The organism is Isoptericola sp. Y541, assembly GCF_059445465.1.
Genome location: NZ_JCAIUJ010000013.1, coordinates 1 through 45,035 on the forward strand (window position 1 = coordinate 1; position 45,035 = coordinate 45,035).

A 45,035-nucleotide genomic window follows, 5' to 3' on the forward strand; every position below is an offset into this window, starting at 1 on the left:
CCGAGATCACCGCCGCAGCACTCGTGCTACTCAACCTTCAACGCGGGACCCGGCGATCACGCTGGTGAGAAAACCTCTCAGTCGCACTCGCCGCCTGAGAACTGCTGTCACCTATCCGTGCAGCAGTCCCATCGCACGGGTGAGGTCGGGCATGTCCACACGGGGGGTCGTGGCAGCGAGACCGGCGGACGACGGACGTTTTTGTCACGGAGACACTCCGCTGCCTCGCGTCGCGCGGAGCCGGCGATACTGTTGCGCGATGGTTGATATTCATCCGACAGCGTGGGTAGCTCCATCGGCAGTGGTGACCGGAGACGTGACAGTCGGCGCGAACTCGAGGGTGCTGCACGGTGCGGTCCTCAACGGGGACCTGGGTCGGGTCGAGGTCGGCTCGCACGTTGTGGTGATGGAGCACGCACTCCTTCGGGGCCGCGCGGACCACCCGGTGCGGGTGGGGGACTTCGTCCTGGTCGGCCCGCACACGCATCTGAACGGTGCGTGGATCGATGACGAGGTGTTCATCGCCACGGGTGTCTCCATGTTTCCCGGCTCTCGTACCGGCACGGGCTGCGAGCTACGCATCAACAGCGTTCTCCACGTCAACTCGGTCCTCGAACCTGGGACGACGGTGCCCATCGGATGGATTGCCGCAGGGCGCCCGGCGCAGCTGTTCTCACCCGATCGACACGATGAGCTGTGGGCGGTCCAGGAGCCGCTCGACTTTCCCGGAACGGTCTACGGCGTCCCGCGGGGCACGCCGATGCGCGAGATCATGCGCCGCCAGTGCGGTGCGTATGGGAGCCAAACCAGGTAGCCCGGAGAGTCCTCGACGATCCGGCCCTCGCGAACGCGGATCAGGTTGACACCGCGGACGCGGTCCTGCGTTCCGTCGCCCCCACACCAGGAGCCCGGCGCCGACGTACCCAGCCCCCGGGCACCGCCGCCCCGATCCCCTGGACGCCGCTGCGCACGTCGCCGTCCCGTCCGGCCGGCTCGGCAGCACCCAGTTCTCGGAGCATGTCGTCCAGCGCCGCGCCGATGTTCCACGTCCGCAGCCGGGTCCTCGCCAGGGCGCGCGAGCGAGCTCTTCAGGAGCGGACGGGCGAGCAAGTCGACCAGGGAGACCGTGATGTGCGCGGGGTCCAGATGGGCCCCGGCGGGGAGCATCGCGCGGGTTCCACCTGCATGGACATCGCGGGCTTGCCTGGCCGGTGGGTGTGCACCGGTGCCCCGCGCACCAGCCCGCGGTCGATCAGCCGCCGGGTGATCTGCGAGACCCGCCTGACGGGAGAGGCCGCAGCGTTCCATCAATTCCGACTGGTCGATCCCGTCCCGCGACACCCGGATCGCCCGCGCACGACGAGCTCGTTCCGAGCCCCACCTGCGGCATCGTCGTCGCGCGCATCGCGCTCCCTCGGTCGGGGTTCCTGATGGGCCCTTTGAATATATCCATCAGTATGAGTAATGTTCCGGCGCGTAGGACGCAGTGGTCCACGTCACCCTCTCGGTGCTGCGGCCCGTGTCCGGCCCGCGACGGACAGTGCTCCGCCGCCGTACCGAAGGGAGAACGATGACTGCGACCGGACTGACGGCCAGAGCCCCTGTAGGGGTCGCCCCACCGGACGCGGCGGAGAGCGCGACCGGCGGGCCACCACCGAAGCGCACCCGTCACAGGCTCTCGCGGGCCGACAGGCGCGACCTGGCCCTGGGTCTGAAGTACATCTCGCCCTGGCTCATCGGGATCCTGGTCTTCGTCGTCTACCCGGTCGGGTACTCGATCTACCTGAGCCTCACCCGCTACTCCGGCATGGGGTCTCCGACCTGGGTGGGTCTCGGGAACTACGTCACCGCGTTCGCCGACCCCCTGGTCAGCAAGGCGGCGAGCAACACGATGTTCTTCGCCCTGATCGCCGTGCCGCTCGGCCTCGTCGTCTCACTCGTGCTCGCTCTCGCGATGAACCAGAACGTCCGCGAGGTCGCCTTCTATCGCACGATATTCTACGCCCCGTCGTTGATCCCCGCGTTCGCGATGTCGTTCATCTTCATCGTGTTCCTGAACCCGCAGTTCGGCGCTTTCAACCAGGTGCTCAACCTCTTCGGCGGCTCGAACGTGAACCTGCTCGGCGACCCGACCGGGGTGAAGATCGCGATCATCCTGATGGCGCAGCTCGGCGCGGGGAACGCGGCGCTGATCTTCCTTGCCGGGCTGCGCAACGTCCCCAAGACGGTCTACGAGGCGGCGCGCGTGGACGGCGCCGGCCCGATCCGGCAGTTCCTCTCGATCACGCTGCCCCTGCTCACCCCGGTGCTGCTGTTCAACCTGATCACCGGCGTCTCCGGCGCCCTGCAGGTCTTCACCGAGGCGTACATCGTCACCAACGGGACCGGCGACCCCGACGCGGGCGCGCTGTTCTACATGATGTACCTCTACAAGAACGCCTTCGGCTTCGCGGAGCTGGGATATGCCTCTGCCCTGGCAGTGCTGCTGTTCCTCGCCGGTCTCGCCCTGGCCCTGTTGATCTTCTGGGCCTCGCGGCGGTTCGTGAACTACGACGTGGAGGCTTCCTGATGAGCACGACGACCCGCACGGACACCCCGCAGAGGCGCCGGAGCCCCGCCCGCACCACGGACGAGGATCAGCTGAACCGGCGGGCCGACGGGACGCGTCGCCCGTGGTACAGCACCGTGTTCGCGCGCGTGGTGATGGTGGCCCTGTCCATCCTCTTCCTGCTGCCGCTGTACTGGATGATCATCTCGGCGCTGAAGTCGGACGAGGAGCTCGCGAAGTTCCCTCCGACGTTCATCCCCGAGTCGTGGCAGTTCAGCAACTTCGTCGACGCGGTGGCGGCCATGCCGTTCCTGCAGTTCTTCTCGAACTCCGCGATCATCACGATCTCGGTCGTGATCTTCTCGGTGATCTCGAACTTCATCGTCGCCTACGGGTTCTCCTGCCTGAAGTGGCCCGGGCGGGACCTCATGTTCTACCTGGTGATCGCGACGCTCTTCCTGCCGTTCCCGGTGACCCTGATCCCCATGTTCGACATGTGGGCCCGCCTCGGGCTGGTCAACACCCTGTTCCCCTTGATCATCCCGGCGATGTTCGGCTCGGCGTTCTACGTGTTCCTGCTGCGCCAGTTCCTCCTGCAGATCCCCAAGGACATGCTCGACGCCGCCCGGATCGACGGCGCGCGGGAGTGGACCATCCTGTGGCGCCTGGTGTTCCCCACGGCCAAGCCGGCGCTGACGACCGTCGCCATCTTCGCGGCCGTCGCGTCCTGGAACGACTTCATGGGACCGCTGATCTACCTGCAGGACGAGAGCGTCCAGACCCTCTCGATCGGCCTGCAGTCGTTCCGCTCCATGCACGCGCAGGACGTCTCGTTCAACCAGCTGATGGCCGCGTCGTTCCTCGTCATCGTGCCGCTGCTGATCCTGTTCTTCGTGTTCCAGCGCTACTTCATCCGGGGCATCACCATCGGAGGCTTCAAGTGATCTCACGCCGCACCTTCTTGAGCGCTGCCGCGGCGTCCGCCGCGGCCCTCTCCCTCGGGGCGTGCGCGCCCCGCGGGTCCTCGAACGACGCCGTCATCCGCTACTGGGGCATGGGCGCCGCCGACGCCGACAAGGACGTCAAGGTCATCGACGCGTTCAACGCCACGAAGGCCGGGTCCAGCATCAAGGTCGACATCAACCAGGTGCCCAGCAACGGCGTGGCGGACATGAGCCAGATCATCACCGCCGTCCGCGGCGGGACCGCCCCGGACGTCTGGCAGATGGACCGGTTCAACGCCGTCCAGAACGCCTCCATCGGGCTGCTCGAGCCGATCGGGGGCCTCATCGAGAAGTACGAGGACGTCTCCGTCGAGGAGTTCACCTCGCAGTGGCTGCAGTTCTCCATCGACGAGCTCACGTACGACGGCCAGCTGTACGGGCTGCCGATCAACACCGACGCCCGCGGCATCATGTACAACGAGAAGCTCCTGCGTGAGGGGGGCATCGACCTCGACATGTTCGACCCGGAGCAGCACGTGCTCACCTGGGACGAGATCCGCGAGGTCAGCCGCAAGCTCACCAAGTCCGACTCGCACGGCAACTTCGAGACCCTCGGGTTCGTCCCCTGGGACGGCGAGGGCTGGCCGTACACCTGGGCCTTCGGGCTCGGCGCGAACCTCTACTCGAACGAGACCGCGGCGGTCACCCTGGACTCGCCGCAGTGGCGGTCCGTGTTCGACCTGTACGCCGACTGGGCCGAGGAGTTCCCCTACGCCAAGGCCGACGCTTTCTTCGCGACCTACCAGCCGCCGAACGCCCCGCCCAGCCAGACCGCCATCTTCAGCGAGCGCCTCGCGATGTCGACCACCGGCCCGTTCTCCATCCGCAGCAACGAGAAGTACGCACCGGACCTGCCGCTGAAGTTCACCTGGCTGCCGGTCGGCGCGGAGGGCGACGAGACCTACTCGTGGTCCGGCGGCGCCTCCCTGGTGGTGCCCAAGGGCGCCAAGATGACGCGGAACCTCTGGGAGTTCATGAAGTTCTACACGGGGTACGAGGGCCAGAGCATCGTGCAGCCGCTGCTCGGCGATCTGCCGACGAACCTGGAGACCATCCAGGCCCGTCATTACAACCCCAAGGCCGAGCTGTTCCGGCAGATGCTGCCGACCTCGACGTCCCGGCCCCCGCTGCCCGTGGGCTCCGTGGCCTGGGACACGCTCCAGCGCTCCCGGAGCTCGGTGATCATCGGGTCGGCGACACCGCAGGAGGCCATCGCCAACAACCAGCTGAGCGTCGCCCCCAAGATGGCGCTCTTCAAGGGCTATCAGATGCCCGCGACGTACGGGCAGAACAGCGTGATCCCGAGCTGAGCCGCACCCGACACACCCACTGGGACACACCCCTGAAGGAGCAGTACCTGATGACCACCCCCCTGCGGATCGCCGTGCTCAGCGCATGGCACGTGCACGCCGAGGAGTACGGGCGCGCCGCCCTCGACCACCCCGACACCGAGCTCGTCGCCGTCTGGGACGACGACGCCGAGCGCGGCCGTGACCTCGCCGAGCGCCTCGGCGTCGCGGCCACGACCGACCTCGACGCGCTGCTGGCGCGCGAGGACCTCGAGGGCGTGACCGTCACCGCTGCCACCAGCGACCACGTCGAGGTGATGCTCAAGGCCATCGCCGCCGGCAAGCACATCTTCACCGAGAAGCTGCTCGCCCCGACGGTCGCGGAGTGCGACAAGCTCATCTCCGCCGCCCGGGACGCGGGCGTGCGGCTGACCGTCTCCCTGCCGCGGCTCACACACGGCTACACCCTGGCCCTGCGCACGATCCTCGACGCCGGCACCCTCGGCCGACTCACCTACTCGCGGGTCCGCCTGGCCCACGACGGCTCCACCGCCGACTGGCTGCCCGCGCGGTTCTACGACGCCTCCGAGGCGCTCGGCGGCGCGTTCTCCGACCTCGGGGCGCACCCCGTCTACCTCACCCAGCTGATCCTGGGCGACGAGCTCACGTCCGTGCGGTCGACCTACACCGATCAGACCGGTCGCGGCGTCGAGGACAACGCCTCGGTCACCGTCACCACGCCCGACGGCGCGATCGGAGTCATCGAGACCGGCTTCGTCACGCCGGCCAGCCCGTTCACGATCGAGGTCCACGGCACCGAGGGGTCCGTGCTGTTCGGCTTCGAGACCGACGACGCCGGCGAGGCCGTGCTGCGCCTGACCACCGGCGAGGGCTCGTCCCGCGTGGACCTGCCCGCCGACCAGCCGATCCTCTTCGCCCAGTGGGCGGACTCGATCCGGGCGGGCGCGACCCTCGAGGACAACCTGGCGCGGGCCCGGTCGCTGACCGCGCTCGTCGACGCCGCGAACTCCGACGCCGCGCGCTCCGACGCACAGCACTGAACCGCACCGCACCACAGAACTGGACCCACCATGACCGTGACATCCCCCGTCCGCATCGGCCTGATCGGCGCCGGCGGCATCGCCGGCGCCCACCTCGCGGGCTACGCGACGATCCCCGACCGCGTGCAGGTCACCGCGATCGCCGACGCCGTGCCCGAGACCCTCGCCCAGCGGGTCGAGGAGACCGGCGCCCGCGCGTACTCCGACTTCACCGAGCTGGTGAACGACCCGGAGGTCGACGCCGTCGACATCTGCCTGCCGCACCACCTCCACAAGGCGGCGATCGTCGCGGCGGCCAAGGCCGGCAAGCACATCCTCTGCGAGAAGCCCCTGTGCCTGTCCGCCGAGGAGGCGGCCGAGGTGCGCGCCGCCGTCGAGGCGGCCGGCGTCACCCTGATGTGCGCGCACAACCAGCTGTTCATGCCCGCCGTCGCGAAGGCCAAGGAGGTCATCGACTCCGGCGTGCTCGGCGACGTGTACGAGGTGCGCACCACCGACTCGTTCCACAACAACTTCGACCCCGAGAACATGGGGTGGCGCGCCCACACCGCGACCAGCGGCGGCGGCGAGTTCATCGACACCGGCTACCACCCGACCTACCTGCTGATGCACCTGGCGGGCGGGCGCCCCGTCAAGGCCTTCGCCATGATGTCGACCCACCGCCTGACGTTCATGGAGGGCGAGGACTCTGCCCAGGTGCTCGTGCGCTTCGACAACGGCAGCGTCGGCCAACTGGTGACCTCCTGGGCCTACGACGCCGCGCCCGGCACCGACCGGTTCAGCGTGGTCGGCGAGAAGGGGTCGCTCAGCTCGGACGGCACGACGCTGCGGGTGAAGCTGCGCGGCGAGGACGAGCAGGTCTTCGAGCACGAAGACGTGAACACCTTCGCGGCCGAGATCGCGGACTTCGTCGACTGCCTCGAGACCGGCCGCCGCCCGCTGAACACCGAGGACGAGGGGATCGCCGTGCTCGGCATCATCCTCGCCGCCTACGAGAGCGCGCGCACCGGCGCGGCGGTCGACGTGATCGGCGTCTGACGCGAGTCACCTGACACGTCACGACGACGCTGGTTGAGCCTGTCGAAGCCTGCTGGTTGAGCCTGTCGAAACCCGGTTTCGACAGGCTCAAGGTTTCGACAGGCTCAACCAGCGAAGCCGACAAGCTCAACCGGCGGGTGCGGCGAGCAGCTCGATCTGGGCCAGCCGCAGTGGGCCCTCGCCGTCGCTCCCGGTGATCACGAGGCGCACGCGGCGGAACGGCGCCGGGCTCGCGACCTCGAACGGCCGCGTCTGGCGGGCCCACCGGAACCGCTCGCCCGACCGCTCGTCGAGCACGGTCCACGACGCGGCGTCGTCCGCCCCCTCCAGCCGCCACGACGACGGCGACGCGCCGTCGACGCCCGAGGTCAGCGTGTACCGGACGACGGCCGCCGACGTCTCGCCGGTCCAGGTGATCGTGGGAGTGCGGCCGGCGAACACCAGGGACGTCGCCGACGTGTCGTCGACGAGCCGCGTCGCGGGGGTCGCCGCGCCGCCGTCGTCCACCACGACCGTGCCGTGCCCCCGAGCGAGCCCCGTGACGTCCGCGAGCGGGGCGGGCGGCGCGTCGCCGGTGGTCAGCGAGGGCGGGGCGTCCTCCGGGCGGGTGCCCCAGTCCGACGGTTCGGGGCCCATGACGAACTCGAGCGTGGCGCCGCCGGTGAGGTCGGCGTGGTCGAGGCTCGTGGACGTCCGGGGCTCGCCGTCGACGGTCAGCGACTGCACGTAGACGTTCGCGAGCGAGTTCCCGCGGGCGCGGACCACGAGGTCGCCGTCGGGCCGGTGGATCGTCACCTCGTCGAACAGGGGGGACCCGACGGCGTAGCGCGGCGACCCGACCTGCAGCGGGTACAGCCCGAGCGCGGCGAACAGCCACCACGCCGACATCTCGCCGTTGTCCTCGTCCCCGGGGTAGCCCTGGCCGATCTCGCTGCCGACGAAGAGTCGGCGCAGCGCCTCGCGCAGGATCCGCTGGGCCTTCCACGGCGCCCCGACCGCGTCGTAGAGCCACGGGATGTGGTGCGACGGCTGGTTGCTCACGCCCCACATGCCCATCCGCACGTCGCGGGCCTCCGTCATCTCGTGGATGACCTGCCCGTACCCGCCCACGTGGGTGCCGTCCTCGGGCCGCGCGAAGAACTCGTCGAGCCGCGCCTCGAGCCCCGCCCGGCCGCCGTAGAGGTTGGCGAGCCCCTGCGGGTCGTGCGGCGCGTGGAACGCGAAGTTCCACGCGTTGGTCTCGGTGAAGACGCCGCCCCAGTCGTCCGGGTCGAAGTCCTCCGGCGCGCCGGCGAACGTCCCGTCCACGCGCCGCGCCCGGAAGAAGCGGACCGCCGGGTCGAACACCGCGCCGTACTGCGCGGCCCGGTCCAGGAGGTAGGCGGACTCCTCGCGCAGGCCCGCGCGGCGCTCGCCCGGCGTGGCCGGGTCCTCGGCCAGCGCGGCCGCCATCGTGCCGATGCCGAAGTCGTTGATCAGGCCCTCCAGGCCCCACGACACGGACTCGTGCACCTGCTCGGGCGTGTAGCCCAGGAACGCCGACGCCTCGAGCCCCTTGCGCCCGACGGCGTCGTGCGGCGGGGCGACGGTCGCGTTCTTCAGCGCGGCGTCGTACGCGTCGAGCGCGACGTCGGCGGGCAGGGCGCCCTTGAGGTAGGCGTCCGCGAACGCGACGTCGGAGCTGGTGCCCGTCATGAGGTCCGCGTAGCCCGGCGACGACCAGCGGGAGACCCAGCCGCCGTCGCGGTACTGCTGCACGAACCCGTCCGCGAGCTCGCCGGTCAGCCCGGGGTAGAGCAGCGCGTACGCGGGCCAGGCGGTGCGGTAGGTGTCCCAGAACCCGTGGTTGACCGCCATCGTGCCGTCGACGACGGCCGCTCCGGTCGCGGTGTCCGTGGGCTCGCCGACGGGCTTCGCGGTGGGGCTCGCGTACCGGAACCGCGGCTGCTCGGCGGTGCCGACGTTCTCGGTCTGCGAACTCGGGTACAGGTTGAGCCGGTAGAGGTTGGAGTACAGCGTGACGCGTTGGTCCGGCGTCGCCCCCGCGACCTCGACGACGCCCAGCCGCTCCGCCCACGCCGCCCGCGCGGCGTCCTGGACGGCGGCGAACGACCGGCCCGCGACCTCCTGCGCGAGGCTCGCCCGCGCCTGGTCGAGGCCGATGAACGACGTCGCCAGGCGCAGCTCGACCGCCGGCTCCGTGGCGGTGTCGAACGTCGCGTAGAGCGCGTGCGTGCGGTCCCCGGCGGCCCGACCGACCGCGGTCGGGGCGCGGTCGAACGCGCCGGCCACGAACATGCGGGAGCGGCCCACGGACAGCGGGCTGCCGTCGTCGACCCAGCCCGAGACGGTGCCGTCGTCGGGGTCGATCGCGAGCCGCGCCTCCCCGCGGGCCGTGCCCACCGTGTCGAGCAGCACATGCCCGGCATCGGCAGAATGGCCGGCCCCGAAGCCGAACCGCAGCACCGCGCCGTGGTCGGTGGGCGTGGCCTCGAGCGTGACGCCGCTGGCGAAGGTCACGGCGTACAGGTCGGGCCGGGCGGTCTCGTCGGCGTGGTCGAACGGCAGCCCGCGCTCGCTCAGCGTGGCCGTCGGCACACCCTCCCCCGAGGCCGGGTGCACGACGAGCTGGTTGCGGTCGCCCATCCACGGGCTCGGCTGGTGCGAGGCGCAGAAGCCCTGCAGCACGGGCCGGTTCTCGGCGTCGTTGGCCCGGTGGTACTCATACAGCCAGCGCCGCGATCCAGCGTCCGTCATCGGCACCCAGAGGTTGAACCCGTTCGGCACGGCCGTCGCAGGGGCGTTGTTGCCGCGCGAGAAGCCGCCGCTCGACAGGGTGCCGCGCCGGGTGTCGACCAGGTCGACGAGGGCGTCGCCGCCCGGGTGTCCCGGGAGGAATGCCGGCTCGGCCGTGAGCGCGACGTCGTCGACCCAGCCGGCGACCTCCGTGCCCGCCGTGCCGCCGGGGTTGTCGTAGCTCAGCAGGATCGCGTCGACCGTCCGGCCGTCGGCGACCGCGCCGACGTCGACCCGCACGGAGTTCCACTGGTCGGCGTAGAGGATCTTGCCCTCGCCCTGGGCGCGCGCGGACGCCCCGGTGCCGTGCGCGTCGGTGGCCGGGAGGTCCGACAGGAGCGTGCCGTCGGTGAACGCGAGGTCGATCGTGACGTGCGTGGACGGGTACCGCAGGTCACCCCGCAGCTCCGGCAGGACGACGTAGCTCAGCCGCGTGCGCGGGCCCACGGTGATGCCGAGGTCGCGGTGCAGCACGTGGGTGGCGCGCGCCGGCCCGTCGGCGACGTGCACGCCGGACCAGTGCAGCGCATGCCGGCCGGTGAACCCCACCCCCGGCTTGTGGGCGAGGGCGGTCTCCGGGCCCGTCCCCACGGTCGTGACCAGCGTGCTCGCCGCGCGCCGGCCGCGGCCCGCCGCGACGTTCAGCGTCCACGGCGCGCCGTCGCGCACGAGGGGTGTCGACTCCAGCGGCGCCGGGTCGCCTGGCTCGAACGAGGTCGCGAACGAGGTGCGGTGCGTCATTGCTTCTCCTGCCGGTCGCGATCGCCTGTCGAGCCGGTCGAGACCATGCGGGGTCTCGACCGGCTCGACCACGGGCGGGGGTGGTCGTTGCTCAGCCGGCGTCCTTCTCGAAGGCGGCCGGGCGCACCTGCACCGCGCGCACCCGGTCGACGTCGAGCTTTTCGCTGCGGTCGAACCGGTAGATGCCGTTCTGCTCCTGGAACACGTCGGTGAGCTGCGTGTAGCAGTAGCCGAACATCAGCGGGTCGTCGAGCAGGGCGTCCGTGAGACCGGCGAAGCGGGAGTGGAACTCCTCCTCGTCGGCCACGCGCTGACCGTAGCCCCACGACTCGGTCCGGTCGTCGCCCGCGGCCCGCGCCGCCTCCTCGGGGTTCCACCAGATGCCGCCGTACTCGCTGCAGAAGTACGGCTGGCCGCGGTAGGGCAGCGAGATGGGCCCGTTGTCGTTCGTGTTGCCCCACGGCTGGTCGGTCGCCAGGCCCGCCATGTCGCTCGCGAACGCCGCCGGGTCCTGCTCGTAGTGGTGCGAGTCCCACACGTCGGTCTCGAGCACCCGGTGCGAGTACCCGCTGGCGTCGAGCACGGGCCGGGTCGGGTCCGCGACCTTCGTGGCGAGGAACATGCTGCGCGTGACGTCGTCGAGCTGGGTGATCCGGTCGTGCAGGTCCTGGTGCGTCTCGTTGAGCGGGCACCAGCCGATGATCGACGGGTGCGAGAAGTCGCGCTCGAGCGCCTCCAGCCACTCGGCGACGAACGACGTCGTGGGCTGCTGGTGGTCCTTCGAGCTGCCGAAGCCGCCGGAGCCCCAGTCGCCGAACTCGCCCCACACGAGGTAGCCCAGCCGGTCGGCGTGGAACAGGAAGCGCTCCTCGAAGACCTTCTGGTGCAGGCGGGCGCCGTTGAACCCGGCGTGCAGGGACAGCTCGATGTCGCGCAGCAGCGCGGCGTCGCTCGGGGCGGTCATGAGCGACTCGGGCCAGTAGCCCTGGTCGAGCACCAGCCGCTGGAAGACGGGCTCACCGTTGATCCGGATCGCCTTGCCCTCGATCGCGACCGAGCGCAGGCCGGCGTACGACCGCACGGAGTCGACGACCTCGCCGGCGGCTTCGCGCAGCTCGACCTCGACGCCGTACAGGTGCGGGTCCTGGGTGGACCAGGGGCGCACCCGGTCCGTGGGGATCACGACGCGCACCGACGGCGCGAGGTCGAGGTCGGCGGGGGTCGACTCGGTGGCGACGACGCCGTCGGCGTCGCTCACCGTCACGGTCACGGTGTGGCCACGGCGGTTCTGCGTGAGCGGGATGCGCACGTCGAGCGCGCGGCCGCCGAGGTCGGGGGTGATGCGCGGGCGGCGCAGGCTCGCGGCGGGCACCGGCTCCATCCACACCGTCTGCCAGATGCCGGTGGTGCGCGTGTAGTGGCAGTCGTGGTTGCCGTACTGGCCCGACTGCTTGCCGCGCGCCTGCGGGATGCCCCGGTGGTCGCGGGCGCGGACCACGACGGTCACCGTGTCGCCGGGGGCGGCGACGCCGAACAGGTCGGCGGTGAACGGCGTGAAGCCGCCGCGGTGGCGCACCACCTCGGTGCCGTCCACCCACACCGTGGTGTCGTGGTCCACGGCGCCGAAGTGCAGCAGCACGTGCGCGTCGTCGCCGACGGCGGACCAGTCGGCGGGGACGGTCACCTCGCGGCGGTACCAGACCGCCTCGAGGAAGTCGGTGTTCTCCACCCCGGAGAGCTCGGACTCCGGGGCGAACGGCACGGTGATGGTGCCGGCGAGCGGCCGGTCGCGCAGGCCGCGCTCCAGGCCGGAATCACCGGGGTCGATCTCGAAGTCCCAGGAGCCGTTGAGGTTCAGCCACCGGTCGCGCACCACCTGGGGACGCGGGTACTCCGGGCGGGGGACGGTGCCGCCGGTGGGGGCGGAGGGGGGGTCGAGGCGATCGAGGACGGACATCGTGGTGCTCCGTTGCATGGACGACAGTTCCGCGGATGATTCAACCTTCCCGACAAGAAGTATGCAACGTTGAACCACCGGGGGTCTCCTGGGCATGCGGTCAGGCCGTCGCCGCGGCCGGCCGGCTGCTCTCGCGCACGAGGAGACGGTGGGCGACGACCACGTCGACCGCCTCCCCGGCCTCGCCGTCGAGGCGCCCGTCGACCTGCGCGATCACTCGGTCGACGGCGGTCTCGGCGATGGCCTGCAGGTCCGGTGCGACGGTGGTCAGCGACGGGTTGGAGTACCGGCCGTCCTCGGTGTTGTCCCACCCAGTGACCGCGACGTCCTCGGGCACCCGCACCCCGTTGAGGCGCAGCGCGTAGAGGGCGCCGAGCGCGAGCTCGTCGTTCGCACACACGAGCCCGTCCACCTGGTCGATCCGGGGCAGCGCCGACTCGACCGCCACGACCCCCGCCGGGCGCGAGAAGTTCGTCACCGGCACGACCCAGCGCGGGTCCACCTCGAGCCCCTGCGCCGCGTGCGCCTCGCGGTACCCCCGCAGCCGCAGGGCGCCCGTGCGGTCGTCGACGGGCTCCGCGCCGACGAACGCCAGCCGTCGGCGGCCCGTCGTGAGCAGGTGCTCGGTCACCTCCCGCGCGGCCCGGACATTGTCGATGCTCACGTGGTCGGTGCTCCAGCGACGGTCGTGACCTGGGTCGTCGCGCTCGCCGAGCAGCACCATCGGGGTCTCCCGGCGCACCTCGGCGATCTCCGCCGGGCCGATCGCCAGGGGCGAGAAGATGATGCCGTCGATCGCCTGGACCGAGAACCCGCGCGCCACCTGGAGCTCGGCGTCCCGGTCGGTGCGGGTCTCCTCGATGAGCACGCGGTAGCCGCGGGCGCCGGCGACCTCGATCACGATGTGCGCCAGCAGCGAGAAGTACGGCGAGTGGGCCCACGGGACAGCGAGCGCCAGCGTGTTCGTGCGCCCCCGGCGCAGCTGGCGGCCCGCGAGGTTCGGGCGGTACCCGAGCTCGGCGATCATCGCCTCGACCTTGGCCCGGGTCTCCTCCCCGACCCTCCCGGTGCCGTTGACGACGTTCGAGACCGTCTTCCAGGACACCCCCACGGCGGCCGCCACGTCCTTGATCCCGACCCGGCCCGTGCCGCGACCCCTGGTGCCCGGGGACACCGTCGCGCGAGGCGCCGATTCCCCGCTCCGCCCGTCCTGTGCTGCCATCCACCGGCCCTTTCCTCGCCCGCCGTGGCGCGGCGTCGCACGCGTGCTCCCGCCCTCTTGACGGCCCGTCACCGCTAGTCCATCGTGGTCCCACGTTGGAGCGCAACGTTGCACTCATGGAGGGTCGATGCAGACCAAATACCGCAGGTCCGGGGCGTCCGGAGCATGGCAGGGCCACGCGTCCGGCCGGGGCCCACGTCCGTCCGGCACGAACGGCGCGTCGGACGACGTCCCGCGGATGAGCCGCAGGGGGTTGCTCCAGGCAGCCCTCGTCGGCGCCGGGGGCATCGCGCTCGGCGGCGCGCTGTCCGGCTGCTCCACGCCCGCCGCGTCCGGCAACGGCCGCACGTCGGTGATGGTCTGGGACCTCTTCTCGGGCGGCGACGGCGCGCTCATGCAGGAGATGTCGGGCGCGGTCGCGGCGGCCAACCCGGACATCGCCCTCGACACCACGACGCTCGAGTGGGGTGCGCCGTACTACACGAAGCTGGCGATGACGTCGTCCGGCGGGCGCCCGCCCGAGGCCGCGGTCATGCACGTCTCCCGGCTCGCCGGGTACGCGCCCGGCGGGCTCCTCGAGCCGTTCGACCTCGACGCGCTCGCCGCGCTGGGGGTCGAGCAGAAGCACTTCGCCCCGGCAGTGTGGGAGAAGGCCCAGTTCGACGGCCAGCTGTACGCGCTGCCCCTGGACACCCACCCGTACATCGCGTTCCACAACCCAGCGGTCGCCGGGGACGCGGGGCTCCTCGGATCCGACGGCAAGCTCGCCATCGCATCGGGGGCGGACGCGTTCCTCGACGCGGCCCGCGCCATGGCCGAGGTCACGGGCGAGACGGGCGTCGGCTGGGGGTACCTGCGTGATCCGGCCGGCTGCTGGCGCATGTTCTGGGGCCTGTACAACCAGAACGGCGGGGGCTACGAGCTCACGCCGGGCAAGTCCGCCCAGCTCGACGAGCGGGCGGCCGAGGAGGTCTTCGAGTTCCTCCAGACCATGGTCGACGGCATCGTCGCCGCCAAGAACCAGGACGGCAACGCCGCGTCCGGCCGCTTCATGTCGAACCGCGTCGGGATGATGTTCGCCGGCGAGTGGGACCTGCCGATGTTCCGCGACGCCATCCCCGACGTCGGGGCCACGCCGTTCCCGGCGGTCTTCGACGCCCCGGCGAACTACGCCGACTCGCACTCGTTCGTGCTGCCCAAACAGGCGCACCCCGACCCCGCCAAGCGCGAGGCCACCTACCGCGTGCTCGCCGGCCTCCTCCAGGAGGGCATGACCTGGGCGTCCGCCGGGCACATCCCCGCGTACCAGCCCATCGTCGAGCAGCCGGAGTACCAGGAACTCACCCCGCAGCGTGACTACGCGCCCGCGGCGGAGATCGCCGTCTTCGACCCCGACGCCTGGTTCACGGGCGGCGGCAGCGACTTCCAGACGCGGATGGGCGACTCCATGACCGACACCCTGTCCGGCAACGCGACCCCGCGTACCGCCGTGGACCGGCTGCTGAGCGAGATGGACCGGTTCCTCTCCCAGCCCAACCCCGCCTGATCGAGAGGACGACGATGACCGTCTCGAACGTCACCACGCTCCCCGGGCGGGCGCTGCCTGCCCGGTCCGCCGCCAAGGCGTCGTCGCGTGACACGCAGCGCCGGTCGCTGCGGGAGCGGGACCGGTCCGGCTACCTGTTCGTCGCTCCGTTCGCCGTGGCGACCGGGCTCTTCCTGGTGTGGCCCACGGTCTACGGCCTGTGGATGAGCTTCACCAACCAGAGCCTCACGGGCACCGGCAGCGAGTTCATCGGCTTCGCCAACTACGCCGAGGCTTTCAGCGACCCGCAGGTGTGGGAGACGCTGTGGCACACCGTCTGGTTCACGCTCCTCAGCACGGTGCCCCTGATCCTCGTGGCGCTCGTCATGGCGCTGCTGGTGCACACAGCTCTGCCCGGCCAGTGGGTGTGGCGCATGTCGTTCTTCGCCCCGTACCTGCTGACCAGCGCCGTCGTGTCCGGGCTGAGCGGCTGGCTGTTCCAGCCGGACATCGGCCTGCTCGACACCTGGCTCGCGAACCTCGGCCTCGGCCCCGTCGGCTGGATCACGGACGAGAACGTGGCGATGTTCTCGATCGCCATGGTCACCGTGTGGTGGACCGTCGGCTTCAACTTCCTGCTCTACCTCGCCGCCCTGCAGGGGATCCCGTCCCAGCAGTACGAGGCGGCCACGATCGACGGTGCCGGTGGGTGGCGGCGGCTGTTCTCCATCACGATGCCCCACCTGAAGACCATCACCGGGGTGATCGTCGTGCTCCAGCTCCTCGCCTCGCTCAAGGTGTTCGACCAGATCTACCTGCTGACCAAGGGCGGACCGAACGGCAGCACCCGGCCCATCCTCGAGTACGTCTACGACATGGGCTTCACGAACTACCGGCTCGGCTACGCCTCGGCCATCTCGTACGTGTTCTTCGCCCTGATCCTCGTGTTCACGCTGGTGCGGCTGCTGCCGTCGAAGAAGGAGGCCTGACGTGGCCGTGACCGAGTCCGTCTCGACGATGTTCGCCGCCCGCCGGGCGGGCGCGCTGCAGGCCAAGGCCGAGAACCGAGCCCTCACCAAGCTGACGATCGGCCCCTCACCGTGGGTGCGGGTCGGCGCGCTCGCGGCGCTCGTCGTGCTCGCCGGGCTGTGGCTGCTTCCGCTCCTCTGGGGTGCGGTGACGAGCTTCAAGCACGAGGCCGAGGCCGCGCTGCCGGCGTCGTGGTGGCCGGCCCAGGGGTGGACGCTCGACGCCTACCGGCAGGTGCTCGGCAACAGCGAGCTGCTGACCTGGATGTGGAACAGCCTGGTGGTCGCCGTCCTCGTGACGGCGCTGACGGTGCTGATCTCCGCGATGGCGGCCTTCGCGTTCTCGCAGACCCTGTTCAAGGGCCGCGGGCTGCTGCAGTGGCTCACCCTCGCGTCGATCATGATGCCGGGCCAGATCCTCATCGTGCCGCTCTTCAAGCAGATGCAGGCCATGGGCCTCGTGGACACGTTCGCGGGCATCGTGCTGCCGCAGGTCGTGGCGCCGGTCATGGTGTTCATCCTCAAGCGGTTCTTCGACGCCATCCCCCGCGAGCTGCTCGACGCCGCCCGCATCGACGGCGCGGGCACGTGGCGGCTGTTCTGGACGATCGTGCTCCCGCTGTCGAAGTCGATCCTGGTGGCCGTCGCGATCTTCGTGTTCATCGGGGCCTGGAACAACTTCCTGTGGCCGTTCATCGTCACCACCGACCCGCAGTTCATGACGCTGCCGGTGGGGCTGTCCACGGTGAAGAACGCCTACGGCGTCCAGTACGCGCAGAACATGGCGTCGGCGATGATCGCCGCGCTGCCGCTGCTCGTGGTGTTCATGATCTTCCAGCGCCGCATCGTGCAGGGCGTGGCCACGACGGGCATGGGCGGGCAGTAGCCGGAACACTCGGGGCATGTCCGACCAGACCGACCAGACCGACCAGACTGCCCCCGCGGCGCAGCTCACCACCGCACGTCCGACCCAGCGACCGCACCTCGCGGCGCTGATCGAGGACCGATGGTGCACCGCCGCGGGGGCGGTGCTGCGTCGGCGCGGCTGGGTGCCGCGCGTGATCACGTACACCGGGTACGGCAGCCCGCGGCGCGTGCGGGTGCTGGCCCGCGTGCTGCTGGTGCCGCCGTCCCGCGCCGACGGTCGTCGTGCCGCGGTACAGGACGGCGACCGGCGCGGCCTGTGGAGCTACCTCACCCTCCCCGCGCCCGGCGAGCCGGTGCGCGTCGCGGTGGGCGGGGCCGTGGCCGACCTCGAGACCGACCGCGCCGGGTACGTGGACGTCGAGGTGCCGCTCCCCGACGACGGCCCTCTGCCGCCCGGCCGGCACGACGCGACCCTCACGACCTCCGGTTCGACGACCGGACCGTCGTCGGGGCGGACCGTCGTCGCGCCGGTGGTCGTCGTCGGGGACGGCGCGACGTTCGGCGTCGTCAGCGACATCGACGACACGACGATGGTCACCGCGGTCCCGCAGCCCCTGGTCGCGGCGTGGAACACGTTGATCAGCCGGCCGAGCGCCCGCCGGCCCGTGCCGGGCATGCCGGAGCTGTACCGGAAGATCGCGGCGGACCACCCGGACGCGCCGTTCGTCTACCTCTCCAACGGGGCGTGGAACACCGCGGGCACGCTGGCCGGCTTCCTCGACAGGCACGGGTTTCCGTCCGGGCCGCTGCTGCTCACCGACTGGGGGCCCACCCAGTCCGGCTGGTTCCGCAGCGGCCCGCGACACAAGGGCGAGAGCCTGGACCGGCTGATGACGGCGCTGCCGCAGGTGCGCTGGCTGCTGCTCGGCGACGCCGGCCAGCAGGACGAGGACGTGTACGTGCGGGCGGCCGCGCGCTGGCCGGGCCGCGTCGCGGCCATCGCCATCCGGCAGGTGGAGCGCGCCCGCCCCCGCCCGGCGCGGCGGCCACCGCCGGCCGACGTCCCGCTGGTGCACGGCGCGGACGGGAACGCCCTGCTGGTCGAGCTTGCGCTGACCTGAGCCTGTCGAAGGGCCGACACCGCCGACGCCCTCCGCCCCTGACCGGCGTCGGGCCTGCCGTCAGGGTCGCGTGCCCGGGCGGAGGGCGACCAGGATCGGGAGGGTCGCGGCGTTCGCGACCGCGAGCACGAGGTAGGGCAGGGCGTGCGCGTGCCCGAACAGGCCGGTGAACAGCACGGGCCCGACGAGCTCGGCGACGACGAACGAGTACTGGAAGACCGCCAGGTACGTCCCGCGCGCGTGCGGGCCGGCCATCGCCGCCACCAGCGAGGTCGACGCCGGAGCGTGCAGCACCTCCGCACCGCTGAGCACCGCCACCGACAGCAGGAGCATGAGCCCCGCCGCGGGCAGGGATCCGGCCGCGGCCAGCGCCATGATGAGGAAGGCGACGCACCACAGAGCGGCGGCCGCCCGCAGGAGGCCGGGCGCGGGGCGTCGCGCCGCGAGCAGGCCGCCGCGGTGTCCCAGCAGGGCGACCAGCAGGGCGTTGGCGACGAGAAGCGCGGCGGTGAACCAGCCCGGTCCGTGCAGCACGGACCGGACGAGCGTCGGGAGGGTCAGCCCGGCGAAGAGGGTCGAGAGCGCGAAGACCGTGTTCGTCAGCAGAAGCGTGCGGAACCGCCGGTCGCGCAGCAGGAGGCGGGAGCTCACGGGCTGATCCGTGGCGGCCGACCGCGGAGACGAGCGGACCGTCAGCACCAGCAACGCTGCGGCCGAGTAGCCGCCGGCGGCGGCCCACGCCAGGGCCAGGTAGGCGCTGATGGCATCGAGCGAGACGACGAGCCCGGCGACCAGCCCGCCGGCCACGATGCCCACGGTGCGCACGGTGTTGATCCGCGCGAACCACGCCTCCACCGGCCGCACCGGGTGCGCCTCGGCATGCTCCGCGACGAGCGCAAAGACCGACGACCAGAACAGGCGTCCGCCCACGGCGAGGACCATGGAGACGGCGAAGACCGCGAACGGGTCGCGGGCCACGACGAGGCCGACGTAGCCCGCGGCCTGCAGGCTCAGCGCCGCCACGACCAGCGGCCGCGGGCCGACCCGGTCGACCAGCCGGCCGGCCACGATCGGCACGGGCACGGCGACGAGCCCCGAGGCCGTGATGACGGCCCCGAGCACGGAGAGGGAGATGTCGGTGAGGACGGTGAGGTAGACGAGCGACAGGGGGAGGAAGAGTCCGCCGGCGATCGAGGCCGAGGACAGCGCAAGGGTGAGCGCTCCAGCCCTGTCGTCGCGAGGACGACCAGGCACGGGAATCTGCTTTCGGTAGGCATCAGAGGCATGACGAAGCACCCGGCGTGCCGTCGCACGTCGGGTAGTTCAGCTGCGTCTGACGTCCACGAGCCCGAGGCTATGCCCGGGCCTCCCCAAGGTCATCGGAATTCCGCACGGGCGCGGGGTTGCGCCGCCGCCGACTCGTCGCTGTCGCGGCGCAGGTGCTCCGGGGTGGCCCTCACCAACGACTGGCTCTCCCACACCATCGGCGCGCTGCTCGGCGCGCCCCGCCTCAAACTCGCCGCAGCGGCACGAACCCCGACTCGTAGGCCCGGACGACAGCCTGCGTGCGGTCGCGCACGCCCAGCTTGGCGAGCACGTTGCCCACGTGAGTGCGCACCGTCTCGACGCCGAGGTAGAGGTCTCCGGCGATCTCCGCGTTCGACATGCCCGACGCCACCAGCCGGAGCACCTCCCCCTCGCGCTCGGTGAGCCCGACCGAGCGGAGCGCGTCCCCCGTCGACGTGTCGGGGCCGTGGGCGGCCACGAGCCTGCGCACCGCGTCGGGGAACAGCAGGGAGTCGCCGCGCGCCACCAGCCGCACCGCCTGCACGACCTCCTCGGGCCGCGCCCGCTTCAGCAGGAAGCCCTGGGCGCCCGCGTGGAGGGCGTCGAGCACGTGGTCGTCGTTCTCGAACGTGGTGAGGACCAGCACGCGAGGGGCGGGGGCGCCCGGTCGGTCGCGGGCGACGACCGCCTGCGTGGCGGCGATCCCGTTCACGCGCGGCATGCGCACGTCCATGAGGACGACGTCGGGGCGGGCGTCAGCGACGAGCTGCGGCACCCCGGCACCGTCGTCCGCCTCCCCCACCACCTCCAGGTCCGGCTCGACCTCGAGGATGACGCGCAGTCCCGCGCGCACCAGCGGCTCGTCGTCGACGAGCGCGACACGGACGGTGCGTACCGGGGCGTGCTCGGGGAGCGTCACGCGTCGATCCTCGCGCATCCGACGCCCGCGCGATCACCGATGCGACGCGTCCCGGTCGGGGACCTGCGTCCCTGCGCGTCACCTTCCCGTCGTCCGACGACGACGTCCAGGGACGCCAGTGGCCGGGCCACGCACCACCTGCGTCCCTGTGCGTCGCCTTCCCGCCATCCGATGACGACGTCCAGGGACGCCGGTGGCGCGGCCGTCACAACGGGAACCGGGCGCGCACCACCCACACACCGCCGTCCGGCCCGGCGGAGAGCTCCCCGCCCAGCAGCCGCACGCGTTCCGCCATGCCTGGCAGACCGCGGCCGCCGGCCGGGGCCGGGGTTTCGACAGGCTCAACCAGCGGCGCTGTGCCGACGGGCTCAACCAGCGGCGCTGTGCCGACAGGCTCAACCAGCGGCGCTGCGTCGACAGGCTCAACCAGCGGCGCTGTGTCGACGGGCTCGAGCGGGTTGGTCACGTCCACCTCGACCACGCGCCACGGGTCGGCGGCCACTCTGACGGTCACCGGCGCGCCGGGGGCGTGCCGCACGGCGTTGGTGAGCGCCTCCTGCACCACCCGGTACACCTCGTGGGAGGTCGCGCGGGGCAGGGGCGCGGCGCGCGCGTCGCCCGTCAGGTCGAGGCGGACGTCGGCGCCGGCGCTGCGGGCGTCGTCGACGAGCGCCGACAGGTCGGCGAGGGCGCGCGCCGGGACGCGCGGCGGCTCGCGTCGCGGGTCGCGTCGTGGGTCGTCGGCACCGCGCAGCAGGCCGAGCACGTGATCGAGGTCCGCCATCGCGGCGCGGCCGGTCTCCTCGACGGCGGCGAGCGAGCGCCGGGCGGCGTCCGGGTCGGTGTCGAGCTGCCGCGCGGCGGCGGCCGCCTGCAGCGTGGTGATGGTCAGCGCGTGCCCCACGGAGTCGTGGAGCTCGCGCGCGAGCCGGCCCCGCTCGGCGAGCCGGTCCGCCCGCGCCTCGAGCTCGGCGATGCGCGCGCTCTGGTCCGGGCCCAGCAGCGGCACCGCGGCCTGCCGCAGCAGCCGCCGGGCGCCCACGGCCAGATAGGGCACCGCCAGCAGGGCGACGACTGCGACCACCAGCCAGGCGGCCGGGTGCCGGGAGAGCGTGGGGGCCACCTGCACCATGAACGCGCGGTCGATGCCGAAGACGGAGAGCACGAGCTGGGTCGCGACCGGCACCGCGACCAGCAGCCCCAGCGTGACCACGGCCCCGAGGGCCAGGTGCAGCGCGAACCACGCGGCCGCCCGCCAGCGCGTCGCGACCGTGGGATCCCCGACGGGGTCGGGCAGGTCGCGGGGGTCGACGTCGAGGAAGGTGCGCACGGCGGCGATCTCGAGCGCGCGGACCGGGGCGAGGAAGGGCGGCGAGCAGACGATCGCCGCAGTGACCACGGCCAGCACGCTCACGGCGACGACCGGCGTGCCCGCCGTCGTGTACATCTGCACGAAGCCGGTCACGAGGACGACGTACGCCCCGGCCACGACACCCCCGACGACGAGGTACACGCCCGCGCGCACCGTCGCCGCGCTGACGAGCGGGGCCGCGGCGCGACCCAGCGCGTGCCGTACCCCGCCCCCGTCCGCGACCGCCGTCCGCGCTGCCATGCCGGCCAGTCTTCCAAGCGGCCCGGCGGCGCGCCTCCCCCGGCCGGGTGAGCCCTACGGCTTCTGCGCGGTGACGATCATGTGGGTGCCGAGGAACCTGCGGTCCCAGGTGATCCCGGTGAAGCCGAGCCGCCCCAGGATGGCGGCAACCTCCTCGGGCGACTTGAACCCGAGGGTGGACTCCTCGAGGTACGTGTAGGACTTGCGGTCGCGCGCCACGAGCTGGCCGAGCAGCGGGATCACGACCTTCACGCCGAGCGTCACCGGGTAGCGCAGCAGCCCGCGCGGCGGGCAGGTCTCGAGCACCACGACCCGGCCGCCCGGCCGGAGCACGCGGAACTGCTCGGCGAGAACGCGCTCGGCGTCCTCGACGTTGCGCAGCAGGTAGCCGTGCGTGACGGCGTCGAACGACTCGTCGTCGAATGGCAGGGCGTTCGCGTCCGCGAGCTGCCAGGTGACGGCGTCCGCGCCGGGCTTGGCCCGCGCGCCGTCGAGCATGCCCTCGGCGAAGTCGGCGCCGGTGACGGCGGCGTCCGGGTACCGCCTCGCGGCCTCGAGGGCGATGACGCCGGTGCCGGTCGCGACGTCGAGCAGGGAGCCGCCCGCGGGAACCTGCGCCCGCCGGACGACGTCGCGGCACCAGGCCTGGTGCCGCCCGAGCGTCATGATCCGGTTCATCCGGTCGTAGTAGGCCGGGACCGTGTTGAAGAGGTTCTGGACCGCCTCGCCCTTCGGGTGGGACGAGGGCGCGGGGTCGGTCACGCCGCGAGCTCCTGGCCGCTCATCTTGTGGATGGAGTCCATGACGTGGTCGGTGAGCTCACGACGCACCTGCGCGGGGCGGGACCCGGTGGTGAGCTGTCGCGACGGGTCGATCGGGGCGCCGAAGTTGACCTGGATGCCCCGCGTCGGGCGCGGCAGTCGCTTGCCCACGGGCTGCACCTTGTCGGTGCCGCGCAGGGCGACCGGCACGACGGGCGCCGACCCGGCGAGCGCGAGCCACGCCACCCCGGTGTGCCCAGGGTGCAGCTTGCCGTCGCGCGAGCGCGTGCCCTCGGGGTAGATGCCGAACGCGCCGCCCCGCTTCAGCACCCGGAGCGCCTCGTCGAGGGAGCGCTGCCCGCCGCGGGGGTCCTCGCGGTCCACCGGGACGTGGCCCATCGTGGTGAAGAACCAGCGGGAGACGCGGCCCTTGAGCCCGCCGCCCGTCCAGTACTCCGCCTTGGCGATGAACGTGACGTGCCGAGGCACGACGAGCGGGATGATGATCGAGTCGATGAACGACAGGTGGTTGCTCGCCAGGATCACGGGCCCGCGCCGCGGGATGTTGTGCAGCCCGGTGACGCTCGGGCGCAGCAAGACGTACACCAGAAGCGACAGGACGAGGCGCAGGAACCGATAGGTCACCGCACCATTGTGCCCCCTGTGCGGAGCGGCTCGGCCGGCCCGCGCAGGGGGAGCGCTCAGCCGGCGGCGTTGCTGCCGTTGTCGTACACGCGCACGTAGTCCACCTTCATCTGCTGCGGGAACTGGGTGGTGGCGTCGGGGTTCCCGGGCCAGTTCCCGCCCACCGCGACGTTGAGGAGGAGGTAGAAGTCGTGGTCGAAGGCCCACGGGTTGCCGCCCGTGTCGGCCGCCGAGTACGTCTGGTACGTCACCCCGTCCACGGACCAGGAGACCTGCCCCGGCTTCCAGTCGACGGCGAACGTGTGGAACGTGTCGGCGAACGACCAGCCCTGCGGGTGCTGGTAGGTGCCGGTCAAGGGGTTGCCGCCGGAGTAGCCCGGCCCGTGCAGGGACCCGTGCACCAGGTGCGGCTCGAACCCGACGTTCTCCATGATGTCGATCTCGCCCGAGTCCGGCCACGGCACGCTGCCGAGGTTGCCGCCGAGCATCCAGAACGCGGGCCAGATCCCCTGGCCGCGCGGGATCTGGATGCGCGCCTCGACCCGGCCGTACTGCGGCTGGTACTTCCCCCGGGTGGTCATGCGCGCCGAGGTGTACGACCCGTCGCCCTCCTGGCGGGCCGTGATGACGAGGTTCCCCGCGCCGTCGAGCGCGGAGTTGTCGCGGGACGTCGTGTAGTTCTGGAGCTCGTTGTTGCCCCAGCCGCCCGCGCCGGTGTCGTACGCCCATCGGTTCCCGTCGGGCGCCGCCCCCGCTGCGCCGTCGAACTCGTCGGACCAGACCACGTCGCCCGGCGCGGCGGCCGCGGCGGCGGGTTCGGCCTCGGGCTGCGCGGCCCCGGCCGTGGGGAGCGCGACCGACGCGGCGAGCGCGGCGAGGCCGACCGCTGCGGCGGTGCGCCAGGGGGCGGTGCGCCAGGGGGTGGTGCGGAGCCTGGAGTGCTGTCGAGCGTGAAGCATCGAACCTCCGATTCCGGCGGGCATGCCGCCTTCGAGACACGACGATGCACTCCACGCGAGGTTCGGCGCGGCCATGCACCGTGGTGGGGCCTCGTCGACCCACACGTGTCACCTTAGGAGGGGGCGTGCCTCGGGCAAGCGATCTCGACCGGAGGATCGTGACCGGAAGAGCCGGCCCGGTCCGCCCGGTCACGCCACGTCGGCGTCGAGCAGCGCCTCGGCGGCGCGGCGCGCCGCGAGCGCGACGTCCGCATCCTGCGTGATGGCGGCGGTCGTCTGCGCGCCCTCGGCCAGGAGGACGACCTGCAGCGCGACGGCGTCGGGCAGCCCGGCCTCGCGCACGAGCCCGAGCACGTGCTCCCGGAACGACTCCTTGTGCTCACGCACGGCGTCGGCGATGCGCGGCGACGTCGCGCCGAGCTCGCCGAAGGAGTTGATGAACGCGCAGCCGCGGAAGCCGTCCTCGCGGAACCATGCGTCGAGGAAGTCGAAGACGGCGAGGACCCGCTCCCGCGGCGTGGTCGCCGCGGCGATGGCCCGGCCCACGCCCTCGGCCCACTGGCGGGTCCGCAGCGCGAGGACCGCGACGACGAGGTCCTCCTTGGACTGGAAGAGCGAGTAGATGCGCTTCAGCGAGATACCGGCCTCGCTCCGCACAGCGTCCATACCGACCGACTGCACGCCCCGGGCGTAGAAGAGGCGGTCGGCGGCCGCCACCACCGCGTCGCGCGCCGCGTCCTCGTCCACCACTGCTCCCCCTCTCGTCGACCGCTCCGCTTGCGCGGAGAACCATCGTTCTCTACTGTAACGGTCATCAGGGAGAACGACCGTTCTCCCCTTCTCCGCGAAGGGACAGCCACCATGGGTTACATCACCGTCGGGCAGGAGAACAGCACGGACATCGAGCTGTACTACGAGGACCAGGGTTCCGGTCAGCCGGTCGTCCTCGTCCACGGGTATCCGCTCGACGGGCACAGCTGGGAGCTGCAGGCGCGCGAGCTCCTCGCCGCCGGGTACCGCGTCGTCACCTACGACCGCCGCGGCTTCGGGGCGTCGAGCAAGGTCGGCTCCGGGTACGACTACGACACGTTCGCCAAAGACCTCGACGCCGTGCTCACGACGCTCGACCTGCGCGACGTGATCCTCGTCGGCTTCTCGATGGGCACCGGAGAGCTCGCCCGGTACGTGCGCAACCACGGCCACGAGCGCGTCGCGAAGCTCGCCTTCCTCGCGTCGCTCGAGCCATTCCTCGTGCAGCGCGACGACAACCCCGAGGGCGTGCCGCAGGCGGTGTTCGACGGCATCGTCGACGCCGCCCGCTCGGACCGCTACGCCTGGTTCACGCAGTTCTACAAGGACTTCTACAACCTGGACGAGAACCTCGGGACGCGCATCAGCGAGGAGGTCGTGCGCGCCAACTGGAACACGGCGGTCGGCTCGGCGCCCGTCGCCGCCTACGCGGTCGTGCCCACCTGGATCGAGGACTTCCGGCCCGACGTCGAGGCCGTGCGCGCGGCCGGCAAGCCGACGCTGATCCTGCACGGCACGAAGGACAACATCCTGCCCATCGACGCCTCGGGCCGGCGCTTCCACCAGGCCGTGCCGGACGCCGAGTACGTCGAGGTCGAGGGCGCCCCCCACGGCTTGCTGTGGACGCACGCCGACGAGGTCAACGCGGCGCTGCTCGCGTTCGTCGGTCGCTGAGCGACCTCGGCCCGCTCGGCCCGCTCGGCCCGCTCAGCCCGCGGTGAGCAGGTAGTCGTCGGCGTCGTCGTCCCACGCGAGGGCGACGGCGCCGGCGGCCGCGGCACCCTTCGCAAACTGCAGGAAGCCGCGATAGCCGAGCGCCTTCTCAGAGAAGTCGGGCCGGCGCTTGCGCACCTCGTTCTTCAGCCCGGACAGCGGCGCCGAGCCGCCCGCGTCCTGGACGACGGTGCGCAGCAGGCCGAAGGCACCCGCGGTGTCCTGCTGCTCGGGCAGCGCCACCTCGGGGTCGCCGGTCGACGGCCCGGGCGACAGCACCACGAAGCCGCGATCGGCCAGGAAGCGCAGGAACTCGCCGAACGTGCGGAAGCCGTAGTCGGACTCGCTGAACGTGGGGTCCTTGCGCACCAGCGTGCGCTTGAGCATCGACGCCGTGACCGTGCCGCTGGTCGACGCCTGCAGGTCAGCGAGGGTCTGCGCCACCCGGACCTCCATCGGCGCGTCCTCGTCGGACGCGGCGGTCTCGTCGTGCTCGACGTCGACCTCGGGCTCGACGCTCGGCTCGACCTCCGGCTCGACGGCGGGAGCATCCGCGGGCGCCGCGGCCTTCCGGCGCCGGCCCTTGGCGGCCGTCGTCGGGGCGGACGCCGCAGGTGCGGCCTCCTCGGCGGGCGCGACGGGCTCGGCGGGCGCCTCGACCGGGGCAGGGGCCTTGGTGCGGCCTCGCGTGGACGACGACCTCGCCGACCCCTTCGCCCCGCCGCGCGACTTCTTGGGCGCGGGCGACTCGGACTCGTCGGGCACGTCGACGCCCTCGAGCCGGTCGTAGAAGAGGAACTCGTCACACGCCGACGGCAGCAGGCGGGACGTGGAGTTCTCGACGCCGACGCCGATGACGCGCTTGTCCAGCTCGCGGAGCTTGTGGACCAGCGGAGAGAAGTCGGAGTCGCCGGTGCACATGACGAACGTGGTGATGTACTCGCGCTCGAACGCCATCTCGATGGCGTCGACCACCATCTTGATGTCGGCGGCGTTCTTGCGGGACGCGCCCATCCGCTGCGTCATCTCGATCAGCTCGACCTGGTGCCGGGTCAGCATCCGCCGATCCTCGTCGAAGTACGACCAGTCCGCGTACGCGCGCCGCACCACGACGCGGCCGCGCACGGCGAGCGCGTCGGCGATCGGCTTGAAGTCGAACTGCATGCCGCCCAGGTGGTCCCTCGCGCCGAGCGCCAGGTTCTCGTAGTCGAGGAAGACGGCGAGGCGCTCTTCGGTGTCCATGCTCGTCACCCTACGGCGCGGCGAGGCGGCCGCGCGCCCTGTGCCCCTGGGCCGTCCAGGTCCATGAACGGGTACGGACAGCAGACGGCGCGCGCTCGTGACGTGCGTCGCCCCGGATCCCTATCCTGTGTCGGACACCCGCACCCGCCGGGCTCCGCAACGACGCGACGCCATGGAGGCACACCTTGACAGCAGATTCCGGAGCCGCCGCGGCGACGGACGAGATCGTCCCCGACCCCGCGCTCCCCCCGACCTCCGTCCCCGCCGAGGAGCGGACCCCCCGCTGGACCTGGCAGAAGGTCGCGCTCTGGGCGGCGATCTCGCTGCTCGGCGGCGTGGCATGGGTCATGATCGCGCTGGTCCGCGGAGAGACGATCAACGCGATCTGGTTCGTGTTCGCCGCGGTGTGCACCTACCTCATCGGGTACCGCTTCTACTCGAAGGTGATCGAGCGGTACATCGCCCGGCCGGACGACCGGCGCGCCACCCCCGCCGAGACGCGCGAGGACGGCAAGGACTTCGTCCCCACCGACCGCCGCGTCCTCTTCGGCCACCACTTCGCCGCCATCGCGGGCGCCGGCCCGCTGGTCGGCCCGGTGCTGGCGGCCCAGATGGGCTACCTGCCGGGCACCATCTGGATCATCGTCGGCGTGGTGCTCGCGGGCGCCGTGCAGGACTACCTGGTGCTGTTCTTCTCCATGCGCCGCGGCGGCCGCACCATCGGCCAGATGGCGCGCGAGGAGCTCGGCCGCATCGGCGGCGTCGCCGCGATCGTCGCGTCCCTGCTCATCATGATCATCATCGTGGCGATCCTCGCCCTCGTGGTGGTCAACGCCCTGGGCGAGAGCCCGTGGGGTGTGTTCAGCGTCTCGATGACGATCCCGATCGCGCTGTTCATGGGCGTCTACCTGCGCTACCTGCGGCCCGGCAAGATCACCGAGGTGTCGCTCATCGGCTTCGTGCTGCTGCTCGCCGCGATCGTCGGCGGCGGCTGGGTCGCCGACACGGCCTGGGGTGCCGAGCTGTTCCACCTCGACCGCACCACCATCGCCGTCGGCGTCATCGTCTACGGCTTCGTCGCCGCCGTCCTGCCCGTGTGGCTGCTGCTCGCCCCGCGCGACTACCTGTCCACGTTCATGAAGGTGGGCGTAATCCTGGTGCTCGCGGGCGCCGTCGTCATCGTGCGCCCCGAGATCTCCGTGCCTGCGGTCAGCGAGTTCGCGGGCAGCGAGACCGGCCCGGTGGTGGCCGGCAACCTGTGGCCGTTCCTCTTCGTGACGATCGCGTGCGGGGCGCTGTCCGGGTTCCATGCCCTCATCGCGTCCGGTACCACGCCCAAGCTGGTGGAGAAGGAGCGGCAGACCCGCTTCATCGGGTACGGCGGCATGCTCATGGAGTCGTTCGTCGCGATCATGGCGCTGGTCGCCGCGATCTCGATCGACCGCGGGGTCTACTTCGCGATGAACTCCTCGGCGGCGGCGACGATGGGCACGGTCGAGGGAGCTGTCGCGTTCGTCAACTCGCTCGGCCTCGCCGGGGTGAACCTCACGCCGGACACGCTCACCACCCTGGCGAGCCAGGTGGGCGAGCCATCGATCGTGTCCCGCACGGGCGGCGCCCCGACGCTGGCGCTCGGGCTGGCGCACATCATGCACCAGCTGGTGGGCGGCACCGCGATGATGGGTTTCTGGTACCACTTCGCCATCATGTTCGAGGCACTGTTCATCCTCACCGCGGTGGACGCCGGCACCCGCGTGGCCCGCTTCATGCTGCAGGACACCATCGGCAACGTGGCCCCGAAGTTCAAGGACATGAGCTGGCGACCAGGGGTCTGGGTGTGCACCGCGATCATGGTGGCCGGGTGGGGCACCATCCTCTATCTCGGCGTCACCGACCCGCTGGGCGGCATCAACACGTTCTTCCCGCTGTTCGGCATCGCGAACCAGCTGCTGGCCGCCATCGCGCTCGCCGTCGTGCTCGCGATCGTCGCCAAGCGGGGCCGCGGCTACTGGGCGTGGCTGTGGATCGTCGCGCTGCCGTTGGCGTTCACGGCGCTCATCACCATCTGGGCGTCGTTCGAGAAGATCTTCTCTCCCGTCCCCGCCGTCGGGTACTGGGCCCAGCACAACGCGTTCCAGGCAGCGCTCGACGCCGGGGAGACGTCGTTCGGCACCGCGCCCGACGTCGCCGCGATGGAGGCCGTGGTGCGCAACACGTTCGTGCAGGGCACGCTGTCGATCGTCTTCGTGGTGCTGTCGATCGTCGTGATCCTCGCGTCGCTGGTCGTGACGATCAAGGCGCTCCGCACGGGCGGTGGCGAGAACCACGAGGACCCGCCGGTCGCGTCGCGGCGGTTCGCCCCCGCGAGCCTGTTCGCGACGGCGGCCGAGAAGCGCATCGAGAAGCAGTGGGCCGACGCCGGCCTGACGGAGGCCGCCCGTGCCGGGCACCGCTGACACCCGCGTCGGTGTCGTGCACGACGTCGCCCGGGCGCTGACCCGGGCGGCGTCGTCGGCGGGTCGGAGCCTGCGCTGGTACGTGCGGCAGGTGATGGGCGACGACGCCTACCGCACCTACTGTGCGCACGAGCGCTCCGCACACCCCGACCGCGAGCCGATGGGCGAGCGCGAGTTCTGGCGGGAGCACTACGCCGAGCAGGACCGCAACCCCGGGTCGCGCTGCTGCTGACCGTGGCCCTCGAGACGCGCGCCAACGGCCGTCTGATCAGGCCTGATGGGTAGTTCTCCCCGTGGTGCATCAGGCGCGAACCTGGTTACTCTCTCCTCTGGCAGGAGGGGGTGAGGGCCGATGGCGGACCTCCATGTGGACCTGGACGCGGTGACGGAGTTGGGCTCGAGCCTGACCGTGGTGGCCGACGAGTTCGAGAACGCGAACACCAAGAGCGACCGGATCGCCGAGGCTGTCGGGCATGACGGGCTCGCCGGCGTCGTGCGCGACTTCGCGCACGCCTGGGACGACACCCGCGAGAAGATGACGGAGAACCTGCGCCTCCTCGCCGACGCGTCGGTCCAGGTCGCCCAGGCCTTCACCGACATCGACTCCGACCTCGCCCACGGCATCAGCGGCGAAAGCGCCCCCGCCCCGTCGCGGCCCGGTGGTCCGGTATGAGGCCGGCGGACTGGTCACCGGTCGGGCTGGACTCCGACCCGACACCGGGCGACCCCGTCCTCGTGCTGCACGGCGGGCAGGACTACCTGGAGGTCGCCGACTCGATCGACGACGCCGCCGGCGCGATGTCGCGGTTGGACGTCGCGGGCACGATCTCCCACGCCGTGGACGCCCTCATGGAGACCAAGGAAGACACCGTCTCCGAGATCCGGCGCGCGCACTCGCGCTACCAGGCCACCGGCAACGCCCTGGTCGACTACGCCTCCGCGCTGGAACGCGTCCAGGCCGAGACGTTGGCGGCGCTGGAGCAGGCCCGCCACGCCAAGGACGCCGCCGACTCCGCCGCGGGGGCACGTGACCGCAACCAGGATCTCGCCGATGCGGCGACCGATCCGGAGGAGAAGCGGGAGTACCAGCAGCAGGCCGACTCTGCCGGCGGGAACGCGGACGACGCGAACGGGCAGCTCGCCGCCGCGCGGTCCACGATCGAGACCGCCACGTCCGACCGGGATCGTGCCGCGGGAGACGCGGTCTCGCGCATCGAGGACATCACCGGCGGCGACGACCTCAACGACGGCTGGTGGGACAACTGGGGATCCAAGCTCGTCGCCGCGATCGCGGACATCGCCGACATGATCTCCATGATCGCGGGCCTCCTCGCGGTCGTGGTCGCGTTCATCCCCATCGTCGGGACCGCGCTCGCCGGGGTGTTGATCGTCGTGGCCGCCGTCGCAGCCATCGTCAGCGCGCTCGCGAACATCACCCTCGCCGCGACCGGGGAACGCTCCTGGGCCGAGGCCGGGATCGCGATCGCCGGCGCCGCACTATCCGTCATCGGACTCGGCGGCGCCGCGAAGGCCGCCACCGGACTGTCCAAGGCCGCGCTGAAGCAGGGCGCCAAGACCGGCGCGAAGAAGGCGTGGTGCAAGGTCGGGTTCGGCACCTGCTTCACCGCGGGCACCCTCGTGCGCACCCCTGACGGCCCTGATGGGGTCAAGGCGATCGAGGACGTCCGTGCCGGGGACAAGGTCTACGCCCACAACCTCGCCACAGGTTTCGACGAGCTGCAGCTCGTGGTCGAGACCTTCGTGCGTCAGACCACGACCCTGTACCACCTGACCATCGGCGGGACGGTCGTCACGACCACCGACGAGCACCCCTTCATGGTCGCGAACATGGGCTGGATCTTCGCCCGTGACCTGCAGCCCGGTGACATCCTCGTCACCAGTGACACCACCGGTGACGGCAGGGTCACCCTCGACCGCATCGAGGTCGAGGAGCGTGACGAGGCCGACGCGGTCACGGTCTACAACTTCCACGTCGAGACCCACCACAACTACTACGTCCTCGCCGGCAGCCTGCCCCTCCTGGTCCACAACGCTGGGGGTCACAGCGGAGCGAGCAGCTGGCCCGACGAGGTGGTCGCATCGCGGGCAGCTCCCGGAAGCCCTCTGTCCAGGGTGCCCGACGATGCAGAGATGCCCCCATTCGCACCGCACACCGGTGCTGGCGCCCAAAAGGGAGTGAAGTTCAGGTGGACCGACGCTGACGGGAAGGCGAACCAACTTCATGCACACGATGTCGACGGCACCGCGCCTCTCGGAAGCAACTCCGCCGGCGGTCCGATCTACCGTCACAAGATCGGCAACAGGTATGTGATGGAAGACGGCGGGTTGGCCCACCCCCAGTGCACCAACCCTCGAAGCCCAAACTACAATCCAGGTCACGCGAACGCGACACACATCCCGTGGCCCAGCGACGTACCGCTTCCGTGGTCATAAGCGTCAAGGAGAATCAGCGATGACACTCGAAGCACACGACATCCGTGAGCTCGCTGCAGAATTGGCATCCCCCACAGCAAGAGCACGAGACTTCGCCGCCGAGAAGGTGACGGATTGGCTCTCGGAAAGCATCGCCCCTCAGCTGGCCGCAGCCCTCGCCCGAGTGCTGGAGGTCGCTCTCTCACTCGAGGACGACGAGACGGCCTTGCGGTCCCAACTCAATGCCTTGAGCGAGATCTCATCCTACGGGCTCGTACCCAAGGACGTAATCGCGCGGGTCATCTCAAGCAGGGAATGGGACTATCGTTGGGCGAGCGACTTTATCGAAGGACTTAGGGACGACCTGCCGATTGCGCCCGAGTAGACATGGGCTAATAGTTTCGGCCCAGTCAAGAGGTTTCACTAATCGCACGAGCGTACATTCACCAGGACCATGACACCGAGGCCCCGACCCCACTCGGAGTGGTCGACGTGTTCCGGTCGGCGGAGACGCCTGAGATCGTGGCAGAGCTCGAGGCCGAGATCGATGACGTGCTGGCCGGTAACCCCAGCGTGTGAGCTTCCGCAAGTGGTTCACCGGCATGTCGTCGGCGCTCCGGTGAGCGTCCTGATCGACGGTTCCGCCGTCGTGGCCCTGCTCGGCTGGGCCGACGAGCCGGACGGACTCCCGCCCGCGCTGTGTCACCCCGCCGCCGCGGGACGCTGGACCTCCACCTGTGGGGCGGGTGCATCGTCGCCTCCAGCGAAGACCGCCTCGCGACCCTTGCCGCAGACCTGCCCGACGTCGTCCCCGGCGTCGCGAACGTCCCCTGGGAGACCGTCGTCGGGCTGGCGAGCGGGCCCGCACTCTGACGACACCGGGACGATGGCGCTGGCCACGGACGACCTGACGGTGGACGATCGTCGCGATGAGGTCTTGACCGCCGACCAGACGGTCGGGGAAACCTCCGACCTGCAACACCTGAGGGAGTGAACGTGCTGGCGATGGTGTTCGAGACGTACGGCGGCCCGGACGTGCTGCACCTGGCCGAGATGCCCGACCCCGAGCCCGGGCCGGGCCGGGTGCGTGTGCGCGTGGAGGCCGCGGCCGTCAACGTCTGGGACACCAAGGCACGCAGCGGGGCGGGGTCCGACGTCGGTGCGCCGCCGTCGCCCGTCGTGCCGGGGCTGGAGATCGCCGGCGTCGTCGACGCGCTGGGCGACGGCGTGACGGGCGCCGCCGTCGGGGACCGGGTCGTGGGCTTCGCCGCCACCGGCGGGTATGCCGAGCTCGCGCTCACCAGGGTCTTCGCCCCCGTCCCCGACGGCCTGCCCGCGACGGCGGCCGTCACGCTTCCCGTCGCGGCCGAGACCGCCGTCCGCGCGCTGCGGCGCCTCGACGTGCGCCCGGGCGAGACGCTGCTGGTGCACGGCGCGTCGGGGTCCGTGGGCGAGCTGGCGACACAGCTCGCGGCGCGGCGCGGCGTCCGGGTGATCGGGACGGCGTCGCCGCGGAACCAGGACCGGGTCGCCGCCCTCGGCGCCACGCCGACGCCCTACGGCGAGGGCCTCGTGGAGCGGGTGCGCTCCCTCGCCCCCGACGGCGTGGACGCCGTCCTCGACACGACCGGCGCGGGCGTGCTGCCCGACTCGATCGAGCTGCGCGGCGGCACCGACCGGATCGTCACCATCGCGGACGACGGCGCGGCCGAGCTCGGCGTGGAGTTCAGCTCCCGGTCCGAGCGCGACGCCGGCGAGCTCGCCGAGGTCGTCGCGGCGCTCACCCGCGGGGAGCTCACCACGACGGTCGCCGCGGTGCTGCCACTCGCCGACGCGCCCCGCGCCCACGCGCTCGTCGAGAGCGGACACGCGGGCGGCAAAGTCGTGCTGGTGCCCTGACCTGGGCGGCGACGACCGGCCGATCTCACCCAGCGGTCTCATCCTCGCCCGCATCGCGGATGGTGCGTACGATCGAGGTCCAGCCATCCAGAGCGGCCGAGAGTCCTGGCTCGACGACGCCGCAGCAACCCGTTCTCCGACGGAAGCCTCCCGAGGACGAAGGTGCTCACGCCAGGATCGATGGAGTGACGCATGGTCGCAGAGGCATCTCTTCCGCCCACCCCGGCGCTGCCCGCACGCCCGACGATCTCGTTCGAGCTGATGCCGCCGCGTCGGCCCCACGCCGCCCCGAAGTTCTGGGAGACGGCGCGCCGGCTCGTGGCCACGCACCCGGACTTCGTCTCCGTGACGTACGGCGCGGGCGGGGGTGACCGGGCGACCGCCCGGCAGGTGGTGTCCACCCTGCTCGAGGGCACGCCCGTCCTGCCCGTCGCGCACCTGACATGCGTGGGCGCCTCCCGCGAGGACGTCTCCGCCGTCATCGACGACTTCCTCGCCGCCGGCACGCGGGCCTTCCTCGCCCTGCGCGGCGACCCCCCGAAGGACCAGCCGGACTGGCGCCCGCCCGCGGACGGCGTCGAGTCGTCGATCGATCTGGTGCACCTGCTGCGCGAGATCGAAGCCCGGCGGTGCGCCGCCGACCCGGGGGCCGCCCTGCGGGGCGCCGCCCGGCCGCTGACCATCGCCGTCGCGACGTTCGTCGACGGCAACGTGCAGGCCGGCACCACCCGGACCCAGGAGGTGCAGCGCCTGCTGGAGAAGCAGCAGGCGGGCGCCGGGTTCGCCATCACCCAGATCTTCTACGAGGCCGACTCGTACACCGACTTCGTCGCCGAGGCCCGCGCAGCCGGCGTGACGATCCCGATCCTCGCCGGGCAGCTGCCCACGACCGAGCCGCGCCGGCTCCGTCGCGTCGAGGAGCTCACCGGCGTCCGCGCGCCCCAGCACCTGCTGGACGCGCTCGACGCCCTACCGGACCCGGAGGCGCAGCACGCCTACGGCACCGCGCGCGCCGTCGAGCTCGCCCAGCACGTACTCGACGCCGGCGCACCCGGCATCCACGTGTACACGTTCAACAAGTACCGTCCCGCTCTGGACCTGCTCGAGGGTGTGCACCTCGGCGGACCGGCGTCGCCCGACGAGCCGTCGGACGACGCGGACCTGGCCAGAAGGCCGTGGGTACCGGGCATCCCGACACAGGCTCCCGCCGTCTGACCCCGTCGGCGGTCGAGCCCGTCGAGACCCGGCTCCGGGTTTCGACAGGCTCAACCAGCGACGTCAGACGATCCCGGAGCCCACCCGTGAGGAGTGCTCATGTCCACATCCCCGTCCACCCCCGCCTTCCCCGGCGGCACCGTCCTCGGCTACCCGCGCATCGGGCGCCGGCGTGAGCTCAAGCGCGCCGTCGAGTCGTTCTGGGCGCTGCCGGCCGACGAGCGCACCGACGCCGTCGACCTGGAGATCGCGGCCGGCGCGCTGCGCAACGACACCGTCCGCCGCCTCGCGGCACTCGGGCTGAACCCCGACGACGGGTCCGTGCCCGGCTCGTTCTCTTACTACGACCAGGTGCTCGACGTCGTCGCCCTCCTGGGCGCGGTGCCCGAGCGGTTCCGCGACCTGCTCGACCCGGATGACGGGTCCCTCGAGCTCGACGGCTACTTCACGGTGGCCCGCGGCCGCGGCGAGGACGCGCCGCTCGAGATGACCAAGTGGTTCGACACGAACTACCACTACCTGGTGCCCGAGATCAGCGAGACCACGCCGATCTCGTTCGCCGACCACCGGATCGTGCGCGAGTACGCCGAGGCCAAGGAGGCCGGCGTCACGACGCGCCCGGTGCTCGTGGGCCCGGTGACGTTCCTCGCGTTGTCGAAGAAGGCGGACGAGGCGGGCGCCGGGTTCCGCCCGCTCGACCGGCTCGACGACGTCGTCGCCGCGTACGCGGAGCTGCTGCGGGCGCTCGCCGCCGTCGGCGCCCCGTGGGTGCAGCTCGACGAGCCGGCGCTCGTCACCGACTCCGTCGACGCGACCTTCGAGGAGCTCTCCGACGCCGTGACCCGCGCGTACGCAGCGCTCGCCACAGACCTCTCGGTCGACGCCGACGACCCCGCCGCCGCGCGGCCCGCGATCCTCGTGTCCGCGCCGTTCGGCGGGCTGGGCGACGACGGGCTCGCGCTGCTCGCGGGCACCGACGTGGACGCGATCGCGATCGACCTCGTCAAGGGCGCCGTGCCCGCCGCGCCCGAGGGCGGGGTGCCCGGGCTCGCCGGCAAGACGCTCGTCGCGGGCGTCGTGGACGGCCACAACATCTGGCGCGCCGACCTGGCCGCCAAGCTCGACGTCGCCGAGTCGCTGCGCCCGCTGGGCGCCGGGGCCCTCGCCGTCGGCACGTCGACGTCGCTGCTGCACGTGCCGCACGACGTCGAGGACGAGGTCTTCGGCGCGGGCACCGGCACCGTGCTCGACCCCCGCCTGCGCGACTGGCTGGCGTTCGCCGACCAGAAGGTCGGCGAGGTCGCGATCCTGGCCCGCGGGCTCGCCGAGGGCCGGGACGCCGTGGCCGACCACCTGGCCGCGTCGTCCGCGGCCGCGGACTCCCGCGCGACCGCGGCGGGCGTCGTCGTGCCCGCGGTGCGCGACCGCGCCGCCGCGCTCACCGACGCCGACTTCGCCCGCGGCCCATACGCGGAGCGCGCGGCGGCGCAGGCCGCCCGGCTGAACCTGCCGGCGCTGCCGACCACCACCATCGGGTCGTTCCCGCAGACCCCCGAGATCCGCAAGGCCCGCGCCGCGTGGACCAAGGGCGAGCTGCCCGACGCGGACTACACGGTCGCGATGCGCGCGGAGATCGACCGCGTCGTGGCGCTGCAGACCGAGCTCGGCCTGGACGTGCTGGTGCACGGCGAGCCGGAGCGCAACGACATGGTGCAGTACTTCGCGGAGCACCTCGACGGGTTCGCGGTGACGGCGAACGGCTGGGTCCAGTCGTACGGCTCGCGCTGCGTGCGCCCGCCGATCCTGTGGGGGGATGTCGAGCGGCCCGCGCCGATCACCGTCGAGTGGTCGGCCTACACGGCGTCGCTCACGGACAAGCCGGTCAAGGGCATGCTCACGGGCCCGGTCACGATCCTCGCGTGGTCGTTCGTCCGCGACGACCAGCCGCTCGGCGACACCGCGAACCAGGTGGGCCTCGCGCTGCGCGACGAGATCGCCGACCTCCAGGCCGCGGGCATCGGCATCGTGCAGGTGGACGAGCCCGCGCTGCGCGAGCTGCTGCCGCTGCGCCGCGCCGACCACGAGGCGTACCTGCGCTGGTCGGTCGGGTCGTTCAAGCTCGCGACGTCAGGCGTCCAGGCGGCGACGCAGATCCACACGCACCTGTGCTACTCGGAGTTCGGCGAGGTCATCGGCGCGATCGACGGCCTCGACGCCGACGTGACGTCCGTCGAGGCGGCGCGCTCGCGGATGGAGATCGTGCCGGAGCTGCGCGACGCCGGGTACGCGCGCGGCATCGGGCCCGGGGTGTACGACATCCACTCCCCCCGCGTGCCGTCCACCGAGGAGATCACCGAGCTGCTCGAGCTGGCCGTGAAGTCGATCGACCCCGCCGTAGTGTGGGTCAACCCCGACTGCGGGCTCAAGACGCGTCGGTACGCGGAGGTCGAGCCGGCCCTGGCCCACCTCGTCGCCGCCGCCCACGAGGTCCGCGCCACCCTCTGACAGTGATGCTGGTTGAGCCTGTCGAAACCGCCTGTCGAAACCGCCTGTCGATACCGCCTGTCGAAACCCGTGCGGTGGTTTCGACAGGCTCAACCAACACCCGGTCCGGCGTCGGGGTGACGGAATTCGCGTCGACCCGGGCGACTGTCCGTGCCACCATGGACGGGCCGGTCGCGCCACGGCGCGAGCGGACCAAGATCTTCACGAGCGAGGAGCGAGCGATGCAGGGCGTCGCAGGGAGCGGGGTGGGCCACCAGGCCTGCTCGGGCAGTCCCGCCTGCCCCGTCGTCGCCACGCACTGACACCAGTCGGCTGCCGGGCGGCGCGGGGCTTCGTCATGCCCACCGTCACCCGGCCACCTTCTTCGACGACGCCATCTCGCGACGTCGTGCGCCGGTGACGCCCCCGCTCACCGAAAGCCGAACCGCATGAACCCCCTCACCGAGAAGCAGCTCCACGACAGCCTCGTCAACGCCACCCGCAGCGAACGGCAGCGCATGATCGTCCCCGATCTCGCCACGCTCGACTGGGAACGCCTCGACTACCTCGGCTGGCGCGACCGCAAGCAGCCGCTGTCCGCCTACGCCGTCACCTGGATCGACGACGAGCCCGTCGGTGTCCTGCTGCGGGCCGCCGAGCGCACCGGCCCGCGCCGCGCGGTCATGTGCGCGTGGTGCGAGGACGTCGTCGAGACGCGCGACGTGCAGCTCTACGTCGCCAAGCGCGGCGGAGCCGCCGGCCGCAAGGGCGACACGATCGGCACGCTGATCTGCTCCGACTTCCGGTGCTCGCGCAACGCCCGCCGTCGGCCCACTCTCGCCGAGGCCGGGTCCGACGACGACGGCGTGCGCGCCGCGATCGTCGAGCGCCGCGTCGAGAGCCTGCGCGCGCGCACCCGCCGGTTCCTCGACGAGGTGCGCAGCACCGTCTGACACACCCGCACCCACACCCACACCCACACCGCTGACGCCGAACAGGCGGTTGACGCCGCTATCCGGCGCGATCTCGCGCCTGCACGGTGTCAACCGCCTGTTCGGCACTGGGTCAGCGGTAGAAGCCCTCGCGGAGGTTGATGCCGTGCTCGACCCACGCCTTGAGCGCGGCGAGCATGCCGGTCCAGCCCTCGCAGTTGCCGAAGGCGTGCTTCGCGCCGTCGGGCGTGACGGTCCACGACGACTCGGTGATCGTGACAAGGGTGCGGGCGTCGTCGTCGACGGGCTCGAACTCGAAGGTCACGGTGGTCCCCGCGCCCTGGGTCGTGGCCTCCCCGTCCCACCGGATGACGAGGCGCCGCGGCGGGTCGGCCTCGACGACGGTCACGGGGAACCGGCCGGGGAAGTCGGCGAAGTCCCAGGACACGTCGGCCCCGGGCTCGAGGCGCCCGCGCGCGCCGCCCGTCGTGAAGTAGCGGGAGAGCTGGTCGGGGTCGGCGACGGCCTCGTAGACGTCCCGGGTCGGGCGCGAGACGCGGCCCGAGACCGTGAAGGTGAGCTCGGTGAGTGCCTGCTTCTCATTCATGTTGTAGTTTTATCACATGAACGATGCCGCGCCCAGGGTCACGGACGACGACCTCGTGTTCAAGGCCCTGGCCTCGCCGGTCCGGAGGCGCATGCTCGACGCCCTCAAGGAGTCGACCCTCACGACCGGCGAGCTGTGCGCCCACTTCCCCGAGCTCGACCGCACCACCGTGCTCCAGCACCTCCGGGTGCTCGAGCGCGCCGAGCTGGTGACCGGGCGCAAGCTCGGGCGCGAGCGGCACCTCGCCCTCGCCCCCCTGCCGATCAAGCGGATCCACGACCGGTGGATCGACGCCTACGCCCGCGCGGCCGTCGAGCTGCTCGACAGCCTCGACGACGTGCCGTCCTGACCGCCGGCAGCTGTCGACCGGCACGCCCGCACCACGGGCAACGACCCCGGGTAGGCGAGCATCCTCGGCAGCGGGCCGCACGCCCCCACCCCGCGCCGGGTGCGCTGCGACGGGTCGGTGCTGCCCGACTGCACGACCTCGTGGAGAAGTCCCACCGGGCCGGGATGGCGCAGGTGCGGCCCGGCGTGAACTACCTCGACTTCCACTTCGCCGCCATGGGCGTCGAGGCCCGGACCTCAGCGCGGTTCTCCGCTGACCCGACCCCGGTGCAGGGCTGGGTCAGCGCTCGTGTGCGCCGATCATCGGCAGACCGAAGGCGAGCGCGACCACCAGGATGCCGCCGACGACGAGGTACGGGTCCAGGGGCGGGTTGCCGCCGGACGCGCCGGAACCGAACAGCACAAGACCGCCCAGGAAGAGCACGAACATGCCGAGGAAGCGGACGACGACGGCGCCGGTGGGCTCGGACTTGGTGCGCGGGTTGACCTGGTAGTCGCTCATGAGCAGAGCGTACGACGGCGCCGCGCGGCTCGGCCAACGAGGGCTCTGAGCGCCGGCCGTGCCAGCACCGGCGGTGAACGCCGTGGCTCGAACCATGTCTCATGGCTCTATCAGACGTTTCCTTGGACAGGGTGAGAGAAGCTGAGACAGCTCAGGCCGACACCCTCTGATTCAAGGCGGCTACTCAGCCGCGCACCCGTACCGTCAGCTCCTTGCTGCGGGTCTCGCCCGCGTCGTTGGTGAGCACGGCGACGTACCGGTAGGTGCCGGGCTCACGGCCGATGACGGCCGTGGTGGCGGACTGCGCAGCTCCCCCGGCGCCCGGGGTGAGCTCCTGCCGGTCGATCTCGACGCCGTCCTCGTACAGCACGTAGCCGCCTGCCTGGGTGCCCCACCACTTGTTCATGGTGACGGCGTAGTCGCCGTCGCCGGCGGTCCCGTCGGAGGTGTCGTCGTGGGAGAGCACCGGCGTGCCGGGGTTCGCGTCCGTGACCCGCACGGTGTGCGGGCCGGCGCACGGGGTGGTGCCGGCCGCGTTGACCAGCTCGCACGTGTACACGTACTCGCCGTTCGTCCTGCCCATCACCGGGACGGCGACGCGCTGGGCGTCGGTGCCGTCGTGGGTGAGCTTCTCGGTGTGGATCAGGTCGCCGTCCTCGTAGAGCTTGAGGCTGGTGGCGTTCTCGCCCCACCACAGGTCCACGAGCATCCGGTAGTCGCCGTCGCGCAGGCCGGTGTCCCAGCCGTTGTCGTCGCCGATCCGGGCCGTGCCCGGGGCGCCGGCGGGCACGAGCACGCCCAGGGTGCCGACGGTCCCGTTCACCTCGACCTCGACGGTCGCGCGGCCGGGGGCGACGGCGGTGGCCTCGTGCGTCTCCGGGTCGAGGGCGAGCACGGCGCCCGACGGTGCGTCCGCGGCCGCGCCGACGAACACACGCTCGCCGCCCCAGCGGGACGAGACGGGCCAGTCGACCGGCACCTCGCGGGTGTCGTCCTGCGTCAGCAGGGCGCTGACCTCGCCCGACGTGCCCACGGCGAGCTCCTCCGGGCCCGACACCGCCACACTCTCGGCGCGGGCGTTGACCTCCCAGGAGAACCACCCTTCCTCCCCTGTGCCACCGTCCGCAGCCGGGTCGAGGCCGATCATCGACCAGCCGGTGAACCCGCCGTCGGCCGGCGTGCTCGCGGGGCTCTTGCCGGAGTTGCCGTTGATGACGTACGGGATGCCGTCAGCCGTGGAGGCGTGGAACGCGCCGACGTGCGACCCCACAGACGCGATCGGCTTGCCCGACGTCTCGCGGAAGTCCTCGAACCAGTCGCGCAGCGTCTCGGCCTCCACCCGGTCGGTGAGCTGGCTGGCCTTGGTGGGCAGCGGGTCGTCCAGCGGGTGGTGGAAGACGGTGACGACGCCGGTCACGGCGTCGTCGGTGGCCGCGCCGTCCAGCGCCTCGCGCAGCGCGCGGAGCTGGTCGAAGTCGCTGCCGAGCCGGCCGCTGGACGAGTCGAGCAGCACCAGTCGGGTGGTGCCACCCTCGCCGCGCGGGTCGGGCACGTCGAGCACGTGCGTGCGCTCGCCGAACTCGGCCTCGAAGTTCTCGATCGACCCGCCCATGACCTCGTGGTTGCCGGGCACGTAGTACCAGGGGAAGTCGGCGTCGGCGAGGCCCTGGTCGAGCACCTCGCGGGCCAGGTCGAAGTCCTCCGGCGACGCCTCGTCCACCAGGTCGCCGTTGATCACCAACAGGTCCGGGTGGTCCGCGACGATCTCGGCCAGCGCCTTCTTGGCGCCCTGCACGGCACCGGACTCCGGGTCGCGGGCGACGAACTGCGCGTCCGACAACACCGCGACCCGCAGCGGCGCGTCGTCGGTGGCGCCCTCCGCCACGACCGCCGGGTCCTCGACCCGCTCCGCGTGCGGCGCCTCGACGTCCGGCGGCACCTGGGCGCGGACGTCGGAGATGACGAGCTCGCCCGCGTACTGCGCCGCGGCGCCGGTCTCCAGGGTGCGCACGCGCTGCAGCGTGAGCGGGTACGCGACCCCCTCGGGCACGGTGAACTCCACCTGGCGCCAGCCCTCCCACGACACCGTCGGGCCGTCGAGGTTGGTGACGACGCCGTCGCCCTGGCGCAGCTGCAGCCGCAGCCACGCGCCCTGCTCGTCGCCGTCCACCCACATCGTCACCGTGCGCGGCTGGCCCGGGATCGCGACGCCGCCGTCCGGTGCGACGGCGTACTGGCCGCGCGTGGCGGTGGACTGCGTGAAGTCGTACGTCATCCGCAGCCCGGCCGTGCCGTCGTGGCCCTCGGCCGGGGCGACGGACCCGCCGGGGGCACGGTCGTGGGCCGACGTCCAGCGGTCGGCGTCAGCGAGGTCGGCCACGACGACGTCCTGCAGCGTCACCGCGACGGCTACCTCGACCTTGAGGCCCCCGACCGTGAGCGTGAAGCTCGCCGCGCCGGCGTCCGCCAGGGCGCGCACCGTGAACGACCCGTCGTCAGCGGGCTCGAGCGCGGCGACGCCGTCGCCCCCGGAGACCTCGACGTCGCGCGCCTCGACCGGCGCGGACCAGCCGTCCGCGTCGTGCCCGACGACGGTGAGCGACGCGGTCGCGTCGGCGTCCGCCAGCGTGACGACCGGCTCCGGAACGGTCACCCGCGCGGGCTCGCCGAGCACGGTGACGTCGGCGGCGCCGGTCGCGACGCCTCCGTCCGTCGGGGTCGCGGCGCGCACGGTGACGGTGCCAGGGTCGCGCCCCGTGACGACCCCGGCTCCGCCAGCGTGCGTGCCGGCGGGCTCGACGGACGCGACCGCCTCGTCGGTGGACGTCCACGCGTCGGGCGCAGTGTCGACGGCGGCGCGGGACTCGTCGTACCCGGCCGCGGTGAACGTGCGGTGCAGGCCGGGGAAGACGCGCAGCGCGTCGGAGGCGGGGGCGTCGCCCGTGGGCACCGCCGCGCGCACGTCGAAGGCGTGCACCCGGCCAGAGCCCTCGGCGGTGAAGAGCCCCAGGCCGTTGGCATCGAGGCGCTCGGCGCCGTCGGACGGACTGTTGAGCACGCTGGTCCCGGCGTCGCCGGGCAGGCGTGCGGCCATCGTGGTGGAGCCGCCGCCGTCGAGGTTGATCGCGTCGTCGGCGCCGAGCTGGGCGAGGAACCGGCCCAGCTCCGGCAGCGACGCCCCGACGCTGTGCGCCTGGCGCCCGTCGACCACCACGAGGTACGCCGACGTGCCGTCCTCGCTGAGGCCCACCGCGGTGCGCGGGTGGAGGGCCAGGGCGAACTCGCTGGTGGACGACGTGACCTCCCCGTCCTCGAGCAGCCAGTCGTCGGGGTCGCCGCCGATGGCGGTGGTGATGTCGCCGAGGTCGTCGCGCAGGCCGTACTCGAGCGACACCTCGTCGCCCGGCGCGAGGGCGCCGAGCGCGTCCGCCGCGGCGCCCGGGCGCGCGACGACGGCGCGGACGTCGGCCGGCAGGCGGCCCGCGCCGGGCGCGCCGACCGCGACGACGGTGCCGGCCGTGCCGCCGGCCCCGTCACCACCGGCCCGGACCTGCACCTCCAGGCCCTGCTCCCCCGCCCCGAGCGGGCGGGTGCGCGTGAAGTCGCCCCACGCGGAGTCGAAGACGGCGACGCCGCCCGCGGGCACGGCCGTGACGTTGAGGCCCGCGACCGGGAGCTCCTGCGTCCCGTCGGCGGCCGGGAGCGTGACGCTCCCCTGAAGGAAGAGCTCGGCGAGGCCGGCCGCCCCGGTGGAGTCGACCGTGAGGGCCTTCTCGCGCCCGGGCGTCGCGGACTTCAGCAGCGTGCCGTCCTGGACCGCGGCGCCGAGGGCCGCGCCGGAGTTGTTGATGTCGAAGAAGTCGCCGTTCACGGCCGCGATCGCGCCGCGGTCGGCGGCCAACTCGCTCACCGTGGCGTTGCCGGCGACGGCGTCCGGGCCGAGGTAGCCGAGCCGGGGGCCGCCGTCGGCGCCCAGCTGCGCGACGAGCACCTCGCCGCTGAGCCAACCCTCCGCCGAGACACGCGCGAACTCCGTGAGCTCCAGGCCCGGGGCGATCAGGCGCTCCGTGCGCTCGGTGACGATCGCGGCGCCGTCGTCGTCCAGGGGCAGGTCGGCGACATCGTCGGTCAGCGTCGTGGCCGCCGTCGCGGCGGTGGTGGCCCTCGCGACGGGCAGGTCCGGGTCGGGAGTCGCGGCCGCGGCGGCGCCGGCCGGGACGGCGAGCGCCGCGCCGAGCAGGAGGCCGATCGCCGCAGGGGCAGAACGGCGTGTCGAGGTGCGTCGGGCAGGGGGCAGAGCTCGGCTCATCGGATCCTCCGCTGGTCGGCCGGGACGTGCGCCGTCGCAGCGTCCCGCGTCCAGGTTGCCATCAACTTTCACGATGTCAACCAGGAGGGAAACTTCTCGTCACGCAGGGGCGGCGCCTCCCGGTATCTCACGGCCGCGATGGCCATGCCGATCGACGCGGCGACCGTCCTGGCGCGACCCTTCATCAGTCCTCCAGCAGGAATCAGTCCTGAACCCGCTGCACCCGTGCACCAGCGCCATCGGCGAACGCGGCAACGCGCTCATCAGGAGGTCCAAGGCCGCCCGCCGATGGTGCGACGCCGAAGAGTCATACCCAGTCATGCGGCCGACTCACCGTCAGATCCGACTCGGAGGTGTTCTCACCAGGGGCAGTGAGCTGATCGGCGCGGCGGTGCGCTGACCTGCGGGTTCGTCCGGCGGGTGGGTTGGCGGCAGCAGGGTCCCGGGACCAGGATGCAAGTCGCCAAACACACAAACTGGACGAC

At 72.1% G+C, this 45,035-nt stretch carries 38 protein-coding genes and 1 riboswitch; of the genes, 24 read left to right on the forward strand and 14 right to left on the reverse strand.

Translation table 11 applies throughout. The features are described 5' to 3' along the window. Window positions 1-304: 304 nt before the first annotated feature. The 6 genes from AC1C2V_RS19245 (at window position 305) to AC1C2V_RS19270 (ending at window position 6,940) form a co-directional block, all read left to right on the forward strand. On the forward strand, window positions 305-814 hold the full coding sequence (locus AC1C2V_RS19245) for a gamma carbonic anhydrase family protein (RefSeq protein WP_495391264.1): 510 nt from the start codon (window positions 305-307) through the stop codon (window positions 812-814). 756 nt (window positions 815-1,570) lie between these two features. After that, window positions 1,571-2,569, forward strand: a complete 999-nt coding sequence (locus AC1C2V_RS19250; protein ID WP_495391265.1) for a carbohydrate ABC transporter permease — start codon at window positions 1,571-1,573, stop codon at window positions 2,567-2,569. Continuing rightward, window positions 2,569-3,492: a carbohydrate ABC transporter permease gene (locus AC1C2V_RS19255; protein ID WP_495391266.1), complete on the forward strand. Its 924-nt coding sequence runs from the start codon at window positions 2,569-2,571 to the stop codon at window positions 3,490-3,492. Before AC1C2V_RS19250 ends, AC1C2V_RS19255 begins: the two co-directional genes overlap by 1 nt. Next, window positions 3,489-4,862 (forward strand): extracellular solute-binding protein, encoded by a 1,374-nt coding sequence (locus AC1C2V_RS19260; RefSeq protein WP_495391267.1) that lies wholly within the window; start codon window positions 3,489-3,491, stop codon window positions 4,860-4,862. Before AC1C2V_RS19255 ends, AC1C2V_RS19260 begins: the two co-directional genes overlap by 4 nt. Before the next feature lie 50 nt (window positions 4,863-4,912). Beyond that, window positions 4,913-5,902, forward strand: a complete 990-nt coding sequence (locus AC1C2V_RS19265; RefSeq protein ID WP_495391268.1) for a Gfo/Idh/MocA family protein — start codon at window positions 4,913-4,915, stop codon at window positions 5,900-5,902. 30 nt (window positions 5,903-5,932) lie between these two features. Then, entirely contained in the window at window positions 5,933-6,940 is a 1,008-nt protein-coding gene (locus AC1C2V_RS19270) for a Gfo/Idh/MocA family protein (RefSeq protein ID WP_495391269.1), read from the forward strand. Between the two features lie 126 nt (window positions 6,941-7,066). Here the strand turns inward: AC1C2V_RS19270 and AC1C2V_RS19275 are convergent, their stop codons facing one another. From AC1C2V_RS19275 to AC1C2V_RS19285, 3 genes are all read right to left on the reverse strand, one after another. Beyond that, entirely contained in the window at window positions 7,067-10,477 is a 3,411-nt protein-coding gene (locus AC1C2V_RS19275; RefSeq protein ID WP_495391270.1) for a GH92 family glycosyl hydrolase, read from the reverse strand. Between the two features lie 91 nt (window positions 10,478-10,568). Then, the gene (locus tag AC1C2V_RS19280; protein ID WP_495391271.1) at window positions 10,569-12,434 is read right to left on the reverse strand and encodes a glycoside hydrolase family 2 protein; all 1,866 of its coding nucleotides are present in this window, start codon (window positions 12,432-12,434) and stop codon (window positions 10,569-10,571) included. 100 nt (window positions 12,435-12,534) lie between these two features. Next, the gene (locus AC1C2V_RS19285) at window positions 12,535-13,656 is read right to left on the reverse strand and encodes a LacI family DNA-binding transcriptional regulator (protein ID WP_495391272.1); all 1,122 of its coding nucleotides are present in this window, start codon (window positions 13,654-13,656) and stop codon (window positions 12,535-12,537) included. Between the two features lie 238 nt (window positions 13,657-13,894). Between AC1C2V_RS19285 and AC1C2V_RS19290 the strand changes: the two genes are divergently transcribed. From AC1C2V_RS19290 to AC1C2V_RS19305, 4 genes are read left to right on the forward strand one after another with little or no spacing between them, the layout of a single operon-like run. Further along, the gene (locus AC1C2V_RS19290) at window positions 13,895-15,202 is read left to right on the forward strand and encodes an extracellular solute-binding protein (RefSeq protein WP_495391273.1); all 1,308 of its coding nucleotides are present in this window, start codon (window positions 13,895-13,897) and stop codon (window positions 15,200-15,202) included. A gap of 14 nt (window positions 15,203-15,216) precedes the next feature. Further along, entirely contained in the window at window positions 15,217-16,170 is a 954-nt protein-coding gene (locus AC1C2V_RS19295; RefSeq protein WP_495391274.1) for a carbohydrate ABC transporter permease, read from the forward strand. A 28-nt stretch (window positions 16,171-16,198) separates the two neighbouring features. Continuing rightward, window positions 16,199-17,095 (forward strand): carbohydrate ABC transporter permease, encoded by an 897-nt coding sequence (locus AC1C2V_RS19300; protein WP_495391300.1) that lies wholly within the window; start codon window positions 16,199-16,201, stop codon window positions 17,093-17,095. Between the two features lie 16 nt (window positions 17,096-17,111). After that, window positions 17,112-18,197, forward strand: coding sequence for an App1 family protein phosphatidate phosphatase (locus tag AC1C2V_RS19305; RefSeq protein ID WP_495391275.1), 1,086 nt, complete (start codon window positions 17,112-17,114; stop codon window positions 18,195-18,197). A gap of 60 nt (window positions 18,198-18,257) precedes the next feature. On the opposite strand, the gene AC1C2V_RS19310 is transcribed toward AC1C2V_RS19305, so the two are convergent. The 7 genes from AC1C2V_RS19310 to AC1C2V_RS19340 form a co-directional block, all read right to left on the reverse strand. Continuing rightward, entirely contained in the window at window positions 18,258-19,451 is a 1,194-nt protein-coding gene (locus AC1C2V_RS19310; protein ID WP_495391276.1) for an MFS transporter, read from the reverse strand. Between the two features lie 256 nt (window positions 19,452-19,707). Beyond that, a complete protein-coding gene (locus tag AC1C2V_RS19315) occupies window positions 19,708-20,421 on the reverse strand; it encodes a response regulator transcription factor (protein ID WP_495391277.1) in 714 nt (237 codons plus the stop codon). A gap of 187 nt (window positions 20,422-20,608) precedes the next feature. Next, window positions 20,609-22,015 carry a sensor histidine kinase gene (locus AC1C2V_RS19320; RefSeq protein WP_495391278.1) on the reverse strand — a complete coding sequence of 469 codons (1,407 nt, stop codon included), beginning with the start codon at window positions 22,013-22,015 and terminating at the stop codon, window positions 20,609-20,611. A gap of 54 nt (window positions 22,016-22,069) precedes the next feature. Then, entirely contained in the window at window positions 22,070-22,777 is a 708-nt protein-coding gene (locus AC1C2V_RS19325; RefSeq protein WP_495391279.1) for a ubiquinone/menaquinone biosynthesis methyltransferase, read from the reverse strand. Continuing rightward, on the reverse strand, window positions 22,774-23,421 hold the full coding sequence (locus AC1C2V_RS19330) for a lysophospholipid acyltransferase family protein (RefSeq protein WP_495391280.1): 648 nt from the start codon (window positions 23,419-23,421) through the stop codon (window positions 22,774-22,776). The genes AC1C2V_RS19325 and AC1C2V_RS19330 overlap by 4 nt, the downstream gene beginning before the upstream one ends. A 56-nt stretch (window positions 23,422-23,477) precedes the next feature. Beyond that, on the reverse strand, window positions 23,478-24,380 hold the full coding sequence (locus tag AC1C2V_RS19335) for a glycoside hydrolase family 16 protein (RefSeq protein WP_495391281.1): 903 nt from the start codon (window positions 24,378-24,380) through the stop codon (window positions 23,478-23,480). A gap of 189 nt (window positions 24,381-24,569) precedes the next feature. Then, window positions 24,570-25,130 (reverse strand): TetR/AcrR family transcriptional regulator, encoded by a 561-nt coding sequence (locus AC1C2V_RS19340; RefSeq protein ID WP_495391282.1) that lies wholly within the window; start codon window positions 25,128-25,130, stop codon window positions 24,570-24,572. A 111-nt stretch (window positions 25,131-25,241) separates the two neighbouring features. Between AC1C2V_RS19340 and AC1C2V_RS19345 the strand changes: the two genes are divergently transcribed. Continuing rightward, window positions 25,242-26,084 (forward strand): alpha/beta fold hydrolase, encoded by an 843-nt coding sequence (locus AC1C2V_RS19345; RefSeq protein WP_495391283.1) that lies wholly within the window; start codon window positions 25,242-25,244, stop codon window positions 26,082-26,084. 33 nt (window positions 26,085-26,117) lie between these two features. Here AC1C2V_RS19345 and AC1C2V_RS19350 read toward each other — a convergent pair whose 3' ends face one another. Beyond that, on the reverse strand, window positions 26,118-27,365 hold the full coding sequence (locus AC1C2V_RS19350; RefSeq protein WP_495391284.1) for an NYN domain-containing protein: 1,248 nt from the start codon (window positions 27,363-27,365) through the stop codon (window positions 26,118-26,120). Between the two features lie 185 nt (window positions 27,366-27,550). On the opposite strand from AC1C2V_RS19350, the gene AC1C2V_RS19355 reads away from it, so the two are divergent. From AC1C2V_RS19355 to AC1C2V_RS19410, 12 genes are all read left to right on the forward strand, one after another. Then, the gene (locus tag AC1C2V_RS19355) at window positions 27,551-29,821 is read left to right on the forward strand and encodes a carbon starvation CstA family protein (RefSeq protein ID WP_495391285.1); all 2,271 of its coding nucleotides are present in this window, start codon (window positions 27,551-27,553) and stop codon (window positions 29,819-29,821) included. Next, window positions 29,805-30,053, forward strand: coding sequence for a YbdD/YjiX family protein (locus tag AC1C2V_RS19360; protein ID WP_495391286.1), 249 nt, complete (start codon window positions 29,805-29,807; stop codon window positions 30,051-30,053). The genes AC1C2V_RS19355 and AC1C2V_RS19360 overlap by 17 nt, the downstream gene beginning before the upstream one ends. 120 nt (window positions 30,054-30,173) lie before the next feature. Then, on the forward strand, window positions 30,174-30,494 hold the full coding sequence (locus AC1C2V_RS19365; RefSeq protein ID WP_495391287.1) for a hypothetical protein: 321 nt from the start codon (window positions 30,174-30,176) through the stop codon (window positions 30,492-30,494). Beyond that, on the forward strand, window positions 30,491-32,275 hold the full coding sequence (locus AC1C2V_RS19370; RefSeq protein WP_495391288.1) for a polymorphic toxin type 30 domain-containing protein: 1,785 nt from the start codon (window positions 30,491-30,493) through the stop codon (window positions 32,273-32,275). Before AC1C2V_RS19365 ends, AC1C2V_RS19370 begins: the two co-directional genes overlap by 4 nt. Before the next feature lie 19 nt (window positions 32,276-32,294). After that, window positions 32,295-32,639 (forward strand): hypothetical protein, encoded by a 345-nt coding sequence (locus AC1C2V_RS19375; RefSeq protein ID WP_495391289.1) that lies wholly within the window; start codon window positions 32,295-32,297, stop codon window positions 32,637-32,639. Window positions 32,640-32,695: 56 nt separating this feature from the next. Then, the gene (locus tag AC1C2V_RS19380) at window positions 32,696-32,833 is read left to right on the forward strand and encodes a contact-dependent growth inhibition system immunity protein (RefSeq protein ID WP_495391301.1); all 138 of its coding nucleotides are present in this window, start codon (window positions 32,696-32,698) and stop codon (window positions 32,831-32,833) included. Between the two features lie 120 nt (window positions 32,834-32,953). Further along, on the forward strand, window positions 32,954-33,127 hold the full coding sequence (locus AC1C2V_RS19385) for a hypothetical protein (protein ID WP_495391290.1): 174 nt from the start codon (window positions 32,954-32,956) through the stop codon (window positions 33,125-33,127). Between the two features lie 123 nt (window positions 33,128-33,250). Next, window positions 33,251-34,153 carry an NADP-dependent oxidoreductase gene (locus AC1C2V_RS19390; RefSeq protein ID WP_495391291.1) on the forward strand — a complete coding sequence of 301 codons (903 nt, stop codon included), beginning with the start codon at window positions 33,251-33,253 and terminating at the stop codon, window positions 34,151-34,153. A gap of 80 nt (window positions 34,154-34,233) precedes the next feature. Continuing rightward, window positions 34,234-34,340, forward strand: a riboswitch (SAM riboswitch). Window positions 34,341-34,345: 5 nt separating this feature from the next. After that, window positions 34,346-35,368, forward strand: a complete 1,023-nt coding sequence (locus AC1C2V_RS19395; protein WP_495391292.1) for a methylenetetrahydrofolate reductase — start codon at window positions 34,346-34,348, stop codon at window positions 35,366-35,368. Between the two features lie 99 nt (window positions 35,369-35,467). Further along, window positions 35,468-37,873, forward strand: a complete 2,406-nt coding sequence (metE, locus tag AC1C2V_RS19400) for a 5-methyltetrahydropteroyltriglutamate--homocysteine S-methyltransferase (RefSeq protein ID WP_495391293.1) — start codon at window positions 35,468-35,470, stop codon at window positions 37,871-37,873. 158 nt (window positions 37,874-38,031) lie between these two features. Continuing rightward, window positions 38,032-38,175: a hypothetical protein gene (locus tag AC1C2V_RS19405; protein WP_495391294.1), complete on the forward strand. Its 144-nt coding sequence runs from the start codon at window positions 38,032-38,034 to the stop codon at window positions 38,173-38,175. Between the two features lie 126 nt (window positions 38,176-38,301). Next, window positions 38,302-38,805: an FBP domain-containing protein gene (locus AC1C2V_RS19410; protein ID WP_495391295.1), complete on the forward strand. Its 504-nt coding sequence runs from the start codon at window positions 38,302-38,304 to the stop codon at window positions 38,803-38,805. A 112-nt stretch (window positions 38,806-38,917) separates the two neighbouring features. Here AC1C2V_RS19410 and AC1C2V_RS19415 read toward each other — a convergent pair whose 3' ends face one another. Beyond that, window positions 38,918-39,391, reverse strand: a complete 474-nt coding sequence (locus AC1C2V_RS19415) for an SRPBCC domain-containing protein (RefSeq protein WP_495391296.1) — start codon at window positions 39,389-39,391, stop codon at window positions 38,918-38,920. A 16-nt stretch (window positions 39,392-39,407) separates the two neighbouring features. Between AC1C2V_RS19415 and AC1C2V_RS19420 the strand changes: the two genes are divergently transcribed. Continuing rightward, entirely contained in the window at window positions 39,408-39,740 is a 333-nt protein-coding gene (locus tag AC1C2V_RS19420) for an ArsR/SmtB family transcription factor (protein ID WP_495391297.1), read from the forward strand. 279 nt (window positions 39,741-40,019) lie between these two features. On the opposite strand, the gene AC1C2V_RS19425 is transcribed toward AC1C2V_RS19420, so the two are convergent. Both AC1C2V_RS19425 and AC1C2V_RS19430 read right to left on the reverse strand, forming a co-directional pair. Next, complete coding sequence (locus AC1C2V_RS19425) at window positions 40,020-40,241, reverse strand: hypothetical protein (protein ID WP_495391298.1); 222 nt, start codon at window positions 40,239-40,241, stop codon at window positions 40,020-40,022. 184 nt (window positions 40,242-40,425) lie between these two features. Next, on the reverse strand, window positions 40,426-44,550 hold the full coding sequence (locus AC1C2V_RS19430; protein WP_495391299.1) for a phosphodiester glycosidase family protein: 4,125 nt from the start codon (window positions 44,548-44,550) through the stop codon (window positions 40,426-40,428). Between the last annotated feature and the right edge of the window lie 485 nt (window positions 44,551-45,035).

Bases quoted from the DNA above. Each gene is read 5' to 3' on its own strand.
- AC1C2V_RS19250 (WP_495391265.1), top strand. From the start codon at position 1,571: ATGACTGCGACCGGACTGACGGCCAGAGCCCCTGTAGGGGTCGCCCCA.
- AC1C2V_RS19255 (WP_495391266.1), top strand. From the start codon at position 2,569: ATGAGCACGACGACCCGCACGGACACCCCGCAGAGGCGCCGGAGCCCC.
- AC1C2V_RS19265 (WP_495391268.1), top strand. From the start codon at position 4,913: ATGACCACCCCCCTGCGGATCGCCGTGCTCAGCGCATGGCACGTGCAC.
- AC1C2V_RS19270 (WP_495391269.1), top strand. From the start codon at position 5,933: ATGACCGTGACATCCCCCGTCCGCATCGGCCTGATCGGCGCCGGCGGC.
- AC1C2V_RS19275 (WP_495391270.1), bottom strand. From the start codon at position 10,477: ATGACGCACCGCACCTCGTTCGCGACCTCGTTCGAGCCAGGCGACCCG.
- AC1C2V_RS19280 (WP_495391271.1), bottom strand. From the start codon at position 12,434: ATGTCCGTCCTCGATCGCCTCGACCCCCCCTCCGCCCCCACCGGCGGC.
- AC1C2V_RS19285 (WP_495391272.1), bottom strand. From the start codon at position 13,656: ATGGCAGCACAGGACGGGCGGAGCGGGGAATCGGCGCCTCGCGCGACG.
- AC1C2V_RS19290 (WP_495391273.1), top strand. From the start codon at position 13,895: ATGAGCCGCAGGGGGTTGCTCCAGGCAGCCCTCGTCGGCGCCGGGGGC.
- AC1C2V_RS19295 (WP_495391274.1), top strand. From the start codon at position 15,217: ATGACCGTCTCGAACGTCACCACGCTCCCCGGGCGGGCGCTGCCTGCC.
- AC1C2V_RS19300 (WP_495391300.1), top strand. From the start codon at position 16,199: ATGTTCGCCGCCCGCCGGGCGGGCGCGCTGCAGGCCAAGGCCGAGAAC.
- AC1C2V_RS19305 (WP_495391275.1), top strand. From the start codon at position 17,112: ATGTCCGACCAGACCGACCAGACCGACCAGACTGCCCCCGCGGCGCAG.
- AC1C2V_RS19315 (WP_495391277.1), bottom strand. From the start codon at position 20,421: ATGCGCGAGGATCGACGCGTGACGCTCCCCGAGCACGCCCCGGTACGC.
- AC1C2V_RS19320 (WP_495391278.1), bottom strand. From the start codon at position 22,015: ATGGCAGCGCGGACGGCGGTCGCGGACGGGGGCGGGGTACGGCACGCG.
- AC1C2V_RS19335 (WP_495391281.1), bottom strand. From the start codon at position 24,380: ATGCTTCACGCTCGACAGCACTCCAGGCTCCGCACCACCCCCTGGCGC.
- AC1C2V_RS19345 (WP_495391283.1), top strand. From the start codon at position 25,242: ATGGGTTACATCACCGTCGGGCAGGAGAACAGCACGGACATCGAGCTG.
- AC1C2V_RS19350 (WP_495391284.1), bottom strand. From the start codon at position 27,365: ATGGACACCGAAGAGCGCCTCGCCGTCTTCCTCGACTACGAGAACCTG.
- AC1C2V_RS19365 (WP_495391287.1), top strand. From the start codon at position 30,174: ATGGCGGACCTCCATGTGGACCTGGACGCGGTGACGGAGTTGGGCTCG.
- AC1C2V_RS19370 (WP_495391288.1), top strand. From the start codon at position 30,491: ATGAGGCCGGCGGACTGGTCACCGGTCGGGCTGGACTCCGACCCGACA.
- AC1C2V_RS19375 (WP_495391289.1), top strand. From the start codon at position 32,295: ATGACACTCGAAGCACACGACATCCGTGAGCTCGCTGCAGAATTGGCA.
- AC1C2V_RS19395 (WP_495391292.1), top strand. From the start codon at position 34,346: ATGGTCGCAGAGGCATCTCTTCCGCCCACCCCGGCGCTGCCCGCACGC.
- metE (WP_495391293.1), top strand. From the start codon at position 35,468: ATGTCCACATCCCCGTCCACCCCCGCCTTCCCCGGCGGCACCGTCCTC.
- AC1C2V_RS19405 (WP_495391294.1), top strand. From the start codon at position 38,032: ATGGACGGGCCGGTCGCGCCACGGCGCGAGCGGACCAAGATCTTCACG.
- AC1C2V_RS19410 (WP_495391295.1), top strand. From the start codon at position 38,302: ATGAACCCCCTCACCGAGAAGCAGCTCCACGACAGCCTCGTCAACGCC.
- AC1C2V_RS19415 (WP_495391296.1), bottom strand. From the start codon at position 39,391: ATGAATGAGAAGCAGGCACTCACCGAGCTCACCTTCACGGTCTCGGGC.
- AC1C2V_RS19420 (WP_495391297.1), top strand. From the start codon at position 39,408: ATGAACGATGCCGCGCCCAGGGTCACGGACGACGACCTCGTGTTCAAG.
- AC1C2V_RS19425 (WP_495391298.1), bottom strand. From the start codon at position 40,241: ATGAGCGACTACCAGGTCAACCCGCGCACCAAGTCCGAGCCCACCGGC.
- AC1C2V_RS19430 (WP_495391299.1), bottom strand. From the start codon at position 44,550: ATGAGCCGAGCTCTGCCCCCTGCCCGACGCACCTCGACACGCCGTTCT.